Source organism: Halobacillus faecis, from assembly GCF_007991335.1.
GTDB lineage: Bacteria > Bacillota > Bacilli > Bacillales > Halobacillaceae > Halobacillus > Halobacillus faecis.
In genome coordinates, this window is the sequence record NZ_BJYD01000021.1 from 115,343 (window position 1) to 173,013 (window position 57,671).

Here is a 57,671-nt window from a genome sequence, read left to right on the forward strand (position 1 = left end):
GTTCCGAAGAAGGAACGCCAATCAGGCTGATCATCGTACATACGGATTTCCTGAGCGATGATGCCTTTTTCTTTTTCAACAGATTCCTCTGAGAAATAAGGGTCCTGAACAAAATCCAGTAGTGTCTGGACATTCTTATCAATTTGACTCGTTGCCGAAAACAAATACGCCGTCTTTGTAAACGATGTAAAAGCGTTGGCAGATGCACCGAGTCTTGTAAAGTCCTGGAACACATCACGATCTTCTTTTTCAAACAACTTGTGTTCTAGGAAGTGAGCAATCCCTTCTGGAACCGTCACCTTTTCACTTTTCCCGATCGGTGTGAACGTTTGGTCGATGGATCCATAGTTCGTCGTAAAGATCCCATATGTTTTGGCCATTTCAGGCTTTGAAAGTAAGAATACCTTCAACCCATTATCTAATGTTTCCTGATATACCGTTTCGTTCAACTGAGTATAGACCAGTTCTTCCATTAAGATTCCCCTCCTTCTTTACTCGTCAAGAAGTAAATCGTGTCCAATTCGATCTTTTTAGCCATTTGGATCACTTGTTCCTTCGTAACTTTACGAATATTATCAATCAATTCATTCGCAGGCATTTCTGCACCTGATAACATTTGATGATAAAGGACTTCGATCATTCCGTTTGCATTATCCATCGTTTCCTGGAGTTGATGTATGACCTGTTCTTTTGTTTCTTCCACTTGTTCCTCCGTGAAATCCCCGTTCTTCATTGCGTCCATCTGCTCTAGAATGATTGATTTTGCCTGATCATAATCCTTAGGATCTACCCCACTGAAAACAAGCAGGAGACCTTTATGACTCTCAAACCTTGAAGCAGCATAATAGGCTAAACTGTGTTTCTCACGAACGTTCATAAACAACTTGGAACTAGGGAAGCCTCCAAAAATCCCATTGAAAATTTGCAAGGCATAATAGTCGTCATCACCGAACTTTGTATATGTGCGGTAACCAAGATGAAGTTTACCCTGGTTAACTTCTTCCCTCTCGATAACTTCTCTTGACTCCTTCACTTCTTTGGTGACAGATACCTGGTCGTCATCTGCATTGGTGCTTCCTTTCCTTGAGAAATACTGATCTGTCAGCTTCTCAATCGTCTTTTGATCCATGTCACCAATCACATACACGTCAAGCATGTCTTTTGCAATCATGTCTTTATAATAAGCGTAAAGCTTTTCAGACGTAATTGACTTGAGGTCTTCCAAGTACCCATGCACATGCAACGCATAAGGTTCATCTTTGCACATGTGATCCATGAGTCTCATATTGGCATAACTCATTTTGTCGTCTTTGATGCTGGTGATTTTTTGCTCCAGCGTCTGTTTTTCACGCTCGACGATAGAGGAGTCGAAGCCTTGCCCTTCTGTCTTTGGATCAAAAAGCACCTCATTAAAAAGTTGGACCGCTTCTTCAAGAATCGGTTCCTGGTCGTTCAAGTATGCTTCATTAACAACTTCCATGCGGAAACTAATGACATGGTTTTCTCCTTTTTTAGATCCGTCACTTGAAAGCGCGGTTCCATAAAGGTTTTCAAATGCAGACTGAAGTGATCGTACATTCGGGTGATTGTTCGTAGCTTTTTGCAGGACATGTGGCAAAAGCGCTCTCTCTGTGATCCCTTCTCTTTTCAAAGGGGCTTTAAATTTTGCAACAATCGTAATGGTTTTGTATTTTTTACTTGGTAAAATATGTAGACGATACCCTTCTTTTTCGAGTAACGTTTCTTCAGTTATTTTCATATTCATCCTCCTTATCAGTCTCTTCTATTATAGACCTATATGTCCATATTCATCCATTCCACCTAAGTCTTATGCTAAGGTATATGTGTGAAAAAGTAAAAAAATTAAGTCCGGCACATGTGTACCGGACTCGAAAATGATCAACGGTTGCCTTTTACATAAGCTTCTCCCAATGACTTTGGTGCTTCCGCTCTTCCGATAAATCCTGCCAGGGCAAGGATTGTCAGTACATAAGGAGCGATTAGCATAAAGACAGAAGGAACATTTTCCAAAAAGGCAATATCCGATGACACAATACTTAAACTTTGAGCAAATCCGAAGAAAATAGCTGCACCCAGCGCGCCAAGAGGATGCCATTTCCCAAAGATGACCGCTGCCAGCGCAATAAACCCTTGCCCCACAATCGTACCGTGAGAAAAGTTATGGGTTACTGTCAAGGCGTACACAGCCCCACCAAGACCACCGAAAGCACCAGATAACATCACTCCGATGTATCTCATCTTGTAGACATTGATTCCGTTTGTATCTGCAGCCATTGGATGCTCCCCTACAGATCGTAGACGAAGCCCGAATGGTGTTTTGAAGATAATGAACCACACAAGGAATGCGAGCGCAATCGCTAAGTATGAAGTCCAGTACCAGCCGGTGAAAAACATGTCCCCAAGAATGGGGATCTTATTAAGTAGAGGAACATTTGAAGAATAGATCGGACTTTCGATAAAATCCGTTTGTCCTTTATCATACCACTGTTTAGTAAGGAACAACCCAATTCCTAAAGCGAGGAAGTTTATAGCTACCCCACTCACGACTTGATCCGCTCTAAAAGTAATCGATGCGACAGCGTGGACGAGTGCAAATATAGCAGATACGACCATAGCGATGAGCAAGGATACAATTGGAGTCGCTGAGCCGAAAACACTATAGAAAGTCAAGTTTGAAACAATGGCTACGAAAGCCCCCATGATCATCAAGCCTTCAAGGCCAATGTTAATCACTCCGGATCTTTCACTGAACACTCCCCCTAAAGCAGTGAAAATAAGAGGGGTTGCGAATACAACAGATGCACCGAGAATACGGCTGATCAGTTCAATAATCTCCATTTATTTCCCCTCCTTTTTAAACCGAAGAATGACCCAGCGAATCATGTAGCTTGAGGCTACGAAGAATATGATCAAGGCAATAATGATTTCTACAAGCTCCGTAGGGACCCCTGCAGCTGTCGGCATATTCAAAGCACCGATCTTCAGTATACCAAAAAGGAAGGCCGCAAGAATGACACCGAAAGCTGTGTTTGCACCTAGAAGAGCGACAGCAATTCCGTCAAATCCAATATTCGTAAATCCAGATTTAATCGACATGAAGCCGAAAGTACCGAGACCTTCCATGGCTCCTGCAAGACCTGCAAAAGCACCGGAAATGACCATAGCCAAGATGATATTTTTACTGACATTCATCCCCGCATATTTAGATGCGTGCTGGTTGAACCCTACAGACCTCAATTCAAATCCAGTCGTTGTACGGTTAATAATGAACCACATGACAAGTGCCATCAGTAAAGCGACAATAAAACCATAGTGAATTCTTGAGTAAAATGTCATTTCTGCAAGCCAGTTCGATTGTAAAGATGCCGTTGCTGCTACATTTTCTGTTCGATCCGCACCGTCGCTCAATAAATTACGAACGATGGAATTACTTAAATATAAGGCAATATAGTTCATCATGATCGTAACGATAACTTCATGGACGCCTAACTTTGCTTTCAGAAGACCAGGAATAAAGCCCCAGAAAGCACCTGCAATGGCTGCAGCTAATATGGCTAATGGTAAGTGGAGGACCATTGGCAGTTCAAAAGAGATGCCAATCCAAACAGAGGCCAGCCACCCCATAAATACCTGGCCTTCCACTCCAATATTCAACAGTCCAGATCGTAAAGCAAAGGCAACCGCAAGCCCTGAGAGAATATAAGGGGTTACCTGCCTGATCGTCTCTCCAAAGAAGTAGGCATCCCCAAAGGCCCCATTCCAGAGCGCAGCAAAGCCTGCAATCGGATTATAGCCGAAGATCAGCATGATGATGGCACCGGAAATCAGACCGAGCAACACAGAAATGATGGGAACTAATATATTGAATAAGCGATTGGAAAACATCATTGCTCACCTGCTTTTTCTGTTGAATTACCTGCCATCAGCAATCCTAGCTTCTGCTCATCCGTTTCTTCTGGAAGGACATCAGCGATGATCTGTCCATCGAACATGACAGCGATCCGATCACTCAGGTTCATGATTTCATCTAGTTCAAAAGATAGAAGAAGAACGGCACGGCCTTTGTCTCTTTCTTCAATTAATTTTTTATGGATAAATTCAATGGCTCCTACATCGAGCCCACGCGTAGGTTGCGCAGCAATAATTAAATCCGGGGACCTGTCCACTTCCCTGCCAATAATCGCTTTTTGCTGGTTACCACCTGAGAGTGCCCGCGCCGGTGTATAAGCATCTGGGGTACGGACATCATACTCTGCAATTAAATCTTTTGCTTTTTGATAAATGTTCTTAAAATTCATGACGCCTTTTTTCGAATAAGGCTTCTGGTGATAATTTTGCAACACCATATTTTCGCCAATGGGAAAATCAAGGACAAGACCGAATTTATGACGATCCTGTGGGATGTGAGACACACCGGATTGCGTCACTTTACGAGGCGCTAAATTAGTTATTTCCTTATCGTGGAGGCGGATGGTCCCGGATTCACTTCTTCTCAAGCCAGTGATGGCTTCAATTAGTTCGGATTGACCATTTCCATCTACACCAGCAATTCCGACAATCTCACCTGCCCGAACTTCCAAATGAAGCCCTTTGACCATCTCGACCCCGCGGACATCTTTTACACGCAAATCCTTTATAGAAAGGTAGGATTCTTTTGGTTCAGCCTTTGTCTTCTCAGTCGAGAAGTTGACATCACGACCAACCATTAAAGAAGCAAGCTCTGTTGGATTGGTTTCTGAGACATCGACAGTCCCAATACCCTGCCCTTTCCTAATAACGGTGCATCGATCGCAGACTTCCATGATTTCCTTCAATTTATGGGTAATCAGGATAATTGACTTTCCTTCTTTTACAAGGCTGTGCATAATGTCAATCAACTCTTTAATTTCCTGAGGGGTAAGAACCGCTGTAGGTTCGTCAAAAATTAAGATTTCCGCTCCTCTATAGAGCGTCTTCAATATCTCCACACGCTGCTGCATCCCTACAGATATATCCCGTATTTTCGCTTTTGGATCAACATTCAGACCGTACTTTTCTGAAAGCTCTCTTACCTGTTCTTCCGCATGTTTTAAATTCACCGTTCCCGCTTTCTTCGGCTCACTTCCTAATACAATGTTTTCAGTAACCGTAAACGTATCCACGAGCATAAAATGCTGGTGAACCATCCCGATCCCCTGAGCGTTTGCTACATTGGGATCTGTGATATTTACTTTCTCTCCACGCACTCTAATTTCTCCTCTTTCCGGCTGATAGAGGCCGAACAGGACGTTCATCAGTGTAGATTTCCCTGCTCCGTTTTCCCCAAGAAGAGCGTGGATTTCACCTTTCTTCACTTGCAAATTAATATTGTCATTCGCTACAATACCCGGAAACTCTTTTCTAATGTTCAACATTTCAATTACATAGTCCATTCGTCTCTCTCCCTCCCCCGTGCACCTTAAAAAATCACCAAAGGAAAAGGGCCGGAACAATCTTTTCATTTGATGATTTTCTTTTACAGAAGAAAAGGCTGGCTCTCACCAGCCCTTTCTGACAATTGTTACATTGAATCTAAGAATGTTTGAAGATCTTCCCGTGTGCTTGGCACTTCAACTTCACCGTTGATGATTTTCTCTTTCCATTCCTCAACAGCAGAAACGATTTCTTCAGTCATCGCTTCCTCGTTTGTACGAGCAATGCTGATCGCGTCATCAGCAAGACCAAATTCAAGAACTTCTCCTCCAGGGAACTCTCCGTTCATTGCTTGGTTTGCTACTTCTTGAACAGCTATGTCTACACGTTTAACCATGGAAGTAAGCGTGACGTTGGAGTCACCGATCTGACCTTCTTCGTGCTGGTCACGGTCGACACCAATAACCCATACTTCTTCATCAGGGTTACTGTTCTTGATGTCTTTCGCTTGAGCGAATACACCGTTACCTGTACCACCGGAAGCATGGTAAATGACATCGATATCTTTAGAGTACATGTTGGATGCAATCGCTTGTCCTTTTTGAGAATCGTTGAAGCTTTCTGCATATTCAACTTCTACTTCGATCTCAGGGTTCACAGATTTAACACCTGCAACGAATCCTGCTTCGAACTTGTTGATCAAGCTTCCATCTACCCCACCGATGAAACCGATTTTATCCGTGTTCGTCTTGTTTGCAGCAGCTACACCTGCAAGGAAAGAACCTTGGTGCTCTTTAAACATGATGCTTACTACGTTATCTCCTTCTTGAACGGCGTCAACAAGGGCGAAGTTCGTATCTGGATATTGCTCAGAAACTTCAGCGATTGCCGGTTGAAGAAGGTATCCGATTCCATAAATCAAATTGTAATCCTGGCGTACAAGACGGTTCAGGTTTGTTGCGTAATCGGCATCACTCTCAGATTGAGCGTAATCGATCCCCTCACCTTTGCTCATGCCATTTTCTTCACCGAAAGCCTGTAGGCCTTCCCAAGCGGATTGGTTGAATGACTTATCATCAACCCCGCCTACATCTGTAACCATGGCTACAGAGAAATCGCTGTTTTCTTCTCCTGAAGATTCCTCACTGCCAGAATCATCATTACTGCTTCCGCTCGTTTCTTCTTCTCCTCCGGAAGAACCACAAGCAGCTAAGAACACACCAAAAGTTAATAGAAAGACTAGAATCATAAGGAAACGACTTTTCAACAAAACGACTACCCCCTAATTGTTTAGTATGACGTGAATCAAAATCCAGCAGAATTCAAGTATCTATTACCAGCCTCACCTCCCTAAAGTGATTCTGTCACACTTTTGTAAGCCCTTACACTCTTTTTCTTAAAACATGGAAACTGAACTTGTCAGCCCGGAAGTAATTAGAGGAAAGAAGCATCGGAACATCATCTTGAGAGTAATGCATTTGTCTCAAAAGTAAGAGAGCCTGGTCAGGTTCACAATTCAGAATGGGAGAAATCCTTTCATGAAAGCCGATCGGTTCGATATGTGTAACCGCATAGCCGATAGTCTTCCCTGTATAGCGCTCTAAAACATTAAACAAAGAATCTGCTTCTCTTATTTGATTGATCGGGAGTAATCCTTCTGGGATTTTATCTGTACAATAAACCACTGGCTGGTCGTCTGCGGTTCGTACACGCTCGACCTTCGCAATGCTATGTACGTCCAGTGGAGAGAAACGTTTTCGATCTTCTTCTGTCGGTTCGATAAGCTCTGCAGACAGATACTGAGACCCGGGGGTCATTCCTGATTTCGCAATCATGCCTGTCACACTGTCTAATTCCTCGATTCCTGAGGTGAACAGAGGTTTTGGATTAACAAAAGTACCTACCCCATGCCTTCGGGTCACTACACCTTCTTCCTCTAGAATTCTCAGCGCTTCCCTCAGCGTCGCTCTGGAAACCCCAAGCGATTTGGAAAGCTGGAATTCGGATGGCAGTTTTTGCTTTTCTATAAAGATACCGTTTTCAATATCGCGTTTAATCTGCTCGATCACCTGTAAATAAAGATGTCGAGTATCTTGTCTGATGGACATCACTTTCACCCCAAGTCTATTGAACTATATGTCTAGAGATCTGACCTCTGACGTTCGACACATCACATTTTGACAATAATATAACACTATTCGATAAATAAATAAATAGAATTAGGACATTTTTATGAATTTTGACTCATTTCCATGAAAACGTTTGATCGTTTTAGAATAGCAATCCATGACTGTAAAATATCTACATTTATCATAGAAAATCTCCCTATAGTGGAAGACACAGTTTCGAGTCTTCCTCAATCTTGCCAGTTAGTTTAATAAGTAATCGGTAAGCTTCGATCATGTCTTTATTTAAACACACAAAAAAAGGATCCACCTAATTAGGTTGGATCCTTTAACGATTTATGAAGTATGTTGTTCTTCTGTTTGTTGTGAAACAAGAACAGCACGTGGTTTACTACCTTCATAAGGTCCGACGATGCCGTTGTCTTCCATAGCATCGATCAACCGGGCTGCTCGCGTATATCCGACGCGAAAACGTCGTTGAATCATAGAAACACTGGCACTTTGCATTTCGATGACCATTTGGACCGCTTCAGGATAGAGGTCATCATCCACTTCCTGCTTCACTTCATTTTCCTCTTCAGGAATCATCTCTTCTTGGTATTGCGCTTTTTGCTGTTCTACACAAAAATTGACAATTCTCTCCACTTCCTCATCGGATAAAAATGCGCCTTGTACCCTTGTCGGCTTGTTGGAGCCTACTGGTGTAAACAGCATGTCCCCTCTTCCCAAGAGCTTTTCTGCACCTCCAGAGTCCAAGATCGTTCTTGAATCGGTCTGTGAAGATACACTGAAAGCAATTCTTGATGGAATGTTTGCCTTGATGACACCTGTGATTACATCTACAGAAGGACGCTGAGTAGCGATAATTAAATGGATGCCGGCAGCCCGGGCCATCTGTGCAAGGCGGGTAATGGCATCTTCCACTTCATTTGAAGCCACCATCATCAAGTCTGCAAGTTCATCTACAAGAACAACGATGTATGGAAGCTGAGGCTGTTCGTCTTCATTTTCCTGGTTATGCTTTTTGATATATTCATTGTAACTTTCGATATTTCTTGTGCCTGTATCTGAAAAGAGATCGTATCTTCTTTCCATTTCGGATACGACTTTCTTCAATGCGCGTGAAGCTTTCTTAGGATCTGTGACAACCGGAGCTAAAAGGTGCGGAATTCCGTTATAGACATTCAATTCAACCTTCTTCGGATCGATCATCATCATTTTGACTTCATGGGGTTTTGCTCTCATTAAAATACTCGTAATGATGCCGTTAATACAAACACTTTTACCACTTCCGGTCGCACCTGCGACAAGCAAGTGAGGCATTTTATTTAATTCTGACATGACAGCCTCACCAGAGATGTCTCTTCCCAGGGCAAAGCTTAACTTGGCATCCGGTTTTGATTTGCCAGTTTCCAATACTTCGCGTAAAGAGACCATAGACACTTCCTGGTTCGGTACTTCAATTCCAACCGCTGACTTTCCTGGAATAGGCGCTTCAATCCGGATATCCTTCGCCGCCAGAGCTAAGGCAAGGTCATCATTCAAGTTCACAATTTTACTGACTTTCACCCCTACATCTGGGTAAACTTCGTACTTTGTTACCGACGGACCGACATGGACTTTTGTCACTTTCGCTTTGACACCGAAACTTTGGAAAGTCTTTTCAAGCTTCCTTACGGTTGCCTGGATATGAGAACGGCCCTGACTTTGCGGAGTGGAAGTAGGTTCGTCCAATAACTCCAGGCTTGGTAACTGGTAATCCATGTTTTCAAGCTCAGCTGTTGGCATTGATTTTTCAATATTTACTTCATCGACATCCGGCTGGTCCTCCGTGCCACTTTCTTTCGGTTTATCCGTTTTCTCAGATGCATAAGCAGTATCAGTAAAGTCTTGTATGATCGGCTCTTGGTTCTGCTCTTCTTCCTGATCATTAGTTGTATCATTCAATTCATAAACGACTGTATCTTCTTCCTGCTCTTCCAATGCCTGCTTTTTCTTTTCTGCTTTTTGCTCTTTCTGATCCTTCATCTTTTGCAATTGTTCTGAGCCTATTTCTTTTACTTTTCGCCCAAACTTAGCAAAGAGCTCGCCTATGGATTTTTCACTTACGAAGATCACACCGATAATAAATAGGAAAAAAGATAAAATAGCTGCTCCAGCTTTTGCGAAAAGGTAATAGCTGATGGAAAGAAGGATCGCACCCGTTAACCCTCCACCAATGCTGTAAAACGGAAGTTCTCCCCTCATCATTCCGGTAATTCTGTCCCAGGTCATGGCGAAAATAGAACCTTCGCCTGTCCCAAGCTCAGCAGAAAGTGTTTCAAGATGTGTGAACAAGAGTAAAGCCGTCACTATGGTGTACACGCCTAAGAGACGTTTATGTAAAAAAACAGGCCATTTTCTTTTTACCATCAAATACACACCAACAATTAGAAAGAACAAGGAGGCGATAAAGTACCATACACCAAACAAGAACTGCCAGAACCTCTCCAAACCTCCTGGAACCGCTCCATCACTGATAGCAGAAGCCCCGCTCCCAATGACAGCAATAAAGAGGAAGAATAGCCCTATAAGTTCAAACCTCAAATGGCTTTTCATATTTGATTGCTTTTTCTTCTTTTTTCTTTTCCTAGCCATGGTCTTTCCTCCCCATATGTAAAACTAAAACGAGAAAAATGCCGATGGTTCCTTCAATATTCATGAAGAAATACAGCACCGGCATCCAGTCACTCATTTATTCTATTATACCATAGCCATCTACAATGTTACGAGTCCAACCATTGTCCTGGTTGAAGATCTGGATCCATGTAATGGGAAGGGTCTGTCGACAGAATTTGCATAATCTGCTTTTTTCCATCAGCAGACTTACGACACATTAACGGACAATTGTTATGTTCATGATACACGACCGACATTTCTTCTTCCATTGGAAAAATATCATGTTCACTTAAAGGTGTGTATAGAATGGTCATTGAACCACCTGCTGTTCAGAACCTTTATTCTGCTCAATGAGCTCATTCAATTTTGACATCGCTTCTTTCACACCGCCAACAGCATCAATTAGACCATGATCCACGGCTTGCTGTCCGACCACATTTGTTCCAATATCACGGGTGAGATTCCCTTTATCAAACATAAGCTCCTTGAATTTATCTTCTGCCACATTGGAATGTTTCGTGACAAAGCTGATGACACGATCCTGCATTTTATCCATGTATTCAAACGTTTGAGGGACACCGATGACAAGACCCGTCATACGGATCGGATGAATCGTCATCGTCGCCGTTTCGACAATAAACGAATAGTCCGCAGATACAGCGATCGGAACACCGATGGAGTGTCCGCCTCCTAATACGATGGATACCGTTGGTTTGGAAAGGGAAGAAATCATTTCTGAGATGGCAAGACCAGCTTCAACGTCTCCTCCAACAGTATTTAACAGGACGACCAAGCCCTCAATTTTAGGGTTTTGTTCAATCGCAATCAATTGAGGGATTAAATGCTCATACTTCGTTGTCTTGTTTTGTGAAGGCAGCTGAACGTGCCCTTCTACCTGCCCGATGATAGGCAGCACATGGATATTGGAATCAGCCGGCTGCGGGACATTGCTTTGTCCGAGCTGCTGAATTTTGTCAACGAGAGAGGATTGCGATTTGGATTGATCTTTTTCTTTAGAATCGTCTTTCATGGATCGATCTCCTTTCGCTCTTTTCCCGTAGTATGACTCAAACAGTCTGAAACATACTTTCAACATGACCTCCCTGATAACATTCTTTAAAAACTCTTCGTCATTATGAAAGCATAGGGCAGGTTTGTGCAGGCCTCGATTTTGGGATAACACAGTTTTGTTTGACATGTTAAGCATGCACCCAATAAGAAAACCAGGGCGACCCGCCCTGGTTTAGGTAAGATGTTGCAAACAATTTGCAATGACTGCTTCTTCGTCTTTTGTTAAGGGAACCAATGGGAGTCTTACTCCACCGGTATCAAGTCCTTGGATTTTCAAAGCGGCTTTTACAGGAGCTGGGGAAGGAGCACTGAACATTCCATTGAACACTGGCAACAGTCTTCGATGAAGATCTCCTGCTTCTTTCCATTTACCCTCTTCGAAAAGAGAGAGCATCGTCTGCATCTGATTTCCTATGACATGAGAGGAAACTGATATGATGCCGTTTGCCCCTACAGCGTAGGCAGGGAGAGTCAAATGATCGTCTCCACTGTATATAGAAAAATGCTGATCAGTGAAAGCACGAATGTTGGCCATTCCTTCAAGATCACCTGTGGCTTCTTTTAATGAAACAATGTTTTCGATCTTAGAAAGTTCCATGATGGTTTCTGGTTGGATTCGTACGACCGACCTTCCTGGAACATTATAAATCATCACCGGAAGCTTCATGGATCCTGCGATGGTTTTAAAATGTTGATAGAGACCGTCTTGATTCGGCTTATTGTAGTAAGGGGCGACAAGCATGATAGCATCTACGCCTGTGGCTTCAGCTCTTTTCGATAACTTTATGGATGATTCTGTGCTGTTGCTCCCTGTTCCTGCAATAACAGGTACACGTCCGTCGACTGTTTTCACGACATGACTCCATAAGCTTACTTTTTCATCAGCTGTCAGCGTCGGAGATTCCCCCGTCGTTCCAGCAATGACAAGTCCGTCGGTCCCATTTTTTAATAAATATTCGATCAGCTCTGTCGTTTTGTTAAAATCAATCTCACCATGGCGGTCAAACGGTGTCACCATGGCAGTCAGAACCTTTCCGAAATTCATGTCAGTTGTTCCCCTTTCTTAGGTGCTTTGCTCAATCGGAAGGTTTTATGGAGAGCGTTGACCGCCTCTATAAGATCTTTTTCCTTGACCAATACCCAGATGGTCGTGTGGGAATCGGCGGATTGGAGAATTTGAATGCCCTTATCGGTCAATGTCTGAACGATCTCTGCTGTTACCCCGGGAATGCCAGTAATACCAGCCCCGACTGTGGAAACTTTTGCACAGCCTTCTCTAACCTCAGGTTCATAACCTAGGTCTTCAAGAATTTGGACCGCTTTCTCTGTGAAAATGTGGTTAATGGTGTATAGAACACCGCTCGGAGATATATTGATGAAGTCTACGGAAATATTGGCGGAAGCCATCGATTTGAATACATCGGATTGTAGTTTGGAAGGGTCTTCTTTTGATTGGACTTTGATTTGAGTGAGGCCATCCATGTGAGCAATTCCTGTTACAGTGCGTTCGGATATGTCTCTTCCTGTTCGATCTTCCTTCGTTCCCGTCACAAGCGTCCCGGGAAGATCAGAATATGTGGAGCGTACACGAATGGGAACCTTCGCATACATCGCAATCTCTACAGCTCTTGGATGGATAACTTTTGCTCCTTGATAGGCCAAGTTGCATATCTCATTGTATGTGATGGTGTTCAGAGGTCTCGCTTCCTGAACCAGTCTCGGATCTGCGGTCATGATGCCCTCTACATCTGTGAAAATGTCGATAAAATCGGAATGTAAAGCCGCTCCTAAAGCAGCAGCTGTGGTGTCACTGCCCCCACGGCCGATTGTTGTGACTTCTCCATGAATGGTTTGCCCTTGGAATCCTGCAACGACAACGACTTCGTGTTTTTTCAATTCTTCAAATATCCTACCAGGATTTACTTGCGTGATTTTAGCCTTTGTAAAATCTCCATTGGTCATAATCCCAGCTTGTGCTCCTGTTAACGAAACAGCGTTTACGCCAGCCAGATTCAACTCATGAGCAAAAACGATCGAAGAAATCGTCTCCCCGCATGACATCATTAAATCCTGCTCTCTTGGCGAAACATTCGTTTTAGGGAAGTCGATTAACCCAAGCAAAGTATCGGTCGCATATGGACTACCTTTTCTCCCCATTGCCGAAACGGTAACGACGACTTTAAATCCTTCTTTCAAGCCATTTTTCACATGGTGGATCGCCCGGGACCGACTTTCCTGGTCCCGGACGGACGTTCCACCGAACTTTTGTACAAGTAGCTTCATTTGGCCACCTCAACTCAGTAAAAGTTTACAGCCACTCATTCGCAATCAAGCGTTCTGCAATTTGCACGGAATTCCATGCTGCACCTTTTAACAAGTTATCTGATACAACCCATAAATGGAATCCTTTTTCATTATCGAGATCCTTTCTGATTCTGCCGACAAAAACCTCTCGCTTTTCGGCCGCACTTAAAGGTGTCGGGTATGTTTGAGTAGCAGGATCATCTTCGAGAACGATTCCAGGTGCTTCATTCATCAACTGTTTGACTTCTTCAACCGTAATCCCTTCTTTTTCTACTTCAATATATACACTCTCCGCGTGAGATGTGAAAAAAGGAAGGCGTACACAAGTAGCTGCAACAGAAAGATCCGGTGCATGCATGATCTTTTTCGTTTCATTGATCATTTTCATTTCCTCGAATGTATAACCATTATCCTGAAAGACATCAATTTGAGGCAGCGCATTAAATGCGATCGGATAGTGCTTTTTATCTCCTTTCACTGGAAGGAGATTAGCCTCAAGTTCTTCTCCATTTAAGAAGGATTGAGATTGTTCTCGCAGCTCCTCGGCAGCTTCATTTCCGGCTCCAGAAACAGCTTGGTATGTTGAAACAATGACACGGTTCATGCCATAAACTTTACGAACCGGCTCAAGAGCCGCCACCATTTGAATGGTCGAACAGTTGGGATTAGCAATGATCCCTTTATGTTCCTTGATATCTGCTTCGTTCACCTCAGGTACTACGAGAGGTACACCTTCCGCCATACGGAAAGCACTCGTATTATCAATGACGACCGCTCCGTGCTTGACAGCTTCAGGAGCCAGTTTCTTGGATACGGACCCTCCAGCAGAAAACAAAGCAATGTCCACATCTTTGAAACTTTCTGGAGTCGCTTCTTCCAGCGTGTATTCTTCTCCATTGAACAACATCTTCGATCCGGCTGATCGACTTGACGAGAGTAGCTTTAAGTTTTTAACAGGGAACTTTCGGTCTTCTAAAGTCTCCAACATCTTTTGTCCGACGGCTCCCGTCGCTCCGACAACGGCTACATTATATTTTTTCATTTCGCTCATATTCGGCATCCTCTCTTGTATATCATTTGTAAGAATAGTAAGACATGTCACTATTTTTGTTATTTTATCATATTTACAAGAACACCTGGTATGAAAAAAAGAATTAATTCGGATACCTTTCAATTAAAACCGGTTGCCGCTGCTTCCCTTCCAGGGCTGCTTCAATCGTTTCTGGGATCAATGTCATATCGGCTACCAGTGAATTCGGCTTTTTGAAAGGGTGGTCCTGACCTAGAGGGACAAAGTAAATATTCTTTGTCGCCATGAGCCTCATGATGTTCACACCATTCAGTCCTAGAGCATCGTTTGTTGAAACAGCGACGACGACAGGACTTTCATTCCTCAAAGTTGCCTTAGCAGCCATCAACACAGGCGAATCCGTCAGAGCATTGGCGAATTTACTTGTTGAATTCCCTGTGAGAGGAGCAATGAGCATGCAGTCCAAAGGACGTTTAGGTCCGAGGGGTTCCGCATCAGGAATCGTCAAAATTGGTTCTTCACCTGTAATTTCTTTTATTTTTTCTAGATGATCGGACGCATCCCCAAAGCGGGTATCTGTTTTTTGTACAGTGTAAGATAAAACAGGGACCACAGTTGCTCCGAGGTCGACGAGTTCCTGCATGACAGGAAATACCTCATGGTACGTACAATGGGATCCAGTTAACCCAAATCCAATCACTTTTCCTTTTAACTTAGACATCATTCATTCTCCTTTCGTGGACCTTCCTGAACGATTCGTGAAACAACATCTGCTATGATTCTCCCTGCCGTTTTAGGAGCTACGATTCCCGGCAGACCTGGTGCGAGTAATGCTTTGATCCCACGTTTATCGGCATAACGGAAATCGGTTCCTCCTGGTTTGGATGCCAGATCCAGAATCATCGCATGCGATGGCAACTGTTTAATAACCGAAGCATCTACGACCAGATGCGGAACAGTATTCAGCAGGATGTCACATGACATATCGGCATTATCCATGTCCTTCATATCAATTGGCTCGAGCCTCATTTCATAAACTCTTGCCGCTGCTTTTGACGAACGCACGCCAACAGCTACTTTAGCACCGAGATGGTCAAACGTGCGTGCAAGACTCATTCCTACCCTACCAAGACCAAGTACAATAATTTTAGATCCGTGAATCGTAAAATCGGTATGTTGAATAATCAACATGAGGGTTCCCTCTACGGTAGGAATAGAATTATAAATGGCAACATCATCCCGATCCATTAAAGGGATGAGTGTACGATTGGTTTTTGCAGCTAAATCTTTTAAATGATCGTTGGCAATTCCAGAAAACACTTGGCAATGGTCGGGTGTCCTTTTTAACCATTCCTCTGACAAATGGATCAGCTGGTTGGAGAAGATTCCTTCAATCTTCCCCTCCGCATCCGTCCCAGGTACAGGAAGGATGATGGCATCCAATTTTTCCACCTGCTCGCTGTCGAAGTCAAGGTCAATGGCTTCTCTAAAGCTTTCATTCAGTTGGTCGAACCCAGCCAAATAGACGGTGGCATCCCACTCATTCAACCTTCGAATAAGTTCGATCTGCCGGGCATCGCCCCCTATGACTGCTACATGATATCCTGTTAGCATCCCGGATGTCTCCTTTATCTAGTATCTTATCTCCTTGTATCCTATGCCGGAATGCGGAGTTAGTGATTTCCATTAGCAAACAAAAAACACTACAGCACATGCTGCAGTGTTCATCGTTTTTTTAAGAGGATCGTTTCCTCACCAATGGTCTCAATTTGACTCCAATCGATCGTCATTTCTTTTTTGTAGGATCCGAAACCAATGAATCCCTGATTCATGATGACCAATGACTTGATCACTCCAGAATCAGGATCAATGATCAAGTCCGCTTTTCCCAGAATTCCTAATTTCTCTCCGTTCTCAATATCGATCACTTGTTTTTGGGCTAGAGATTTCATTCTCACTTTGGCTACTCTCCTTCTTCTCTATCTCTCTTCACTCAATAACTTCTGAAGTGAAGAGAGCTTATACCCTTGATCTTTAATTTGTTCAATCAGATTCGGAAGACTTTCCACAGTCACCTCGGTCGGATGCATGAGAATAGTGGCACCATTATGGACCTTGCCCATGACCCTTGTGATGAGCACATCAGATGTTGGCTTTCTCCAATCGATCGTATCCACGGTCCACAAGATGGTTTCCATATCCATTTCATCTGCCGCTTCCACAGTAGCCATATTAAAACTGCCGGACGGAGGAGCGAAATATTTCACTTTTTCCTTAGTCAAGGCGAATAGTAGCTCATCCGCCTGTTCTAAATTTGCTTTGGCTTGTTCCTTTGTCATTCTACCCATGTCCTTGTGCCTGTACCCGTGACTGCCGATTGTGTGCCCTTCCTCTTCAATCATCTGCACGAGGTGTGTAAAATCATTCGCAAAGGCTCCATCAATGAAAAAGGTCGCTTTTACTTGATGCTCGTTTAAAATATCCACCATGTCTGGAATGTATTCTTCACCCCATGAGACGTTAATGAGAAAAGAAACAGCTTCTTTATCCGGATGACCTCTATATATGGGAGAAGCGGGTAAGTCCTCTAAAGAAACCTCCGGCTTGATCAATTTATAGACATACAATTCAGGATTATACTTGCCGTGTTTCTGCATTTTCTTATAAGAGGCTTCGACATCTACTTTCCGACCAACGATCCCCGGTGTCTTTTTCCAGACAGAATCGATCTTCGCATCCTGTGCTTCCCATTCGAATTCTTCTTTTTCTGACTGGATTTTTTGGTAGATGGTATCTTCTTTATTAACGGTTACGACATGGTCTGCAGTTAAAAAAGCCATGCCAAACCCTATAAAAAAACAGAGATTGACGCTAAATAATACGATTAATCTAAAGCTCATCGACCATCACCCCTATTCCATTCTATGGGGCATGTCCTCCTTCTAGACCAAAATACGGACTACTCTCTTTTCCCAATCTCCTCACAAAAGACTCAAAATGAATTTTCGGCAAAAAAAAAGAGACTGGCAAGCCAGTATCTCTTCTTTACGTAACCCTATTAAGATTGTTCAACGTTTTCCTGTTTTTTCTTCTCATCCAGGAGAATCGCTTTTCTAGAAAGATTGATTCGTCCCTGGTTATCGATTTCTTTTACCTTAACTTTAATTGTATCCCCAAGGGAAACGATGTCTTCCACTTTACCAATGCGCTCTTCAGCCATTTCAGAAATGTGGACAAGACCCTCTTTTCCTTTGAAGAGCTCAACAAAAGCACCGAACTTCTCGATCCGTTTCACTTTACCATCGTAAACTTCGCCGACTTCTACTTCACGGACGATATCCTCAATGATTTTCTGAGCTGTTGCATTCATGCTGGCATCTGTAGAAGAAATGAACACCGTTCCATCCTGTTCAATATCAATTTTAACACCAGTATCATCAATGATTTGGTTGATTTGTTTTCCGCTCGGTCCAATGACATCACGGATCTTGTCTGGGTTGATCTTCATGGTCATGATCTTCGGAGCATGTGCTGAAAGTTCTTGGCGTGTTTCAGGCATCGTCTCAAGCATATGTCCAAGGATTTCCATGCGTCCTTTTTTCGCTTGAGATAATGCTTCTTCAAGAATTTCTCTGGAAAGACCTTCAATCTTGATATCCATTTGAAGGGCCGTTACTCCTTTTTCAGTACCGGCAACTTTGAAGTCCATGTCTCCAAGAGCATCTTCCATCCCTTGAATATCTGTAAGAATGGTATAATCATCGCCTGATTTCACAAGACCCATGGCAATTCCAGCTACAGGTGCTTTAATTGGAACACCAGCATCCATCATAGCAAGCGTACTTGCACAAATACTCGCTTGAGAGGTAGAACCGTTTGATTCTAGAACTTCAGAAACTAGTCGGATGGTGTAAGGGAATTCATTCTCAGAAGGAATGACGACTTCAAGCGCACGTTCACCAAGTGCTCCGTGTCCAATTTCACGACGGCCAGGTCCACGGATCGGCCCAGTTTCTCCGACAGAGAATTTAGGGAAGTTGTAATGGTGCATGAAACGCTTGGACTCTTCAAGATCAAGACCATCGAGAATTTGAACATCTCCAAGAGCTCCAAGAGTACAAACACTCAGCGCTTGCGTTTGACCACGTGTGAACAGTCCAGAACCGTGTGTACGAGGAAGCAATCCTACACGTGATGTAAGTGAACGGATTTCGTCAACACCACGGCCATCTGGGCGAATTTTATCTTTCGTAATCAGACGACGCACTTCCGTTTTCACCATATCTTCCAATATCGATCCAACTTGTTTGAGGGTCTCTTCGTCTGCTTCATGCTCTTCGTAGGAAGCTACAACATCAGCTTTCACTTGTGCAATGGCTTCTTCACGAGCTTTTTTTTCTTCTGTTTTAATGGCTTGAACAATTGCATCTGTCGCCTCTGCTTCGACTTTTTCTTTCAGTTCAGCATCCAGGTCGAACAACTGCACTTCCATCTTCTCACGACCTACGGCTTCAACGATTTCTTCTTGGAAGGCCACTAAACGCTTGATTTCTTCATGTCCAAACATGATGGCTTCAAGCATGTCCTCTTCAGAAACCTCGTTGGCTCCAGCTTCAACCATATTGATGGCATCTTTCGTACCTGCTACTGTAAGGTCGATATCACTTTTCTCCTGTTGTTCGACGGTAGGGTTGATGACGAATTCACCATCTACACGTCCAACGATAACGCCTGCAATCGGCCCTTCGAATGGAATATCAGATACACCCAAAGATATGGATGACCCTAACATTGCAGCCATTTCTGAAGAACAATCCTGATCCACACTCATAACGGAGCTGATCACTTGCACATCATTACGGTATCCATCAGGGAACAATGGACGGATCGGACGGTCAATCAGACGGGAAGCAAGGACAGCTTTGTCACTTGGACGACCTTCCCGTTTGATGAATCCTCCCGGGATTTTACCTACTGCGTAAAGACGCTCTTCATAATTTACTGTCAGTGGGAAAAACGGCAGGTCCTTCGGCTCTTTACTACCGGTAGCTGTGGATAGGACAGTCGTATCTCCGTAATGAATGAGTGCTGCACCATTCGCTTGTTTCGCCAACTCGCCAATTTCTACAGAAAAAGTACGACCGGCAACGTCAATGGAAAACACTTGTTTTTCTTCTGCCATAAAGAACTTAACTCCTCTCGATAACTCTTCTTATTTCATTATAAGGGTTTATTGTCAGTTTACACCCTTCTGTATGTAAACATACAGAAAAAGCGGGAATAACTCCCGCTTTTTCCCATACATTAGCGACGCAAGCCAAGGCTCTTGATTAGCTCGCGGTAACGTGTAATGTCCTTATTACGAAGGTAGTTCAATAGGTTACGACGCTTACCTACCATTTTAAGCAATCCACGACGAGAGTGGTGGTCTTGCTTGTGAGCACGAAGGTGCTCGTTCAAAGTAGTGATCTGCTCAGTTAGTACAGCGATTTGTACTTCTGGAGATCCTGTGTCGTTGTCATGAGTTTTGTACTCATTGATTAGTTCTTGTTTACGTTCTTGTGTGATAGCCATGATAGCTACACCTCCTGGTAAAATTTAGAATTCCCTTTCCCCGAGCGGACGTCGGAGTTACGTTCCGCCAAGCGAAGGTTCCATATTAAAGGGTACATTTTTTTCGAATGAAATGCAAGGAAAACCCACAAACTCTGATAAAAAACTATGTCTATGTCCTCCAATGAGTTCCATTTCATTCATCCATCTAAAAGTAGAAACGTTAAAATACACGTACCGGTTTTATGAGACCAGTTTTTCGTGGATGCTGCTGGTAAATAGCTAAGACCTCACCGGCGTTCATCACTGTAAATTGCTCTTCATGTATGTGGGGTGGTTTTTCGAATACTTGGCCGTGTTTAATCTTTTCGACCTGTTCATCATCCACCTCCAAGGAGACCATATGGGCGAGTCCCCTGGATAATGGAAGGAGCAATTGTTCTCCAGAGCTTTCATCGACAACCTGTTGGATCTCATCGAAAGTATAGCAGTCTTCCTTTGTAATGTACGCGGTCTGGGTCCGTACCAATGTTGACATGTGAGCGGCATATCCAAGAGCCCTTCCAATATCTACACAAAGCGTCCTCACATAGGTGCCCTTTGAACAAATCACCCGGAAAGAAAAAGTAAAGGTGTCCCCGTCTTGTTTGGGTTCAGGCTGCATCAATTCGATGTCCTTGATGTGTACTTCCCTTGAAGGTCTGTCCACCTCCATCCCTTCCCTGGCATATTCATAAAGCTTCTTCCCGTTAACTTTTACAGCAGAGTACATTGGTGGTGTCTGAGTAATCCAGCCTTGAAAAGTTCCAAGTACGTCGTTGATTGTTTCTTTAGAAATGGGCTCATTTACTGGGGTCTTTTCAACTGTCGTACCTGTTGCATCCTCGGTGTCTGTTGCATAGCCAAGCGTTACAGAAGCTTCATACACTTTATCGGTGTCTGTCAGAAAAGGAACGATTTTCGTAGCCTTTCCTATACAAAGGGGCAGCACCCCTTCTACTTCTGGGTCAAGAGTTCCCGTATGACCGACCTTTTTTGTTTTCAACATGCCACGGGCCTTACTGACACAGTCATGGGATGTAAAGCCTTTTGGCTTCCATAATGGAAGAATCCCGTCCATTTACCTCTCACCTCAAAACTTTTTATCCTATATAAAATCCGTGCTGAACCAGCACGGATTTTCATATCAATCTTCCGTATCGTTTAAATCGCGAAGGATCGTTTCAATACGATTTCCTCTTTCGATCGCTTCGTCAAACTCAAACATAATTTCCGGAGTCTTACGAAGACGGATTCGTTGACCGATCTCAGATCGGATGAAACCTTTCGCTTTCGCAAGACCTACGAGTGTATCATGTTTCTGTTTATCATCACCCAAAACAGAAATATAAACTTTCGCTTGTTGTAAATCTCCTGTCACTTTCACTTCTGTGACGGTGACGAACCCTACACGTGGATCTTTGATTTTTTTACTGATGATGTCACTCATCTCTTTTTTCATTTGTTCTCCAACGCGGTTCGCTCTTAAATCGTTCATGTATTCTCACCTCTTCTAACCAGACATCATAGCCATTCCTGATGGGTTTCTGTCCGTTCAAATTCAGGAAATGAATCAATGAAAGCCAAAGCTTGCTGCATCGTTTGTTCCGCAATCACTTTATCACTAGCAATCGTGACAAGGCCGATCCGAGTTCTCTGCCATAAGTCTTGATATTCAAGTTCACTTACAGCTATGTTGAACTCGTTCCTGAGCCTTGTCATGATGCGTTTCAATACCGCACGCTTGTTTTTCAGCGACTGCGCATCATAAATGATACCATCCACTTCTACGCTTACGATCATTTACGCTCGATTTCCTGCATCTCAAATGGTTCAATGATGTCGCCCACTTTAATATCATTGAAGTTCTTAATTGTAATTCCACATTCATATCCTTGTTGAACTTCTTTAGCATCATCTTTATAGCGTTTCAGTGCATCGATTTCACCTTCGTAAATGACGACACCATCGCGGATGACACGGATACCGGAATTTCGGCCGATTTTACCATCTGTAACATAAGATCCGGCAATTGTACCGATCTTAGATACTTTGAAGATTTCACGGACTTCCACCTGACCGATGATTTTTTCTTCATATTCTGGATCGAGCATTCCTTTCATAGCTGCTTCGATCTCTTCCATCACCTTGTAAATGATGTTATGAAGGCGGATTTCTACATCTTCCGCTTCAGCTGCTTTTCTAGCATTCCCGTCTGGACGGACGTTAAAACCAATCACAATCGCATTGGAAGCAGAAGCAAGTGTAATGTCCGATTCCGTTATGGCACCGACACCTGTGTGAATAATTTTAACTTTCACACCTTCCACTTCAATCTTCTCAAGAGATCCAGCAAGAGCCTCTACAGATCCTTGCACATCGCCTTTAACAATCAGGTTGATTTCTTTGACATCACCTTGTTTAATTTGATCAAACAAGTCATCAAGGCTTACTTTTGCGTTAGAGCCACGATTTTCTTCCAATTGTTTTTGAGCACGTGCTTCTCCTACAGAGCGCGCTTTCTTTTCATCATCAAAGACTAGGAAGCGGTCGCCTGCCTGAGGAACATTGTTTAACCCTGTAATTTCCACTGGTGTGGAAGGTCCGGCAACTTTTACGCGACGGCCGATATCGTTCACCATAGCACGTACGCGTCCCCAAGTATTCCCCACTACAATGGCATCACTGACATTCAAGGTACCGTTCTGAACCAGCAATGTAGCTACTGGACCGCGTCCTTTATCCAATTCTGCTTCAATAACCGTACCATAAGCAGCACGATCAGGGTTGGCTTTCAATTCTTCCATCTCGGATACAAGGCCGATCATTTCAACTAGATCGTCGATACCTTCTCCGTTAACGGCGGACATTTTGACAAAGATCGTTTCTCCACCAAAGTCTTCAGCAATCAGCTCATATTCCATAAGCTCCTGCATCACACGGTCAGGATTCGCGCCTTCTTTATCCATCTTATTGACCGCAACGATAATTGGTACTTCTGCCGCTTTCGCGTGACTGATTGCTTCTTTTGTCTGCGGCATAACTCCATCATCTGCAGCAACAACAAGGATAGCGATGTCTGTCACTTGAGCACCACGGGAACGCATGCTTGTAAAAGCAGCGTGACCAGGGGTGTCAAGGAACGTAATTTTCTTGCCATTGTCTTCGATTTGGTAAGCACCAATATGCTGGGTGATTCCACCGGCTTCACCTTCCGTCACTTTCGTGTTACGGATCTGGTCAAGAAGCGTTGTTTTTCCGTGGTCTACGTGACCCATGATCGTAACGACAGCAGGGCGGTCCTGCAAATCTTCCGGTTCGTCGTCGAACACCATGTTCTCAATGTCCGTCTCGTCCACAATGACCTCTTCTTCGACTTCTACACCGAACTCATCACAGATCAATTCAATTGAATCTGCATCAAGTTCCTGGTTGATGGTAGCCATTGTGCCTAGGAACATGAGCTTTTTAATAATTTCTGAAGAATCTTTGTTTAGTTTTTCTGCAAGTTCGCCAACCGTCAAACTACCTGAATAAGTGATTTTTTCAGGTGTCTGCTTCTTAGACTTTTTAGGTGCTTGCTGAGGTGCAGGCTTATGGTTCTTCTGGTTGTTGTTTCTCTGCTTATTGTTTGCCTGCTTCTTGTTATTATTAGGTTTTTGGGACTTCGCTTTATTCTGGTTTTGACCTTTGGAAGCTTGCCCTTTCCCAAATGCCTGATCCAGCTTCTTCGCTGCATCCTCCTCCAAAGTAGACATATGGTTGTTCACTTCAATATTCAGATTTTGCAGTTTTTGAATGACTTGTTTACTAGATAGTTCATTTTTCTTTGCATATTCGTATACGCGCATTTTACTCATAAAATCTTCACCCCCGAATAGATTCATCGAGTAGCGATTGCAACTTTTTCGCAAATCCTTGGTCAAGAACTGCGATCGCGACTCTCCCTGCCTTTCCGATAGCCTGAGATAATGTATCTCGATCATCGACTTCATAGCAAGGTATTTCATAGAAGCTGCATTTATCTGTCAGCTTCTTCTTTGTTTGTTTCCCTGTGTCATTGGCAATGAGAACAAGCTTAGCTTTTCTTTTTTGAATGTCGCGTACGATCGATTCCTCACCAAGCGTACATTTACCGGCTCTTACTGCCAGTCCTAACAGATTCAAATAGCTGCCACTCATGATGGGTCAGCCTCCACTTTTGCTCTCAATTCTTCATAGATGTTGTCATCCACCTTCGTTTTAAGGTGACGGTTTAACACCTGCTGCTTTTCCGCCTGCTCAATAACTTGGAGATCTTTCATGAGATAGGCTCCTCGCCCATTCTTTTTTCCTGTGTCGTCCACAAAAACCTCTCCCTCTTTATTGCGAACTACACGGATCAATTGCTGTTTAGGAACCATCTCTTGAGTGACGACACATTTTCTTAATGGTTGTTTTTTGGAACGGGTCATCGTTCTTCCCCCTCCTTAATCTTCAGACAGTTCTTCGTCAAAAACGTCTTCATCTTCCATATCGGCTTCTTCTGCAGATAGAAGCCCTTGTTCACGTGCTTCACTTTCACTCTTAATATCGATCTTCCATCCTGTCAATTTAGCCGCAAGACGAGCGTTTTGACCACGTTTACCAATGGCCAGTGATAGTTGGTAATCAGGAACGATCACCGTTGTCGCCTTATCTTCTTCATCTACAAGGACTTCTACGACCTTAGAAGGGCTCAAGGCATTCGACACATATTCAACAGGGTCTTCAGACCATTGCACGATATCGATTTTTTCACCTTTCAGTTCGTTGACGATGGCCTGCACACGCTGACCTCTTTGACCTACACAAGAGCCGACTGGATCGATCTCTTGATCTTCAGCATAAACTGAAATCTTTGAACGGTCCCCTGCTTCACGGGCTACAGACATGACTTCGACAGTACCGTCATAAATTTCAGGTACTTCCATCTCAAACAAGCGCTTCAAGAGCCCCGGGTGTGTACGGGAAACATAAATGTGTGGACCTTTGTTACTGTTCTCTACCTTCGTCACAAATACTTTGAGACGGTCATGCACTTCATAGGTTTCCGTCGGCATTTGCTCCCCTTCTGGAAGACGAGCTTCAATTTTACCTAGATTCACATAGACGAAGCGGGGATCCTTCCTTTGGATGATCCCTGTCATGACATCCTCTTCACGATCGACATACTCACCGTAAATGATGCCTCTCTCTGCTTCACGGACACGCTGCGTAACCACTTGCTTAGCCGCTTGGGCTGCGATGCGGCCGAAGTCCATTGGTGTCACTTCGACTTCGATCACATCTTCAACCTCATAGTTCGGATCGATCTCATTTGCTTCTTCTAAAGAGATTTCCTGCTGCGGATCCATGACTTCTTCTACGATTTCTTTTCGCGCAAGGACTTTCATGGCACTTTCTTCTTCATTAATATCCACACGTACGTTCGTTGCGGAATTGAAGTTTTTCTTATAAGCAGAAATCAAGGCTGCTTCAAGTGCTTCCAATAAAAGATTTTTGTCGATGCCTTTTTCCTTCTCTAAATAATTCATGGCATCAAATAGTTCACTACTCAACAGTTTTCTCCCCCTTAATTAAACGTAACAGCTAAATTAGCTTTAGCTATTTTTTGATATGGTACTTCCAGTTGTTTTTTACGTGTCTTAATACGAATTTCTACGGTTGCTACGGAATTTTCAAAAGACTTAAGGGTCCCTTCAAACTCCTTCTCCCCATCAATCGGTTCGTATAGTTTCATGTACACATATTCACCAACAAACTTTTCAAAGTCTGCTTCTGTCTTTAAAGGACGTTCCGCTCCAGGTGATGCAACTTCCAGAAAGTACGGAATTTCAATAGGATCTTCTTCATCTAATTTTTCACTCAATTGTTCAGACACTTGTCCGCATTCTTCGATGTCCACACCGCCTTCTTTATCAATGAAGACGCGAAGGTACCAGTTCTGACCTTCTTTCTTGTACTCAATATCCACAAGTTCAAGGTTCATATCCTCAAGGATCGGCTGGACAAGACGTTCTGTAACGGATGTAACATGATTGCTCATGCTCTTCCCTCCTTCGAACACAATATAATGGTTAGTACTTATTATTATGGGATGTATTCGCTTATTTCATTAAGTAACAGGGTTTTGAATTACAAGTACCATGAGAAACCGCTATGACATAGATCATAGCGGTTCGTCTCGCGGGTACTAAAACCCCTCATGCATCGAAGTTTCTCCACAAGCAAGAGGCTAGAATATGACGAAAGAGTGGGTTGCCCCACTCTTTCGTCGTTCGTATCACTCTTCTCACCATAAAAAATATATCATAGATGCGTATTCTATGCAACAAAGGAAGAAATCAACAGCTTTCCCTCCTCACCTCGTGTAGGGCCCCGCAGAAAGCGAGCTATTCCCCACAGCTCCCATTCACTCAATAAAAGTCTCGAAATTAAGCTTTCAACTATGCTGCCCTATCCTTTAACAATGAAATGGCTGTGTTACCTGTTGTGGAGCTGAGATGTTAGAAAAGGGACAGTTGGTTTTCATCCGGCATTCCCTCTAAGCATCCGAAGTTATCCAGATACTCGAGGACGGTTTTGGAAATACGGCTGCGCTCTCTCAAGTCCTGCTTGGATAAGAATTCGCCTTCTTCTCTTGCATTGACAATATTGATGGCTGCGTTTGTTCCTAATCCGTCAACCGCATTAAACGGAGGAATTAACTCATTGCCTTCAACAAGGAAGTCCGTGGCACTGGAACGGTACAGGTCCACGTTTTTAAATCCATATCCTCTTTCACACATTTCAAGGGATAGTTCAAGAACAGTCATCAAACTCTTTTCTTTTGGTGTGGCGTCGAAGCCTTTTTCTTGAATCTCTTTCATACGCTTACGGATCGCTTCAGATCCTTTCATCATCGTTTCCAGTTCAAAATCACTTGCCCTGACAGTAAAGTAAGCGGCATAAAAATAGATTGGATAGTGGACTTTGAAATACGCAATCCTAACCGCCATCAATACATAAGCTGCTGCGTGTGCTTTCGGGAACATGTATTTGATCTTCTTACAAGAATCAATGTACCAGTCTGGTACGCCATGTTTTTTCATTTCTTCGATCCACTCATCTTGAAGTCCTCTACCTTTACGAACGAATTCCATGATCTTAAAGGCAAGAGAAGGGTCGAGACCTTTATGCATGAGATATACCATGATATCGTCACGGCACCCGATTACTTCTGGAAGCGTACAGATCCCATCATTGATCAGCTGTTCAGCATTTCCAAGCCACACGTCAGTTCCGTGGGACAGGCCTGAGATGATGACGAGTTCTGCAAATGTTTTCGGCTTTGTATCTTCGAGCATCTGCCTTACAAACCTTGTACCGAACTCCGGCACACCGAGGGTGCCTGTTTTACACATGATCTGATCCGCCGTCACTCCGAGTGCTTCAGGACCACTGAAGATTTTCATGACTTCAGGATCATCCACAGGGATCTCCTTTTGGTCGATCCCGCTTAGGTCCTGGAGCATACGGATGACGGTCGGGTCATCGTGTCCGAGTATATCCAGTTTCAAAAGGTTGTCGTGTATGGAGTGGAAATCGAAGTGGGTCGTCTTCCACTCTGCTTTCGTATCATCCGCTGGAAACTGGATCGGTGAGAAATCATAGATCTCCATGTCATCAGGGACAACGATGATCCCTCCAGGGTGCTGTCCGCTTGTTCTTTTCACACCTGTACACCCTTGTACGAGACGATCAATTTCAGCATTCTTATATAGGAGCTGATGGTCTCCGGCGTAACCTTTCACATACCCATAAGCGGTCTTCTCCGCTATCGTACCGATCGTCCCGGCACGGAACACACTGTCCTCACCGAACAACTCTTTCGTATAATTGTGCGCATGCGGCTGGTATTCTCCTGAGAAGTTCAAGTCGATATCGGGAACCTTGTCCCCTTTAAAGCCAAGGAACGTTTCAAATGGAATGTCTTGACCATCTTTGGTCAGGGATGTACCGCATTCCGGGCAGGCTTTTTCTTCAAGGTCAAACCCGCTTCCGACCGATCCATCTGTAAAAAATTCATTATATTGACATGACGGACAAACATAATGCGGCGGAAGTGGATTCACTTCCGTAATATCTGTCATCGTAGCAACGAATGATGAACCGACAGAACCACGGGAACCAACAAGGTAACCATCTTCTAGTGATTTAGTTACAAGTTTCTGTGAGATGAGATAGATAACCGCAAATCCATTCCCGATGATACTGTCGAGTTCTTTTTCCAAACGTTTGACGATTAAATCAGGGATCGGTTCACCGTAAATGCTACGTGCTTTGTTGTAGGACATTTCACGGATCTCCTGGTCCGCCCCTTCGATGTTAGGCGTATATAAATCATCTTTAACCGGAGATACTTCACCAATCTGTTCAGAAATTTTATGAGTGTTCGTTACGACTAATTCTGTCGCTTTGTCTTTTCCTAAGAAACCAAGCTCATCAATCATTTCATTCGTCGTTTTAAAGTGGACCTCAGGCAGTGTCTGTCTGTTAAGCGGGTTCCCGTTTTGGGATGAAATGAGAATTTGACGGTATTGCTTTTCATGAGGCTCTACGTAGTGAGTATTACCTGTGGCAACCACTGTTTTGCCCATTCTTTCCGCCATAGCGACAAGCCTTTTCAAGATATCAAGGATTTGCGCTTCCGTCTGGACTAGGTCCTTTTCAAGCAAGTGATAATAATTTCCCGGTGGCTGGATTTCAATGTAATCATAAAACTCAGCCACTTTCTCTGCCTCTTCCTCAGATTTCTGCATCATGGTTTCAAATACTTCGCCCTTGTCACAACCGGATCCTACAAGGATTCCTTCTCTGTTCTTGCTTAAAAGGGAACGGGGGACACGCGGAACACGGTAAAAGTAGTTCACGTGCGCTTCTGAGACAAGCCGGTAAATGTTTTTCAGCCCCGTACTGTTTGTTGCAAGCAGGGTGCAGTGAGAAGGTCGGGAGCGTTGGTACGCTTTCCCTTCTCCCATATAATCATTGAGATTTTTATGGTTCGTAATTCCTTTTTCCATTGCGCGTTTTACGAGTTTCCAAAGCAGATACCCTGTGGCTTCGGCGTCATAAATCGCCCGGTGGTGCTGGGTCAATTCGATGTCGAACTTTTTACAAAGGGTATTTAACCGGTGGTTTTTTAACTCTGGAACTAGAAAACGAGCGAGCTCTAACGTGTCTATGACCGGATTCGTTGACTTTTCCATCCCCATATTCTGGTAACCAGCATTCAAAAAGCCCATGTCGAAACTGGCGTTGTGAGCGACAAGGATGTCCTCTCCTGTCCATTCGTGGAAGTCCTTGAGTACTTCCTCGATCTCAGGAGCATCCTTGACCATGTCGTCTGTAATCCCAGTGAGGTCAATCGTTGTTTGTGACAAAGACTGATGGGGGTTTGCGAAGGATTCAAATCGATCAATGATTTCGCCCCCCTGAACTTTAACGGCAGCGAGTTCAATAATTTTATCGTAAACAGCAGAAAGACCCGTGGTCTCCACGTCGAAGACTACATATACCGCATCCTCAAGTTCACGATCTTGTTCTTCATAAGCAATGGGAACACCATCATCGACTAAGTTCGCTTCTACACCATAAATGATTTTCACACCATTTTTCTGCCCTGCCGCATAGGCATCGGGATAGGCTTGAACGACCGCGTGGTCTGTAATGGCAATCGCTTCGTGCCCCCAATCTGCCGCTTGTTTGATTAAACGTGATGGGGAGACAGGTGCATCCATGGCACTCATCGTAGTATGGGCGTGCAGTTCAATCCTTTTCTCACCATCCGGTGCACCATCTTCTCTCAATTTGGGCTTGACTTCATTGATGTCGTTGGCCATCATCGTCAATTCGTTCGTGAAATTATCTGTCTGAATTCCACCTCGCGCTTTGATCCACATGCCCTCTTTCACGTGCTTAAACAGTTCGGCATGGTCGTCTCCTCGTGAAAACATCTTAATGGAGAAAGAATCCGTGTAATCTGTCACTTTCAAGAGTAACAAATGACGTCCCGAACGAAGCTCTTTAATTTCAACATCGAAGATATAACCCTGGACAGCAATCTTTTTCTCTTCTTCTTGGATTTCCTGCATCGGGATGATATCATCTTGTATCTTGTACCCAATTTCAAGCGGCCCTTTTGGTTTGGAGTCATCTTTATCTTTGGTTCTTTCCTCTTGTTCTTTCACCGCTTGCTGAACCAGTATTTTGTCTTCTTTTTGACGTTCTTCCTGGAAACGTTTGATTTGTTCTGTTTCTTCTTTCACTCGAGTTGAAAGCATGAAAGAAGGAAGACCGCACTTGAGACAAAAGCTTTTTAATGGTTCTTCCAATTTTTTTTGGATGGCATGACTCTCAGCTAAGTTCCTACAAGTTAACATAACCTTATTCCCGTTCACTTCAGGCTGCTGCTCCATCAATAAATCTTTATAGCTGGGTGTTAAATTCGTTAAAGTCTTAATAAAACTTTGCCAGTATTCAAGGACATCATTCATAGCAAGTTCTTTTTCTGATGTTTCAATTGTCCACGTTACTTCTGCAATGGAGCGGAAAGTGGCTACAAGTTTACTTGTAAATAAATCGTAGATAGATGGCGGAAGCGGTTTTGGCATATGAAAATGAAAATGCCACAACTTCTGTTCGCGGTAAACCACCAGCTTCTGCATGCTGCTGTCTTTAAAGTGAGGCTCTATTAGATCATGTGGGAACTGAATCTGTTCCAGCAAATAGTGCATTTTTTCCTTGTTGCTCACACTCAAACGGGATTCCTCCTCTTTCCTAACCGAACACCTGACATGGAAAAACCCTTGCTCTTTCCTTTAGCAAGGGTATAGTTTTCCATAAAAGATATTAGGCTTTGTACCAGTTCTTAATATATTCTAAAACTTCACTAGTTTCTAACTCATTCTGATCGCCTGTTGCACGTTCCTTCACTTCCACAACGCCTTCACCGGCACGCTTTCCTACCGTGATTCTTACAGGTACACCGAAAAGGTCGCTGTCAGCAAATTTCACGCCTGCACGTTCTTTACGATCATCATATAAGACTTCGATCCCTGCATCAAGCAGTGTGTCATAGATTTGATCTGCCAATTCTTTCTGTTCATCTTTTTTAGGATTTAATGAAAGCAAATGGACTTGATAAGGGGCAATATTCTTCGGCCACGTAATCCCTCTTTCATCGTGGTATTGTTCTACGATTGCTGCAAGCGTACGGGACACGCCGATACCGTAGGACCCCATGATCATCGTCTTCGCTTTTCCTTGATCATTAAGGAATGTGGCATTCATCCGTTCGGAATAAAATTCACCCAGCTTGAAGACATGTCCAACCTCAATCCCTCGGGCGAACTTGATGATGCCCTCTCCATCCGGTGAAGGATCTCCTTCTTCGATAAACCGCAAGTCAGCATAAGACTTAACCTCAAAGTCTCTCTCAGGCGTGGCATTCTTGAAGTGCCATCCTTCTTCGTTAGCTCCACAAGATACGTTCACCATGGCTTCTACGGCATGATCAGCAACTACTTCCACTTCTTCTGGGACACCAATTGGACCAAGAGAACCAAATCCTGAACCTAGCAGTCGTTTCGTGTCTTCTTCTGAAGCAAGTTCAACCATATCAGCATCATAAAGGTTTTTCAATTTAACATCATTCACTTCGTGATCTCCACGAGTAAGGGCAAGGACAAACTTTTCATCGACTTGGAAAAGGATCGACTTGATCCCTTCCTTTAAATCGTGTCCAAGGAATTCGGCTACATCCTTCATTGTCTTTTGACCCGGAGTTTCGATTTTCTCCAACGCTTGAGGAGTCGCTTGGGACTTCTCATAGGTTGCGACGACCGGAGCCATTTCGATATTGGCTGCATAGCGGGAAGTATCTGAATAGGCAATGACATCTTCGCCTACTTCAGATAAAACCATGAATTCATGGGTATCTTTTCCGCCCATCGCGCCTGAGTCTGCAATAACAGCACGGAAGTTCAAACCACAGCGTCTAAATACGTTCGAGTAAGCTTCAAACATCTTATCATACGTCTCATCAAGACTCTCATAAGATTCATTGAAGGAATAGGCATCCTTCATTAAAAACTCTCTTCCACGCAAAAGACCGAATCGAGGACGGGCTTCATCACGGAATTTGTTTTGAATTTGGAAAACCGTCAATGGAAGCTGCTTATAACTTTTCACTTCATGACGAACAAGGCTTGTGATGACTTCCTCATGGGTCGCACCAAGAGCAAACTCCCGGTTGTGTCGGTCGTTCAGTCGCATCAGCTCAGAGCCGAACGTCGTCCAACGCCCCGTTTCTTTCCAAAGTTCTGAAGGCTCAAGGGCAGGCATCGCCATTTCATGAGCACCGATTTTTTCCATCTCTTCCCGGACGATGTTTTCGACCTTACTTAGCACGCGGCGGCCGATTGGCAGGAAGCTATAGATTCCGGATGCAATCTGGCGTATGTAACCAGCACGAACGAGGAGCTGGTGGCTCTTGATTTCAGCATCAGCAGGGTTTTCTTTAAGGGTAGGTATTAACATATGACTTTGTCTCATAAATGCACCTCAGTTCTATATAATTAAAATTTATAAAAGGAGGAAATCGCTAGTCTCAAAGATTCCCTGTCTTTTTGACGTTAAGACGTTAATAAAAAGAAGCCGGAAGCCTAGGAAACGCCGATCACCTCAGGACTTCCAGCTATAATCAATCACAAGAATAAACGTTGGATATCGTTCCAAGTGACAACGAGCATCAATAACATGAGTAATGCGAACCCGATGAAATGAACGATCCCTTCTTTTTGAGGGTCGATTGGTTTTCCCCTGAGCCCTTCAAGCCCGACGAATAATAGACGCCCACCATCCAAAGCAGGGAGTGGAAGCAGGTTTACAATTCCAAGGTTGATACTCAAGATGGATGTCCACATGACAAAATTCGTAAATCCTGTACGTACAACCTGGTCTGTCGCATCATAAATGCCGACTGGACCTGAAAGCATATCCAAAGAAAATTGTCCGGTCACTAATTTACCGAGATTCGTTAATATCAGTGCTGACCACTCATAAGTCTGAGTAAATCCAAACGTCAATTTCTTTGCAAAAGACTCTTCAAAAGCACGGGCGACACCCACTTGGCCGATGGTCGTCTCTCTACTTTCGACAGCGGCAGGTGTGACGTTCAACTGCTGCGTTGCTCCCTCACGATTGATTGTCAACGTCACTTCTTCATCAGGATGAGCTCGAATGATGGTCGTGAACTCTTCCCACGTACTGACGGATTCCCCATCCACAGCAACGACTTCATCACCAGCCTGAAGACCAGCCTGTGAAGCCGGTGAGTTGCCCTGGATTTCTCCAAGCTTCGCTTCGTTCGAAGGGACCCCCTGGATAAAACCAAGAATCATGAACAAGACAATCGCCAAAACGAAGTTCATCATAGGACCAGCGAAAAGCTGCATCGCACGCTGAGGAACAGATTTTGAAGCAAACTGGCGATTATAAGGAGCAATTTGTGTTTCCTTTTCATCCATGACGAACATCGCCTTCGGATCGACTTCAAAGAAGAGCTTTTCGTCTTCATCAATTTCGTAACCTTCAATGACAAGACGGTGATCTAAATCCGCGCGTTCGACTTCAATCACACGGGCATGTGGATGCTTGTCTTTATTGTTTACAATTATTTTATTTACTTTTCCTGCGTCATTGAATTCAAGGCCGATATGGTGGCCAGCTTTCAATTCTACGATTTCTGGATCTTCTCCTGCCACTCGAACATAGCCGCCGATGGGAAGAATACGGATTGTGTAAAGAGTTTCATTCCGAGTGAATGCAAAAATCTTAGGTCCAAATCCTATTGCAAATTCCCTTGCGAGCATTCCCGCTCGTTTGGCAAAAATGAGATGCCCCCACTCATGCACGAACACCAAAAGTCCGAACATAAGAATAAATGCAACCACTGTAGTCAAATGAAGCACCTTCCTTTTTTTGCTCTGGGTCATTCTATGGAATGTGATGTTTATAGTGGAAGTGAACCATCATTATTTAGACGGTTGCATATACTTTTTAAACCACCAGAGCTTTTAGTTTATTTGGAAACGAACTCTTTCCCTTGTTTCCTTATCAATAGAAATTATGGTAGACAAGTCAGGGTTATGAATCCTGTCATGTTTTTCTAAAGCTTGAGCGATGTATTTTTCAATATCAAGAAAAGATATTTTCCCTTCGAGAAACTGTTGGACAGCTTCTTCGTTCGCAGCATTCAGGACCGTCGGCATCGAGCCGCCTGCTTTTCCTGCCTCAAATGCCATTCTCAAACAAGGAAATCGATCCAAGTCCATCTTTTGAAAATTCAACGTAGCGATCTCTTCCAAGTTCAAGCTTTTCGTGATTGGAAGCTCCTTACGTTCCGGATAAGTCAAAGCGTATTGAATCGGCACTTTCATATCCGGTGTTCCAAGCTGGGCAATCACATTGCGATCGACATATTCAACCATAGAATGGATGACACTTTCTCTATGAAGAATAACATGAATCTGGTCATAAGGTACATCAAAAAGCCAGTGCGCCTCAATAACTTCTAATCCTTTGTTCATCATCGAGGCAGAATCAATGGTGATTTTCGCGCCCATCTTCCAATTCGGGTGATTTAACGCATCATCGACTGTGACTCCGACAAGTTCTTCTCTCGTTTGGTCACGGAAGCTTCCACCGGATGCAGTAATGATGAGTTTATTGATGTCTTTCCTCTGTTCACCGTTCAAAGCCTGAAAAATAGCCGAATGCTCACTGTCTACAGGGAGAAGGTTGACATTGTGTTTCTTAGCTTCTTCCATGACTAGATGACCGGCCGTCACGAGTGTTTCTTTATTGGCAATCGCCATTTGTTTTTTTGATTGAATGGCTTTTAAAGTAGCTGGCAAGCCTATGCTCCCCATGACTGCATTCACGACCACATCTACAGGTTCGGCTATACTTGCTTCAATTAAACCCTCTCCACCACAAAGAATCTGTGGGTGGGAGACTTCTTTTTCCAGTTTTCGCTTCGTTTCTTCATCTTGAACGACGATCATAGAAGGATCGAACTCTCGGATTAGAGGAAGAGCTTTTTCGATGTTTCTGCCAAACCCCATGGCATATAAAGAAAATTGATCTGGGTGCAAACGAAGAACATCAAGAGTTTGAACCCCAATTGAACCCGTTGCCCCAAGTAAAGATACTTGCTTCATTGTTCCATGGCCCCTCTCTCCTAGGAAATAAAGTTAATCAAATGCAGGATCGGTAAAATAAAGATCAAACTGTCAAACCGATCTAATACTCCCCCATGCCCAGGCAGGATTTTCCCGGAGTCTTTAACCGCATAGTGTCGCTTGAATGCTGATTCTACGAGATCCCCAATCTGACCTGCAATGGATACAAGGACAGTGACGAGTAATACGATGATCAAGGAATGCTCCAAAGGATATACCAACTGGAAAATGAGAGCAACGACACAAGCGAGAATAATTCCTCCGACGGATCCTTCAATTGTTTTCTTGGGACTGATCTGCGGCCAAAGTTTGTGTTTACCTAATGCACGACCAAACAGGTATGCACCTGTGTCTGTCGCCCAAACAATAAATAGTGCAAAGAAAATATATTCCAGCCCTTGCTCTCGTGTTTCCATTAAATAATTGAATCCCATTCCAATATAGATCGCTGATAGTAAAAGAAATCCAGCATCATCAAAAGTGAAGCGGTTTTTAACAAGAACTGTGTAGCTTAACAGTACAAGTACCGCGAGTAGCGTAATTTCAGATTTTGTAATGATGTCCTCTGAAGTAATGGTTTCATCGAATACCTCATACGGAAACATCAGAGCCCACATCAGAAGCAAGCCAAGTCCAGAGGCTACCGAATAGCGGGCAATCTTTTTCATACGAACCAATTCAAGTAGGGCGATGCTTGCAATGATGTACACAAAAGCCTTAAAAGGCCAACCTCCCAACATGACGATTGGAAGAAAGATGAGTGCTGCAACGATGGCTGTAATTGTTCTTTGTTTCATAAGTCTTTTTCACACCTTATACTCCGCCGAAACGACGTTTACGATTTTGGAAGTCATACAGAGCTTTTTCAAAATGACTTTCATCAAAGTCCGGCCAATAAACTTCTGTAAACCAGAATTCTGCATAGGCCAGCTGCCATAATAAGAAGTTGCTCAACCTTTGTTCTCCACTCGTCCGGATAAGCAGATCAGGTTCGATCAACTCTGACGTGTACAATTCCTGAGAGAACATGGATTCATCAATATCTGATATATCCAATTCTCCTTGTTGTACTTTAGAAGCAATTTGCTTGACTGCATGCACCATCTCAAAACGGCTTCCATAGTTGAGCGCAAAATTGAGGATCAGCCCATCGTTGTCCTTCGTTTTTTCCATCGCTTCTTTGACAGCTTTTTGAGTGTGTGCAGGCAGAACGTCAAAATCACCAATGGTCCGGACTTGGACATTTCTCTCGATCAGTTCAGGCAAATATGTACTTAAAAAATCGACAGGAAGCTTCATGAGGAAGTCTACCTCATTTTTGGGGCGTTTCCAATTTTCCGTAGAAAAAGCATAAAGGGTAAGAACTTTCACACCAATATCGGAAGCATATCGAACGATTCTCTTCACAACGCCCATGCCCTCTTTATGACCGGCAATCCGAGGCATTCCTCTATTTTTCGCCCATCGTCCATTTCCGTCCATGATGATCGCCACATGTTTTGGAATATGGTTCTCTTCAAGGCCTAATGGCTCGGTGCGGTGCTGCTTTTTATCTTTTTTGAATGGAAACTTGATAGGCATGTTCAATCCTCCAGTCCAATTGTTCCATCTATTTATTATATACTAAATCCAATAAAAATGCCGAATCCCTTAAAAGTGGGTAGACATAACAAGACTCAAGGAGCAAACTTTTCGCCACAAAACGCTTAACATGATGTCGCACTTGTGGTGTCTCACGAGTCGGGAAACATCCCCTAAGGCAATTCAGTTATCAATCGAGTATTCATTTCCACAAACTAAAATAAAAGCCGCGCTGCCAAACATCTACAGCGCGGCTTGATACACCTTAAGGCATATAGAATTGGAGAATCAAACTTCCATGATTTCCTCTTCTTTTGTTTTTGCAAGTTGATCAATTTTCTCAACGTGCTGGTCTGTGACCTTTTGAACATCATCCTGATAAGAGCGAAGATCATCTTCCGTAAGTTCACCGTCTTTTTCTAGCTTCTTCAGACGGTCGTTGGAGTCACGACGAATGTTACGGATTTGTACTTTCGCTTCTTCAGAATACTTCCCAACAACTTTGGCAAGGTCTTTACGACGTTCTTCTGTCAGTGCAGGGATGTTGATTCGTACCACATTACCATCACTAGAAGGAGACAAGCCAAGATCCGCTTTTTGGATCGCTTTTTCAATTTCTGCAATCGCACTCTTGTCATAAGGTGTAATGACAAGCAGGCGTGGTTCTGGTGCAGAGACTTGTGCCAGTTGATTAAGTGGAGTCGCCGCTCCATAATAATCCACATACACGTTATCAAGGATTGAAGGATTCGCACGACCTGCGCGAACTGTTGCAAGCTGACGAGAGAAAGCTTGTGTAGCTTGTTCCATTTGTTGCTTCGTTTCATTAATTACAGCATCAGACATAATTATTTCCCCCTCACAATTGTTCCAATATTTTCGCCCATTACGGCTTTCTTAATGTTTCCGTCCTCTGTTATTGAGAATACCAATAAATCGATATCGTTGTCCATACATAATGATGAAGCTGTAGAATCCATGACACCAAGACCCTCATTTAGTACGTCCATGTAAGAGAGCTGATCGTATTTCACAGCATCTTCATTAACTTTAGGATCATCCGTGTACACGCCATCTACATTGTTCTTCGCCATTAAAATTACATCCGCTTCCACTTCCGCGGCTCTTAAAGCAGCTGTCGTGTCAGTAGAGAAGTAAGGGTTCCCTGTCCCAGCCGCAAAAATGACCACGCGTTTCTTTTCTAAATGGCGAATCGCTTTTCTGCGGATATAAGGTTCCGCAACTTGTCTCATTTCAATGGAAGTTTGGACACGGGTCGGAATCCCTAAGTTTTCCAGACTATCCTGAAGAGCGAGGGAGTTCATAACCGTTGCCAGCATTCCCATATAATCAGCGTTTGCACGATCCATCCCCATCTCGGCTCCTACTTTACCACGCCAGATGTTTCCACCTCCGACGACCACAGCGACTTCCACACCGAGTTCAGCCACTTCTTTGACCTGACGGGAGACTGATTTGATAATGCTGGGTTCTAATCCAAACCCTGCTTCTCCACTTAATGCCTCTCCACTTAGTTTTAATACGATACGACGATAGCGAGCAGTAGTCATAGTAACCTCCCGTGTTATAACTATATTCCTCTACATTTTCTTGCACATCTGCAATTATGTAGCATGTTTGAAAATAGGGAACACCGGCAGTGTCCCCTATGTTTCATAATCATTATTTTTTAACTTGGTTCATAACTTCATCAGCAAAGTTTTCTTCGCGTTTTTCCATACCTTCACCAACTTCGAAGCGATCGAAACCAGTGATTTGTCCACCAGTAGAGGCTACGAATTGTTTAACTTTCTGATCTGGATCTTTAACGAAGCTTTGGTCAAGCAAGCAGATTTCTTCGAAGAACTTGTTCAAGCGACCTTCGACCATTTTCTCAACGATGTTTTCAGGCTTGCCTTCGTTCATCGCTTGAGTTTTAAGCATTTCACGCTCTTTGTCTGCTTCTTCTGCAGGGATTTCGTCACGGGAAACATAACGTGGGTTTACAGCGGCTACGTGCATCGCAACGTCTTTCGCTGCAGACTCATCTGTAGAACCTTCAAGGACAGTCAATACACCGATGTTTCCGCCCATGTGAAGGTAAGCACCGAATGCATCGTTATCCGTTTTTTCTTTAATAACGAAACGACGAAGGGAAATCTTTTCACCGATTTTCGCTACGCGTTCTGTGATATAGCTGCTAAGTACTTCTCCATCACCGTGAAGCTTCTGTTCTAGAGCTTCTTCAACTGTTGCAGGCTTCTGAGAAAGCAAGTGCTGACCTAGGTCTTTAAGCAAGTCTTTGAACTGGTCGTTCTTCGTTACGAAGTCCGTTTCACAGTTCACTTCGAAAAGTACAGCCGTGTTCCCGGAGATTTCAATTGCAGCAGAACCTTCCGCAGCAATACGGTCAGCTTTCTTAGCTGCCTTGGAAATACCCTTCTCACGCAACCATTCCATTGCTTTGTCCATGTCACCATCAGTTTCAGTGAGTGCTTTCTTACAGTCCATCATTCCAGCACCCGTTTTTTCACGAAGTTCTTTTACCATTTTAGCGTTTACAGCCATTGTAAAGCCTCCTTATTAGTTGCATATAAGTATAGCTCGTGCGCATTGGATCGCGTGAGCTGTTACGGATTCTTTAAAAAAGGTGATAAAGGTATACCCCCTTATCACCTTTTGAACCTTCTTACTCTTGAGCAGCTTCTACAGCAGCTTCAGTTTCTTCCGTTGTTTCTGTTTCTTCCCCTTGTTTTGCTTCAAGGACAGCGTCTGCCATCTTAGAAGTCAACAATTTAACGGCACGGATTGCGTCATCGTTTGCAGGGATGACATAATCGATTTCGTCTGGGTCACAGTTAGTATCAACGATACCTACAACTGGAATATTCAATTTGTGAGCTTCAGCAATCGCGATGCGCTCTTTACGAGGATCGATCACGAACATTGCGTCTGGAAGGCTCTTCATTTCTTTAATACCGCCTAGGAATTTAACAAGACGATCTTTTTCTTTAAGCATATCGACAACTTCTTTTTTAGGAAGTACATCGAATGTACCGTCTTCTTCCATGCGCTCAATGTCTTTAAGACGGTTGATACGCTTGCGGATGGTTTCAAAGTTTGTCAGGGTACCACCCAACCAACGCTGGTTGATGTAATACATGCCACAACGAGTCGCCTCGTCACGAACTGTATCCTGAGCTTGTTTTTTAGTACCTACGAAAAGAATGTTACCGCCGTCAGCAGCGACCTCTTTTACATAGTTAAATGCTTCATCAACCTTCTTCACTGTTTTTTGCAGGTCGATGATGTAGATCCCGTTACGCTCCGTGAAGATGTATTTCTTCATCTTCGGGTTCCAGCGACGGGTTTGGTGTCCAAAGTGAACACCAGCTTCAAGTAGCTGTTTCATAGAAATTACAGACATGATAGTTCCTCCTGTTTGGTTTTTTTAGTATCCTCCGCCTCTTTCATCTTCTCAAGTGAACTCTAATAAAGAGCAACCTCACATGAGAATCCAAAGGCGTGCGTATTGACACCGTCAGTAAATATATCATAACACATGGGGGGCATTCAAGTTTTTTTCATAGGTTTTTGATGAAATTTGAAGAGTAATTCGATTTCTGTCTTTCCTTTGTCCATTTTTTTCGCAATTTGGTCTACACTATACCCTTTTTCCCTCAATTCTAATACCTGTGAATGAAAAGACGGCTGATAGCTTTCCATTACATTCAGCTCAGGAGGGGAATAGCTAGATGAAGAATCATTGGTTGAAATCGTTTCTTTTTTAGAGTGGCTCTCTATTTCTTCTTCTCTGTTTTCCTTTTGAGAGCTTTGATAATCCGAGTAGCTATTCTTCTTCTCGATGAGGCTTTCCATCCGTCTATTCTCTTCTTTAATTTCCATTAAATACGATGTAAAGAGATCCTCAATTTCTGACGCTACTTGTTTTTGTTTAAGTTCGAGTTCTTCTGTCTTACGTACTTTATTCATCATGATAAATAGTGTGAAAAGCAGTACACCATCAATAATAAAGCTTGAGATCAATAAAAACACTGTCATATCTATCCACACCATTCATTTCTGATCCTATTTCCAGTTTATAACTAATACTACTGCTGACTACTTTCACCCCGCTCAATGAAGGCGTAAACATCACGGCGTTCCTACATCTTCTGTTCCAACAGCATACTTCAGCGCCTTTATCCTTTACCAATCTCAATTTCTGCAGAAAGGAATCATACAGTTTCTACTTTATTCCGTGGAGACAGATCGTTCCATTTCTTCAGCTCGACCGACCTACACGGTAACAATTTCTTGCAAAGCACCTTTAAGTTTATAGATCGCTTTCGCATGGATTTGGGAGATCCGGGAGGTCGTCAATTCTAAAACTTGACCAATCTCCGTTAAAGTAAGCTCTTCATGATAGAAGAGACTGATGACGAGTTGCTCCTTCTCGTTTAAGCGGTCGATCTCTCTCGCTAACTCTATGTAATTTTCTTTTTTGATCACGGATTCCGAAGGAGTAGATGTTTGATCATCCGGGATTGCATATCCAATCCCTTCTTTATGATCTTCTCTTCCATCATTCGGTTTTTCTTCCATAGAGAGGACATTTGCAAAAAGAGAGTCCTTGACGGTTTCCTCTACTTCTCCTGGAGATATGTGCAAAGCTTCTGCAATTTCGTTGGAACTTACGGGACGCTGGAACTCCTGCTCCAGCTTTTCTGTCATCTGTTCGATTTTTTTAGATCTGTCCCTTACTGATCTTGGAAGCCAGTCTTCTTTTCTTAAACCATCCATGATCGACCCTCTGATACGGAAGGAGGCATACGTATCAAATTTCAGATCTCTTGTTCGATCAAATTTTTTCAGTGCATCATAAAGCCCTAACATCCCTAAACTTCTCACGTCATCTTTACTTACGCTCTTCGGTAAATGAGCGGATATCCTCTGGACATGGTAGCTCACTAAATAGTCGTACTGCTGTACCAATTGATTTGCGGCCTCTCCATCCTGCTCATTTGTCCATAGATTCCACCACTGTTGTTCTTGAGGAGATAAACAGCTGGCCATTCCAATCCTCCCCGTCCTTTAATTGGTTAATATTCTCAAACATCTCACGCGTCTTCATTTAATAATTCCCGCACCATTTTCGATGTTTCTTCTGCATCCACATTCAATGATGATGCTGGTTGAGCGGTGCCCTGATTGTCTTCAGCTGTATCGCCTGGCGCTGTGATGAAACTCCAAAACGAACGAAACACATAAGAGAGTATAAAAAAACTAAAAAAGCCTATGGTCCCTCGATTGATTGCTGTATCAAAAGTCGTCACTTGAGCGCTGATCGAAAATACGAAAAGAAAAGCAAACACAGCCGCCGCTAAATTTCACAGAAGTGTTCCTCTCATTAAATGACACTCTCCCCTTGATTCACTTTCCTTATATGGAGGTCCATCGTTTCAGGGTTGAATTCAATCGTACGTCCGCTCCTGCCGCCTACATCTTCCGCGAGAATCGGTATATTTAGAGATTGAAGATTCTCTTTCACCGCACCCACATTTCTCGGACCTATGCGCATCGTGTCACTTGAAGATGTGAACTGAAACATTTGCGCCCCGCCTGCCAATTTCGCTTTTAAACGGTAGCGGGAAGCTCCAGCAGAAATAAGAGCTGCAATCAAATCTTCAATCGCTGTGTCTGCGTATTTTGCTCTTTTCATCCCCTGTTTTCTAGCCAGGGAAGCCTCAGGAAGCATGACATGAGCCATTCCCGCCAACCTCTTCACATCATCATAAAGGACAATTCCGACACAGGATCCAAGCCCTGAAGTACGGATTACATTCGGAGAATGAACAATTCCCAAGTCTCCGATACCAATCCTCATAATCTGACCTTCCTTAATCATTCAGACACACTCCTAAGGAAGAAAAAATCTTCTGATAGGAGGGAGGGTCAGGAAAGAGGAAGAAATGACCTTCCAGGAACTCATCTTCCCCTCCTTCTCTATCCGTGAGAGAAGTTTTGATGACAATGGCTGCATCACTCACCTGCGAGAGCTCAATTAAACCCGTGCTTAAAATAGCCCCGACCATATCTTGAGCTATTGATGGAACCGTAGATTGAAGCTCCAACTCTGTAAAATCGCAAAGCGCAGTAAGGTATGCACCTGATAGGATATTTCCTAATTCCCTTAAAGCGGAAAATGCCATTTCAGAATGATCCTCAAACCCTTGGGCGCTGCCGGTCATTAGCTCTACAAAGTGATTCGCTTGAGAGGGGGTCATGATAAAGAACATGGAGCCAGGAGCATCTCCCTCCATTCTTTGAAAGATGCTGACCATTTCTTTATCTGCTCCCCCGGCTAGGTCCATGACCTGATCAAAGTCCACAACTTCCACGCCGGGGACATGCATCTCTATTTTCTTATGTAACAAATTGGATAGAGATGTTGCCGCATGGCCTGACCCAATGTTGCCGATTTCTTTTAGAACATCCAATTGAATTGGACCAAACGCTTCTGTGAAATTCTCTGGATTATACATAAAGCTCATTCAACTCATGGACATCATCTTTAGCGAGAACTTTTTCTAAGTTCAATAGAATAAACAGACGCTGCTCTCTTTTGGATACACCCTGGATATACTCAGCTTCCATCGTGCCTACCACTTCAGGTGGAGGTTCGATACTTTCTTCGTCAAGGTCCAGGACGTCGTTCGCAGCATCCACGATTAAACCAACATTCATTTCATGGATTTCTACGGTAATGATCCTTGTTGCATCCGTGTCATTCACTTCTTCAATCCCGAACCTCTCTCTCAAGTCAATGACTGGTGTGACGACCCCCCTCAAGTTCAGAACCCCTTTTACAAATGATTTTGTGCCTGGGACACGAGTGATGGGCATCATTCGCTCGATGGAACCTACTAGATCAACCGGTACGGTGTATTCTTCATCATTGATTTGAAAAACGATCACTTTCAATTTTTTGTTATCTTCTGCCACTTTCTGTTCCCTCCCTTGTTACTTGATTAAAGCATTGCTGTCGAGGATTAAGGCTACTTGACCATCCCCTAGAATTGTCGCACCAGATATAGCGAAAGCACCGGATAAATAATCACCCAGAGACTTCAAGACGACTTCTTGCTGCCCAATGAATGAATTGACGACCAGAGCGGCCATCTTTTCTCCTTTTCTCACGATAACTACGGAATAGTAATCCTCTTCTTCTAATTCTTCCGGTACACTCAACACATCTTTTAAGAAGACGAGAGGTACCACTTTCCCGCGGAAGTCGATGACTTTTTTATTATGCGCATGCATGATCTCTTCCTTTTTTACAATGGCCGTTTCGATAATCGATGAGAGAGGTACAGCGTATTTTTCTTTTTGGACTTCTACGAGCATAACGGAAATGATCGAAAGGGTGAGTGGAAGTTGAATGGAGAAGACACTTCCCTCATCAGGTATCGAATCAACAGAAATGTTACCACCAAGTGACTCGATCGTACTTTTTACTACATCAAGTCCTACCCCTCTGCCTGAAACATCAGAAATGGTATCGGCTGTGGAAAAACCGCTTTCCATGATCAAATCGTACACTTGAGAGTCGGTCATTGACGCTGCCTGTTCATCTGTGACCACACGATTGTTTACCGCCTTTTGGACGACTTTGTCACGGGCTATACCACCGCCATCATCCGAGATTTCAATAAACACATGATTTCCACTATGGTATGCTTTCAGCTCCAGCTTACCTGTGGCACGCTTTCCTTTGGCTTCCCTTTCTTCCGGTCCTTCGATGCCGTGATCGATCGCGTTACGAATCAGATGAACGAGAGGATCACCGATTTCATCAATAACGGTACGATCCAATTCAGTTTCTGCGCCGACCACACTCAAATCGATTTTCTTATTCAGATCTTTAGAGAGCTGACGGACCATTCTGGGGAATCGATTGAACACCTGCTCGACCGGGACCATACGCATGTTAAGGATAATGCTTTGCAGATCTCCAGAGATCCTTGTCATTCTTTCAACCGTTTCCCGCAGTTCGGTGTGCTTCAAATCATCGGAAATTTGCTCGAGGCGTCCCCGGTCAATGACAAGCTCCTCAAACAAGTTCATAAGAGCATCGAGTCGATCTATGTTAATTCGAATCGTTTTGTTCCCTACCTGCTTACCATCTTTTTCTTCTTTTTGAAGCGGCTTTTCTTGTGCAGCCATTTCTTTCTGTAGAGGGTTTGATTCCTCTTTGCTCTCTTCTGAAACTTGATAGACAGCAACATGCACATGTTCAATTTCGGATACTTTCTTAATTTGCTCCTCTATGTCCTCTGCTGAATCTTCCGTTACAAAGAGAACATGGAAGGACGTTTCAAATTCTTCATTTTCCAAAGCCTCAACAGATGGGGAAGACTTAATAACATCCCCTGCTTGCTCTAGGATTTCAAAAACCATATAGACGCGTGCGGCTTTCAAAAGACAATCTTCTCTTAATCCCACTTCAATCTGGTAATTGTTTTTTCCTAGTTCACTAGATTGTTCGAGAGCTGCTTTTGTGTATTCATCAACCGAAAGCACGGGTGTGGAGTCAGCCTTACGTGATGCAACTGATTCCAAAACGAGGGATGCCTCTCCCCCACCGTTTTCAATGGTGTTCAAAAGTTCGACGACCCTCTCGACGTTCCTTTCTCCAGATCCACCTTCTGAAATATCAATGACCATCGCTTCCAAATCATCAACTGAATCAAAAACGACATCCAAAATGCCTTCGTCCACTTTCACCTTTTCATTCCGTACGGCATCAAGGACATTTTCCATTTTGTGTGTCAGATTAGAAAGATCTTGATACCCCATCGTTGCTGACATGCCTTTTAATGTATGGGCAGACCTGAAGATTTCATTGACAATGGAAAGGTCCTGAGGGTTTTTCTCCAAATGTAATAGTTGGTCGTTGATCGATTGCAAGTGCTCTTTACTTTCATCAATAAAAACTTCCAAGTACTGATTGGTTTCCATAGGACTACCTCCTTTTATTTTGAAGAGATTCTACTATACTTCGACTGATTTTATTAAGTTTTTGGACTTCATCAGTAAGACCTGACTTCACGATTGCCTTTGGCATACCGTACACGATGCACGTACGTTCATCTTCCGCAATCGTGAAGACTTTTCTCCCTTGTTCCTTCATGGCGAGGATTCCTTCTAAACCATCGGATCCCATCCCTGTCATGATGACAGAAGTAATGGAGATGTCTGGTAGTTTGGCGATGGAAGAGAACATCACGTTGACGGAAGGTCTATGACCATGGAGAGGCTTCGATTCATTTAACTGGATAAAGAGGCGTTGATGATGTTTTACAACTTCCATGTGATACCCACCTGGAGCGATATAGGCAACACCATTATGTACTTCCTCCATGTGTTCAGCTTCCTTCACTGAAATTTCAGACAGGCGATCGAGACGAGAAGCTAAAGATTTCGTAAACCCCCTCGGCATGTGTTGAACAACTAAGACAGGGGCAGGAAGGCTTCCAGGAAGAGACCCCAAAACTTCCTGTAAAGCTCTAGGTCCACCGGTGGAAGTACCGATGGCAATCAAGTTGTCTTCCTCTTTCATATCTTCAGGAACTCGGACTCTTTCACTGGAGCTTTCGGACGGCGGCTTTACCTTGGCTTCCCCTGCAATAAGAACCTTGCGGACGATATCTTTGTCTACCTTTTCCATGTCAAGAGAAATGGAACCGGATGGCTTTTGAATAAAGTCGACTGCACCGAGGCTCATGGCTTTTATCGTGCTTTCTGCACCCTCCTGTGTCAGACTGGACACCATCACCACAGGGAGCGGAGAGTTTTCCATGATCGCTTCTAATGCCTCTAAACCGTCCATCACTGGCATTTCTATATCCATCGTTACAACATCAGGACGTAAATCAGCTAACTTATCCAAGCAGTCTTTTCCGTTTCTCGCAGTCCCGACTACATGAATCCGATAGTCTTTTTCTAAAATGTCCGTCAATACTCGCCTCATAAAGGCGGAATCATCGACAATTAATACCCTCATCTGTTTCATCTCTCTACCTCTCAAAAACAAATCTTTTTAATTTATCTACAAATGATCGTGGAGACGATTGAAGGTGGCCTTCGTTCAAATAACTATGCACCAATTTCCCAATGGCACGGCTCACACTACTATTAGGTCTGTCAATCACAAATGGTCGTTGTTTGTTAACCGCTTCTAGTACAGACCTGTCATCAGGTAAAACACCTAATAGAGTTACTTCTGAATCTAAGAATCTCTTGACTACGAGCGATAGACGATCGAAAGTAGCCCTCCCATTTTTTTCGCTAAGTGAACGGTTTACCAGGATTTTAAGCGGCAGATTTTTGTCTTTATGTACCAGGTGCTTGATCATCGCGTAACCGTCCGTAATTGAAGTTGGTTCTGGTGTAGTCACAACAATCGCCTCATGGGCCGAGCTAATAAAATTCAGGCTGTCCTGAGTTGCTCCCGCGCCCATGTCAAAGAGGATGTAATCAAAAGATTTGGAAAGCTTTTCGTATTCGTCTTGAAAATAGGTGAACTTCACTTGGTCAAGTTCAAAAATGTGGGAGAGTCCCGAACCGCCAGCGATGTAAGGTAAGGATTCTGGTCCTAGTTCAATAATATCATGAATCGACATCTCTTCCCGAAACAAGTCGACAAATGTTCGTGTGGGTGACTTCCCCATTAAAATATCGATGTTTCCCATTCCGATATCTAAATCAAAAATCAATACCTTCTTCCCATTTTTCATGAGCTGCAACGCAAAGTTGATAGAAAAATTCGATTTCCCCACTCCACCTTTTCCACTTGCAATAGCTATGGTTTTAGCTTGTGGTTTCCCATCCAATTCCTGCATTCGCCTGCGAAGGATTTCAGCTTGATCTTTCATCAGCAAACCCCTCCATCACTTCTCTTGCAAGACCCATAGCGGAGGCTGTTTTAATATCGTCTGGTACATTTTGACCATCTGTTAAATAAGCGACTCCTACATGATGAGTCAAGACCATATTCACGGCATTTCCCTTTCTTGCGGTTTCATCTACTTTCGTGAAAATCAACTGATGGATCGGAATATCCTTAAATTGTGCGAAGATCTCGCTCATGTCGGTGAATTTACTCGTCAATCCTAAGACAAGAAAATTATCCGATTCCTCTTCAAAATCGATCATCTTTTGAAGTTCTTGGATGTAAGCTGGATCTCTGAAATTCCTTCCTGCGGTATCCACAAGTACAAGGTCGAAATCTTGAAAGCGTTTCTTGGCTTTCTTGTAGTCTTCCATGGTATAGGCAACTTCGAGAGGTATATCAAGGATCTTTGCATACGTCTTCAATTGATCGATAGCAGCAATCCTGTAAGTATCTGTTGTGATAAACCCTACTTTAAGTTGATGATTTAAAGCAGCATCCGCCGCGAGTTTCGCGAGCGTTGTCGTCTTCCCAACACCCGTTGGCCCTACTAAATGGATGAATTTCTTATCAAAAGCAGGCTTGCCAAATCCCTTTTGTTTCATAGACTCATACAATTCCATTCTCAGGAGGTTTTCAATCTCGGCTAAATCGTCAAAACTGCCTCCCTTTTCTAACAGACGTTCCATCACATTTCCGGCCACACCTTCAGAGATTTCCTGACCCAATAGGAACTGATAGGCCATTTCAAGCTTCTCAGGATAGGCCTCCTTAGGGTTTTGGATAAGGGACCTTAGATTTTTCAACTCTTCCATGATCTCACGATTGGGATTGACTGGCGTTACAGGTTTTTCATGTCTCTCTTCCGGTTTTGCAGCCACAGCAGTCATTTGTTGATGTTCCTCCGAAGGGTCAATGGCAGCAATAACTTCTGTGAACTCTTTTTTAAAAAGTCCTAGAAATCCACCCGATTTCTTCACTTTGGAATTGAGGATCACTGCATCGGTTCCTAATTCGGCTCTTACTTTTTTCATGGCTTCCGGCATAGTTGCAGCTTGGAATTTTTTCACTCTCACGCTACATTCACCACCCCTACACTCTGGACTTCGACCGTTGGATCTAATTCGTTATAAGATAATACAACGACTTGTGGCAAGAAACGATCGAGAAGTTGCTTTACATACATCCGTACCGCTGGTGAGCATAGAAGAATGGCTGTCTCTTCCTGTAAGGACATTTGTTCGACTTGTTCTGCAATGGCTGAAATAATGGTTTGCTGACTTTCAGGATCGAGGGCTAAATAACTTCCATGCTCCGTCTGTTGAATATGATCAGCTATGATCTTTTCTACTTTTCCGGAAACGGTAATGACTTTTACTAATTGATTGTCTTTTTTATACTGGTTCGTAATCTGCGCGGACAATGATTGCCTCGCATATTCAGCTAACAGCTCTGTATCATTGGTCATTTTGGCAAAATCAGCGAGCGTTTCAAATATGACAGGAAGATTTTTCACTGAAACATTTTCCCGCAGTAATTTCGCAAGTACTTTTTGTACGTCTCCGACACGAAGCGGATCTGGTGTCACTTCTTCTACTAAAATCGGGTAAGATTCTTTCAAATGGTCGATGAGCTGTTGTGTTTCCTGTCTTCCGAGCAACGCATGCGCCTGCTGTTTAATCACTTCTGTAATATGTGTCGAAACGACAGATGGAGGATCCACAACCGTATAACCCGATAATTCTGCTTCATCTTTTTGGTCGTCTGTAATCCATTTAGCTGGAAGTCCAAACGCAGGTTCCTGGGTTTCTATGCCGTCCATTCCATCATCATCTCCTGGACTCATCGCTAAGTAATGGTCCAATAACAGTTCTCCTTGAGCTACTACGTTGCCTTTCACTTTCAGACGGTATTCATTCGGATTCAGTTGGATGTTGTCTCTTATCCTCACTACAGGGATGACAATTCCTAGTTCAATCGCCAGTTGCCTCCGGATCATGACAATCCGGTCCAGAAGGTCCCCTCCCTGGTTTGTATCCGCAATCGGGATCAAGGCATAACCAAATTCAAACTCAATCGGATCCATGCTAATCAAATTCACTACGCTTTCTGGTGATTTCATCTGGTCGCTCTCCGCTTCATCCATCTCTTCCGGCTCTTCGAATTCCGGCTCATGATCTTGTCGAGATAACCAATATCCCCCAAAAGCAAGAACAGCTGCAATAAGAGAGGTCAGGAAGATTGGAATCGGAGTCAAACCGAGGAGGAAGATGGTTGCTGCAGCAATGTAAAGCAACTTCGGATACCGCAGCAGCTGACTTGTGACATCTGAACTCAAATTTCCTTCAGAAGCCACTCTCGTTACGACAATCCCTGTCGCCGTCGAAATGAGTAGGGCAGGAATTTGACTGACAAGCCCGTCCCCTACCGTCAGACGCATGTATGTATCGATCGCCTCGCTGAAGGACATCCCCATCTGAACCATACCGATAATCAAACCAAAGATAATGTTGATCAAAACGATGATGATTCCAGCAATGGCATCTCCTTTAACGAACTTACTCGCCCCGTCCATCGCTCCATAGAAATCGGCTTCATTTTCAATTTTCGCCCTGCGTTCTTTTGCCTGGTGTTCATTAATCATTCCTGCATTAAGGTCTGCATCTATGCTCATCTGTTTTCCAGGCATCGCGTCCAATGTAAAACGGGCGGCCACTTCAGATACCCTTTCGGCCCCTTTCGTGATGACGAGAAATTGAATGATGACCAATATGACAAAGACAACAAACCCGACAAGTGGGTTGCCTCCAATGACGAACGTTCCAAATGTCGCAATGACTCCCCCGGCTTCTGCCTCTGATAGAATGGAACGAGTGGTTGAAACATTCAACCCTAAACGAAATAAAGTAAGTAATAATAACAAAGTCGGGAAGACGGCGAACTGCAAGGCCTCATCCATGTTCATAGACACAAGGATGACGATCAGTGCAAGGGTAATATTGATTAGTATAAAAAAGCTAAGGAGCCACCCCGGCAAAGGTATGACAAGCATGACGATAATTAAAATCACGCCGATAAGAACAGATAAATCTCTTGCTGACATAGGGTCTACTCCTTTCTTACATTTTTCTTTCTAGTTGATAGACGTAGGCCAGTACTTCCGCAACAGCTTTGTAAAACTGTTCGTCAATTGGCTGGTCGATTTCTGAATGCTGGTACAAAGCTCGTGCCAGCGGCCTGTTTTCCACGGTCACTACGTTATTCGATTTCGCCACTTCCTTGATTTTCAAAGCGATAAAGTCCACGCCCATCGCCACCACATAAGGAGCATCTGATTTCGCTTCATCATATTTGATGGCAATGGCATAGTGAGTAGGGTTGGTAATGACAACATCGGCATCTGGTACCTCACTCATCATTCTCGCTGCAGACATCTGTCTCTGCTTTTCCTTGATTTTAGCTTTGATTTGAGGATCACCTTCCATGTTTTTATGCTCATCTTTGATGTCTTTTTTGGACATGCGGATATTTTTTTCATGGTCGTATTTTTGATAGGTATAATCAAGGACAGATAAGATTAACAACGCTAAGGCAGAAGCCAGCCCCATGATAGTGGTAATCGTGCCGAAAAAAGCCAGCGCATCTCCCACCGATTTTTGCGACATCATCATCATTTGGTCTTTATTAACCCAAATGATAGCGAAGGTGATGACCCCGACCATACTGATTTTTAAGAGCGATTTCAGGAGCTCGACCAATGCCCTTGCTGAGAAAATCCTTTTTGCCCCTTTGATGGGATCCAATTTTTTCAAATCCATTTTCAGGGGTTCTCCTGTAAACATAATTCCCACCTGAAGGAGATTGGAAGCAATCCCAGCAACAATCGCCACCCCCATAATCGGTGCGATGATTTTCGAAATTTCCATTGTCATCTCAACAAACATGGCATGGGTCTGTTCTTGAGAAAGATCTTTATGTATGTACTCATTAAAGGCCATTTTGTACATGCCTTTGAGTGTTCCTTCCATATAGCCACCGAGAAGGAAAAGTGTTCCGAATATAAGGAGAAGCAAAAAGCCCGTATTCACGTCCTGACTCTTCGGAACTTGTCCTTTTTTTCTCGTATCTTCACGTTTCTTTGGTGTTGCTTTTTCAGTCTTCTCATCCGCAGCAAAATACTGGAGATCCACCTTTAACCAAACCATCATTCTCAACCTCCCAATACTTGCATAAGGTCTCGCATTGTCGTCAGCATCGTTTCAAATAAATTCCTTATGAGCATTACATAAAAAGTCATCGCAATGACAAGCACAGAGAGGGCAACAAAGATTTTCAAAGGTAAACCAACGACAAAGACATTCAATTGAGGAACAGTTCTCGCTATAATGCCGAGAGCGATATCCACTAAAAACAGACACCCAACGATTGGAATGGCCATGAGAAAGGCGATGACGAACATTTGGTTGAAAGATTGGATGACAAACATAATCCAATCACCTTCTTTTAATGGTAAAAATTGGTCCACCGCAATCAGTTCATAGCTGTAAAACACGCCGTCAATCATCAAATGGTGACCATCGACAGCTAATATAAATAAAAGCGTGATGATATATAAATACTGCCCGATCAATGGACTTTGAGCACCGGTCTGCGGATCAATGACATTAGCAATGGCAAAACCCATCTGAAAATCTATGAAACCGCCAGCAATTTGTATGGCGGAAAGAATGATGTAAGCCAAAAGACCAACCCCGATTCCCACGGCCATTTCTTTGAACAGCAAAAGAAAATACTCTCCGTCTATGATGAGTTCAGGGGCAGGAACCGTGAAATACATAATCGCAGCTAAGAAAAAGCTGAATGCCACTTTATGTCTCGTCGGAACTGTCCGATATGAAAAAAGAGGCAGCGTTACGAAGAAAGAAGTCACCCTGACTAATATAAGCAAAAACGCTGGCACGTTGGCCCCATTTATTGTATCCAGCATGTTATCCCACCAGGATGTTCAAGTTGTTAAAAATATTGGCTGTGAATTCAACCATATTGGTAAGCATCCACGGTCCAAAGACTATGAGACCGATCATAACCGCTACGATTTTTGGTATAAATGCAAGCGTCTGTTCCTGAATCTGCGTGGTTGCCTGAAAAATACTAACGAGCAATCCGATCGCAAGCGCCAAAATCAGTAAGGGGCCAGAGATGAGGAGGACGGTATATATGCCTTCTTTTGCAAATGAGATCACCATGTTACTGTTCATTTTATAAACCTCCGATCATTAAAAGCCTTCCAATAATGATTTTGATATTAAGTACCAACCATCCACCAAAACAAAGAGTAGAATCTTAAATGGCAAGGAAATCATGACTGGTGGAAGCATCATCATTCCCATAGACATAAGTACACTCGCAACAGCCATGTCGATGACGAGAAACGGAACGAAGATCATGAATCCCATTTGAAATGCCGTTTTCAATTCACTGATGGCAAAGGCGGGGACCAGAGTCGTCAGCGGTACATCTTGAATGCTTTCCGGTGCTTCCAAACCTGAATAGTTCATAAATAAAGCCAGATCCTTTTGTCTCGTATGTTTTCCCATGAATTCTTTCATAGGTTCACTCGCTTCCTCATAGGCTTCATCCAACGTGATCTCTTCATTAAAGAGCGGTGTCAGGGCTTGTTCATTCACTTCCTGAAAAGTAGGAGCCATGATAAAGAATGTGAGGAATAAGGCGATACCAATGAGGACTTGATTGGGGGGCATGGATTGGGTAGCCAAAGAAGTCCTGACAAAAGACAAAACGATCAAAATTCTCGTAAAGCTTGTCATTAATATTAAAATTCCCGGGGCCAAGGATAACACCGTGAGTAATAAAAGCAGCTTGACCGATGTAGCCACGCTTTCCGGGTCGGAACTTGAGAAGATATCAATGAATTCATTCATGCTCAGAATCCCTCCTCTTCTCATTCATTACTTTCTTCCTTTTATCTTTCATATCACTCAATTGATTCTCAAACAGCTGTTGAAACTGTATGGAAGAGGAGCTTCCCACTTCCTGCCGTTCTTTCCATTTGTCTGTCCATTTTTTTATATTCCATTGAGAGGATGGACCTCCGTTCAATTCTGGATTCATCAACGTCTGCTTCGTCTCTTCTTCAGTGATTTCTGTAATGATCTGTACCGTTTCCCCAACTCCTAGAATAAAGACCTGTCCTCCAATACGGACGGCCTGGATGGAGCGGTTTGGGCCCAGGTTCATTCCTCCGAGATTCTCCATGGTTCGGTTTTGGTTAAACATCTTGTTTTTCTGATTAAAGAACTTAAGCAACCCATATAGAAGAGCCACCACAAAAATCAACGCGAAAATGAGTTTGATCACATTCCAGACAAGGCCACCCCCGTCATTCATTTCTACAGTGGAATCTGATGGTTGCTGATTTTCTTTCTGCTCACCTTGAGATGAAGGACAACCCTCGAGTTGAGGGTTCTCCAAGCATTCAAAGGCTGTGGGCTGCGCAAGACCTTGGGAAGGGAACACACCCATCATGATGATGAATAGAATAACTGCAACTGTCACTCTTGTTGTAAAAACCATGTGCATTCCTACTTAACTCAAGGCTTTTTGGATAGCCTCGATCACTCGATCAGCCTGGAATGGTTTAACGATAAAGTCTTTCGCTCCGGCTTGGATGGCATCCACGACCATGGCCTGTTGCCCCATAGCTGAACACATAATGACTTTGGCATCAGGATACTGGCCTTTGATTTCTTTCAATGCCGTAATGCCATCCATCTCCGGCATCGTAATATCCATGGTGACCAAATCGGGCTGCTCTTCTGCATAAAGCTCGACGGCTTTCTTTCCATCCTCCGCTTCTCCTGCAATTTCATAGCCATTTTTCGTTAAAATATCTTTCACCATCATTCTCATAAATGCTGCATCGTCTACAATTAAGATTCTTTCTGCCATGTTAAATCCTCCCTAGTTATTCATTGATTATCGTAATTTTGTCAAACGTTCTTTTGGACTTAAAATATCCGTCACCCGGACGCCGAAGTTCTCATCAATGACGACAACTTCTCCTTTAGCCATGAGCTTTTCATTGACATGGATGTCTACAGGCTCTCCTGCTAATTTATCTAGTTCCAAAACAGAGCCTGATGATATTTCAAGTATTTCTCTAACAGAACGCTTTGTACGTCCTAGTTCTACCGTTACTTTTAACGGAATGTCCATCAACATATCCAAGTTCTTTTGTTCCGTGCCATTCAACTGAACTGGACTGAAACTTTGAAACTCTGCTGTTTGCACATTTGCGTCTTCAGCTGTTTGTCCAGCTGGACCTCCAACATATTGAGGAGCCTCTTTTGTAGTGGAAGATTCATAGAATGTGTTGTCAGGCATGCTGGAACTCTGTGCTTCTTGATTCTGTGAAGGTGGCTGTTCCTGCACTGGTTGTGGTTTGTTTTCTGCTGCTGGTTCTTCTTTGGATTTGAAGGTCTCCTCAACCACTGAATCTTCCTGCTGTGGATTCATTAATTCCTCCACCAGCTCTTTCGCAAAACTGACTGGGATGAGCTGCATAATGTTTGAGTCAATTAAATTCCCTACCTGAAGCTGGAAGGATACTTTCACGAGGACTTCCTCATTAGGTATCTTTTGCGTTCCTTCATCTTCCTCCAAATCCAGCACATCGATGGCCGGCGGCGATATGTCTACTTTCTTATTGAATATTGTTGACATACTCGTAGCCGATGATCCCATCATCTGATTCATTGCTTCCTGTACAGCACTCAATGCAATTTCATTCAAATGTTCATCTGGGTCGGTCCCGTCACCGCCCAACATCAAATCGGCAATGATTGCGGCATCTTTCGTTTGAATGACAAGTACATTTTCACCAGAAAAACCGTGGGTATAGGTTACACCCACCGCTACATGCGGCTTAGGAAATTCGTCAGGCAGATCTTTTCTTTCCAAGACACTAATCTGCGGCGTCGTAATATCAACCTTCTGGTTCAATAGCGAAGAGAGCGCAGTGGCTGAACTTCCAAATGAAATGTTTCCGATTTCACCTAAAGCGTCTTCTTCCAAGGACGAAATCACTTGGTCTCCTGCAATATTCGAGGGCCCCTCTTCGTTGTCCGTGTCACCCCCGCCGTTCAAAAGCGCATCGATTTCATCTTGGGATAACATATCATCACTCATTTTCTCCGGCACCCCCTTGGTATTCCTCTAATACTTGCACAGCCAGCTTATTTTTTGATTTCCCTGGCTGTATGTAAAATTTGACTTCATCATCCACTTTCAACTGAAGTGGTTGATCGATCGACTGGTCGAGTCGGATCACATCTTCTTTACCTAATTCTAAAAATTGCTCGATGCTCATGTCAGCCTCTCCCAATACCGCCCGCACATCCAACTTCGCTTCCTTGATCGTATGGCTTATGGCTTGGACTTCTTCTGGATCCCGTTCTTTCGGCTTTTCTTTTTGCATCCAGTAGTGAACAGATAACCTCGGGATAATTGGTTCTAAAACAACATGAGGGATGCAAATATTGATCATGCCACTCGTCTCGCCGATCGTCGTGTTCAAGGAGACAACGACCACCGTTTCATTTGGTGAGACCATCTGTAAAAATTGCGGATTCACTTCAAACTCTTCTAGTAAAGGATCAATGTCGACTATGGACCCCCACGCTTCTTGATAGTTTTCTAAAGACCTTTCAAAAAGATGGGACATAATCGTCGTTTCAATTTCCGTCAGGTTCTCCACCTTGCTAACGCTGCTTCCTCTACCTCCGAGGACACGATCCATCATGGCATACGACACGTTCGGGTTTGCTTCTAACAAGATCCGTCCTTCAAGGGGAGGTACGCTGAAAATATTCAGGATCGTCATCGTAGGAATCGACCGGATAAATTCCTCATAAGGCAACTGATCCACCGATGCCACTTCAATGTTCACATAAGTTCTCAGCTGCGCTGAAAAATAAGTCGTCAGCAACCTAGAAAAATTTTCATGTATTCTTGTTAAACTTCTAATCTGGTCTTTAGAAAAGCGTAGCGCCCTCTTAAAATCATAGACTCTAACCTTCTTTTCCTTTTTTTCATTCTTAAGCTCTTCTGCATTCATCTCCCCGGTAGACAGGGCCGAAAGCAATGAATCGATCTCATTCTGCGAGAGAACCTCTTCTGCCAAAACCTCACCCCCCTTTCTTCTTCTTTATTATTGAAGGACTTTGTTTACCGTGTAGACTTCTGTGACTTCTCCTTCGCTCATAAACTCATTCAGTTTCAACTTAACCTTCGCTTCCAGGTCAGATAATCCGGATTGAAACGTCTCTGAATCCATGCTTGATAATTCTTTCAGCAAAACATTTTGCAATTGGAAGTCTCTCTTTTTCAATTCTTCCATAGACTCTTTGCTGTCCGTTACCACACGGAAACTGATGCGGACATAATCTCCGTTTTGCAAGTCGGTCGTAATTTCATCGGTTAGGAATGACGATTTACGAATATCATCAATCGATCTTTCTTCACTCGCTTCGCTTTCTCCATTGAAATTGAGCACAAGCACAAGTGCTACGACACCGATGACGGTCAAAGTACTTAGCGTAATCACCATCACTTTAAAT

General features: G+C 43.4%; 57 protein-coding genes (2 of these 57 running past the window's edge). All 57 read right to left on the bottom strand.

What is annotated here, in order from left to right:
* A protein-coding gene (gene yfmH, locus HFA01_RS11475; protein WP_146816345.1) for an EF-P 5-aminopentanol modification-associated protein YfmH crosses the window boundary here: on the bottom strand, positions 1-473 show its start. It extends 820 nt beyond the left edge of the window; 473 of the gene's 1,293 nt are visible here — the first part of the coding sequence; it begins with the start codon at positions 471-473; its stop codon lies beyond the left edge, outside the window.
* On the bottom strand, positions 473-1,759 hold the full coding sequence (gene yfmF / locus HFA01_RS11480; RefSeq protein ID WP_146816347.1) for an EF-P 5-aminopentanol modification-associated protein YfmF: 1,287 nt from the start codon (positions 1,757-1,759) through the stop codon (positions 473-475). Before yfmF ends, yfmH begins: the two co-directional genes overlap by 1 nt.
* Positions 1,760-1,899: 140 nt before the next feature.
* Positions 1,900-2,859 carry an ABC transporter permease gene (locus HFA01_RS11485; RefSeq protein WP_174787824.1) on the bottom strand — a complete coding sequence of 320 codons (960 nt, stop codon included), beginning with the start codon at positions 2,857-2,859 and terminating at the stop codon, positions 1,900-1,902.
* Positions 2,860-3,906: an ABC transporter permease gene (locus HFA01_RS11490; protein ID WP_174787826.1), complete on the bottom strand. Its 1,047-nt coding sequence runs from the start codon at positions 3,904-3,906 to the stop codon at positions 2,860-2,862.
* The gene (locus HFA01_RS11495) at positions 3,906-5,432 is read right to left on the bottom strand and encodes an ABC transporter ATP-binding protein (protein WP_146816351.1); all 1,527 of its coding nucleotides are present in this window, start codon (positions 5,430-5,432) and stop codon (positions 3,906-3,908) included. The genes HFA01_RS11490 and HFA01_RS11495 overlap by 1 nt, the downstream gene beginning before the upstream one ends.
* 128 nt (positions 5,433-5,560) lie before the next feature.
* Entirely contained in the window at positions 5,561-6,679 is a 1,119-nt protein-coding gene (locus tag HFA01_RS11500; protein WP_146816465.1) for a BMP family lipoprotein, read from the bottom strand.
* Between the two features lie 115 nt (positions 6,680-6,794).
* A complete protein-coding gene (locus tag HFA01_RS11505; protein ID WP_146816353.1) occupies positions 6,795-7,520 on the bottom strand; it encodes a GntR family transcriptional regulator in 726 nt (241 codons plus the stop codon).
* A gap of 354 nt (positions 7,521-7,874) precedes the next feature.
* Positions 7,875-10,175, bottom strand: coding sequence for a DNA translocase FtsK (locus HFA01_RS11510; RefSeq protein WP_146816355.1), 2,301 nt, complete (start codon positions 10,173-10,175; stop codon positions 7,875-7,877).
* 128 nt (positions 10,176-10,303) lie between these two features.
* Positions 10,304-10,510 carry a YlzJ-like family protein gene (locus HFA01_RS11515; RefSeq protein ID WP_146816357.1) on the bottom strand — a complete coding sequence of 69 codons (207 nt, stop codon included), beginning with the start codon at positions 10,508-10,510 and terminating at the stop codon, positions 10,304-10,306.
* Positions 10,507-11,226, bottom strand: a complete 720-nt coding sequence (locus HFA01_RS11520; RefSeq protein WP_146816359.1) for a ClpP family protease — start codon at positions 11,224-11,226, stop codon at positions 10,507-10,509. Before HFA01_RS11520 ends, HFA01_RS11515 begins: the two co-directional genes overlap by 4 nt.
* Before the next feature lie 213 nt (positions 11,227-11,439).
* The gene (dapA, locus tag HFA01_RS11525; RefSeq protein WP_146816361.1) at positions 11,440-12,312 is read right to left on the bottom strand and encodes a 4-hydroxy-tetrahydrodipicolinate synthase; all 873 of its coding nucleotides are present in this window, start codon (positions 12,310-12,312) and stop codon (positions 11,440-11,442) included.
* Positions 12,309-13,550: an aspartate kinase gene (dapG, locus tag HFA01_RS11530; protein WP_146816363.1), complete on the bottom strand. Its 1,242-nt coding sequence runs from the start codon at positions 13,548-13,550 to the stop codon at positions 12,309-12,311. The genes dapA and dapG overlap by 4 nt, the downstream gene beginning before the upstream one ends.
* A 25-nt stretch (positions 13,551-13,575) precedes the next feature.
* Positions 13,576-14,622, bottom strand: coding sequence for an aspartate-semialdehyde dehydrogenase (asd, locus tag HFA01_RS11535; RefSeq protein ID WP_146816365.1), 1,047 nt, complete (start codon positions 14,620-14,622; stop codon positions 13,576-13,578).
* Between the two features lie 103 nt (positions 14,623-14,725).
* Complete coding sequence (locus HFA01_RS11540; protein WP_146816368.1) at positions 14,726-15,325, bottom strand: dipicolinate synthase subunit B; 600 nt, start codon at positions 15,323-15,325, stop codon at positions 14,726-14,728.
* Entirely contained in the window at positions 15,322-16,215 is an 894-nt protein-coding gene (dpaA, locus tag HFA01_RS11545) for a dipicolinic acid synthetase subunit A (RefSeq protein ID WP_146816370.1), read from the bottom strand. The genes HFA01_RS11540 and dpaA overlap by 4 nt, the downstream gene beginning before the upstream one ends.
* 110 nt (positions 16,216-16,325) lie before the next feature.
* The gene (locus HFA01_RS11550) at positions 16,326-16,553 is read right to left on the bottom strand and encodes a YlmC/YmxH family sporulation protein (RefSeq protein WP_246139322.1); all 228 of its coding nucleotides are present in this window, start codon (positions 16,551-16,553) and stop codon (positions 16,326-16,328) included.
* Positions 16,554-16,580: 27 nt separating this feature from the next.
* Entirely contained in the window at positions 16,581-17,501 is a 921-nt protein-coding gene (locus HFA01_RS11555) for a polysaccharide deacetylase family protein (RefSeq protein ID WP_146816374.1), read from the bottom strand.
* 158 nt (positions 17,502-17,659) lie between these two features.
* Entirely contained in the window at positions 17,660-19,783 is a 2,124-nt protein-coding gene (gene pnp / locus HFA01_RS11560) for a polyribonucleotide nucleotidyltransferase (protein ID WP_146816376.1), read from the bottom strand.
* Between the two features lie 122 nt (positions 19,784-19,905).
* Positions 19,906-20,175 (bottom strand): 30S ribosomal protein S15, encoded by a 270-nt coding sequence (gene rpsO / locus HFA01_RS11565; protein WP_128522718.1) that lies wholly within the window; start codon positions 20,173-20,175, stop codon positions 19,906-19,908.
* Between the two features lie 202 nt (positions 20,176-20,377).
* Positions 20,378-21,274, bottom strand: a complete 897-nt coding sequence (gene truB, locus HFA01_RS11570) for a tRNA pseudouridine(55) synthase TruB (RefSeq protein WP_146816378.1) — start codon at positions 21,272-21,274, stop codon at positions 20,378-20,380.
* A 66-nt stretch (positions 21,275-21,340) separates the two neighbouring features.
* Complete coding sequence (rbfA, locus tag HFA01_RS11575; RefSeq protein ID WP_089652372.1) at positions 21,341-21,691, bottom strand: 30S ribosome-binding factor RbfA; 351 nt, start codon at positions 21,689-21,691, stop codon at positions 21,341-21,343.
* 26 nt (positions 21,692-21,717) lie between these two features.
* Positions 21,718-21,996 carry a DUF503 domain-containing protein gene (locus HFA01_RS11580; RefSeq protein WP_146816380.1) on the bottom strand — a complete coding sequence of 93 codons (279 nt, stop codon included), beginning with the start codon at positions 21,994-21,996 and terminating at the stop codon, positions 21,718-21,720.
* Positions 21,993-24,053 carry a translation initiation factor IF-2 gene (gene infB / locus HFA01_RS11585; RefSeq protein WP_146816382.1) on the bottom strand — a complete coding sequence of 687 codons (2,061 nt, stop codon included), beginning with the start codon at positions 24,051-24,053 and terminating at the stop codon, positions 21,993-21,995. Before infB ends, HFA01_RS11580 begins: the two co-directional genes overlap by 4 nt.
* 7 nt (positions 24,054-24,060) lie before the next feature.
* Complete coding sequence (locus HFA01_RS11590) at positions 24,061-24,375, bottom strand: YlxQ family RNA-binding protein (RefSeq protein ID WP_146816384.1); 315 nt, start codon at positions 24,373-24,375, stop codon at positions 24,061-24,063.
* The gene (gene rnpM, locus HFA01_RS11595) at positions 24,372-24,647 is read right to left on the bottom strand and encodes an RNase P modulator RnpM (protein WP_146816386.1); all 276 of its coding nucleotides are present in this window, start codon (positions 24,645-24,647) and stop codon (positions 24,372-24,374) included. The genes HFA01_RS11590 and rnpM overlap by 4 nt, the downstream gene beginning before the upstream one ends.
* A 15-nt stretch (positions 24,648-24,662) precedes the next feature.
* Positions 24,663-25,772, bottom strand: a complete 1,110-nt coding sequence (gene nusA / locus HFA01_RS11600; protein ID WP_146816388.1) for a transcription termination factor NusA — start codon at positions 25,770-25,772, stop codon at positions 24,663-24,665.
* 14 nt (positions 25,773-25,786) lie between these two features.
* The gene (gene rimP, locus HFA01_RS11605; protein WP_146816390.1) at positions 25,787-26,260 is read right to left on the bottom strand and encodes a ribosome maturation factor RimP; all 474 of its coding nucleotides are present in this window, start codon (positions 26,258-26,260) and stop codon (positions 25,787-25,789) included.
* 460 nt (positions 26,261-26,720) lie between these two features.
* On the bottom strand, positions 26,721-31,013 hold the full coding sequence (locus HFA01_RS11610; protein WP_146816392.1) for a PolC-type DNA polymerase III: 4,293 nt from the start codon (positions 31,011-31,013) through the stop codon (positions 26,721-26,723).
* Between the two features lie 91 nt (positions 31,014-31,104).
* Positions 31,105-32,808 (bottom strand): proline--tRNA ligase, encoded by a 1,704-nt coding sequence (locus HFA01_RS11615; RefSeq protein ID WP_146816394.1) that lies wholly within the window; start codon positions 32,806-32,808, stop codon positions 31,105-31,107.
* A gap of 152 nt (positions 32,809-32,960) precedes the next feature.
* On the bottom strand, positions 32,961-34,217 hold the full coding sequence (gene rseP / locus HFA01_RS11620; RefSeq protein WP_146816396.1) for an RIP metalloprotease RseP: 1,257 nt from the start codon (positions 34,215-34,217) through the stop codon (positions 32,961-32,963).
* 114 nt (positions 34,218-34,331) lie between these two features.
* On the bottom strand, positions 34,332-35,477 hold the full coding sequence (gene dxr / locus HFA01_RS11625) for a 1-deoxy-D-xylulose-5-phosphate reductoisomerase (RefSeq protein WP_146816399.1): 1,146 nt from the start codon (positions 35,475-35,477) through the stop codon (positions 34,332-34,334).
* A gap of 20 nt (positions 35,478-35,497) precedes the next feature.
* Positions 35,498-36,295 carry a phosphatidate cytidylyltransferase gene (locus HFA01_RS11630; RefSeq protein WP_146816401.1) on the bottom strand — a complete coding sequence of 266 codons (798 nt, stop codon included), beginning with the start codon at positions 36,293-36,295 and terminating at the stop codon, positions 35,498-35,500.
* Positions 36,296-36,311: 16 nt separating this feature from the next.
* Positions 36,312-37,079 carry an undecaprenyl pyrophosphate synthase gene (gene uppS / locus HFA01_RS11635; RefSeq protein WP_146816403.1) on the bottom strand — a complete coding sequence of 256 codons (768 nt, stop codon included), beginning with the start codon at positions 37,077-37,079 and terminating at the stop codon, positions 36,312-36,314.
* Between the two features lie 288 nt (positions 37,080-37,367).
* The gene (frr, locus tag HFA01_RS11640; RefSeq protein ID WP_089652385.1) at positions 37,368-37,925 is read right to left on the bottom strand and encodes a ribosome recycling factor; all 558 of its coding nucleotides are present in this window, start codon (positions 37,923-37,925) and stop codon (positions 37,368-37,370) included.
* Positions 37,926-37,927: 2 nt separating this feature from the next.
* Positions 37,928-38,650: a UMP kinase gene (gene pyrH / locus HFA01_RS11645; RefSeq protein ID WP_146816405.1), complete on the bottom strand. Its 723-nt coding sequence runs from the start codon at positions 38,648-38,650 to the stop codon at positions 37,928-37,930.
* Between the two features lie 112 nt (positions 38,651-38,762).
* Positions 38,763-39,647: a translation elongation factor Ts gene (gene tsf, locus HFA01_RS11650; protein ID WP_146816407.1), complete on the bottom strand. Its 885-nt coding sequence runs from the start codon at positions 39,645-39,647 to the stop codon at positions 38,763-38,765.
* 121 nt (positions 39,648-39,768) lie between these two features.
* Positions 39,769-40,506 (bottom strand): 30S ribosomal protein S2, encoded by a 738-nt coding sequence (gene rpsB, locus HFA01_RS11655; RefSeq protein WP_074734064.1) that lies wholly within the window; start codon positions 40,504-40,506, stop codon positions 39,769-39,771.
* Between the two features lie 146 nt (positions 40,507-40,652).
* Complete coding sequence (locus HFA01_RS11660) at positions 40,653-41,141, bottom strand: hypothetical protein (RefSeq protein ID WP_146816409.1); 489 nt, start codon at positions 41,139-41,141, stop codon at positions 40,653-40,655.
* A 237-nt stretch (positions 41,142-41,378) separates the two neighbouring features.
* Positions 41,379-42,155, bottom strand: a complete 777-nt coding sequence (locus HFA01_RS11665) for a FliA/WhiG family RNA polymerase sigma factor (protein ID WP_146816411.1) — start codon at positions 42,153-42,155, stop codon at positions 41,379-41,381.
* 44 nt (positions 42,156-42,199) lie between these two features.
* Positions 42,200-42,454: a hypothetical protein gene (locus tag HFA01_RS11670; RefSeq protein ID WP_146816413.1), complete on the bottom strand. Its 255-nt coding sequence runs from the start codon at positions 42,452-42,454 to the stop codon at positions 42,200-42,202.
* A 35-nt stretch (positions 42,455-42,489) separates the two neighbouring features.
* Entirely contained in the window at positions 42,490-42,987 is a 498-nt protein-coding gene (locus HFA01_RS11675) for a chemotaxis protein CheD (RefSeq protein WP_146816415.1), read from the bottom strand.
* Positions 42,980-43,624, bottom strand: coding sequence for a chemotaxis protein CheC (locus HFA01_RS11680; protein ID WP_146816417.1), 645 nt, complete (start codon positions 43,622-43,624; stop codon positions 42,980-42,982). The genes HFA01_RS11675 and HFA01_RS11680 overlap by 8 nt, the downstream gene beginning before the upstream one ends.
* Positions 43,617-44,084 (bottom strand): chemotaxis protein CheW, encoded by a 468-nt coding sequence (locus tag HFA01_RS11685; protein WP_146816419.1) that lies wholly within the window; start codon positions 44,082-44,084, stop codon positions 43,617-43,619. Before HFA01_RS11685 ends, HFA01_RS11680 begins: the two co-directional genes overlap by 8 nt.
* Before the next feature lie 18 nt (positions 44,085-44,102).
* On the bottom strand, positions 44,103-46,100 hold the full coding sequence (locus HFA01_RS11690) for a chemotaxis protein CheA (RefSeq protein WP_146816421.1): 1,998 nt from the start codon (positions 46,098-46,100) through the stop codon (positions 44,103-44,105).
* A 4-nt stretch (positions 46,101-46,104) separates the two neighbouring features.
* A complete protein-coding gene (locus HFA01_RS11695) occupies positions 46,105-47,154 on the bottom strand; it encodes a protein-glutamate methylesterase/protein-glutamine glutaminase (protein ID WP_146816423.1) in 1,050 nt (349 codons plus the stop codon).
* A 4-nt stretch (positions 47,155-47,158) separates the two neighbouring features.
* On the bottom strand, positions 47,159-48,016 hold the full coding sequence (locus HFA01_RS11700) for a MinD/ParA family protein (RefSeq protein WP_146816425.1): 858 nt from the start codon (positions 48,014-48,016) through the stop codon (positions 47,159-47,161).
* Entirely contained in the window at positions 48,000-49,109 is a 1,110-nt protein-coding gene (gene flhF / locus HFA01_RS11705) for a flagellar biosynthesis GTPase FlhF (RefSeq protein ID WP_146816428.1), read from the bottom strand. Before flhF ends, HFA01_RS11700 begins: the two co-directional genes overlap by 17 nt.
* On the bottom strand, positions 49,106-51,136 hold the full coding sequence (gene flhA / locus HFA01_RS11710; RefSeq protein ID WP_146816430.1) for a flagellar biosynthesis protein FlhA: 2,031 nt from the start codon (positions 51,134-51,136) through the stop codon (positions 49,106-49,108). Before flhA ends, flhF begins: the two co-directional genes overlap by 4 nt.
* Before the next feature lie 16 nt (positions 51,137-51,152).
* Positions 51,153-52,238 (bottom strand): flagellar biosynthesis protein FlhB, encoded by a 1,086-nt coding sequence (flhB, locus tag HFA01_RS11715; RefSeq protein ID WP_146816467.1) that lies wholly within the window; start codon positions 52,236-52,238, stop codon positions 51,153-51,155.
* A gap of 5 nt (positions 52,239-52,243) precedes the next feature.
* Positions 52,244-53,020 (bottom strand): flagellar biosynthetic protein FliR, encoded by a 777-nt coding sequence (gene fliR / locus HFA01_RS11720; protein WP_146816432.1) that lies wholly within the window; start codon positions 53,018-53,020, stop codon positions 52,244-52,246.
* Between the two features lies 1 nt (position 53,021).
* Positions 53,022-53,291, bottom strand: a complete 270-nt coding sequence (fliQ, locus tag HFA01_RS11725) for a flagellar biosynthesis protein FliQ (RefSeq protein ID WP_089652403.1) — start codon at positions 53,289-53,291, stop codon at positions 53,022-53,024.
* 18 nt (positions 53,292-53,309) lie between these two features.
* Positions 53,310-53,975, bottom strand: a complete 666-nt coding sequence (gene fliP / locus HFA01_RS11730) for a flagellar type III secretion system pore protein FliP (RefSeq protein WP_089652404.1) — start codon at positions 53,973-53,975, stop codon at positions 53,310-53,312.
* On the bottom strand, positions 53,968-54,627 hold the full coding sequence (locus HFA01_RS11735; protein WP_167506229.1) for a flagellar biosynthetic protein FliO: 660 nt from the start codon (positions 54,625-54,627) through the stop codon (positions 53,968-53,970). Before HFA01_RS11735 ends, fliP begins: the two co-directional genes overlap by 8 nt.
* Positions 54,628-54,639: 12 nt before the next feature.
* Complete coding sequence (locus HFA01_RS11740; protein WP_146816436.1) at positions 54,640-55,002, bottom strand: response regulator; 363 nt, start codon at positions 55,000-55,002, stop codon at positions 54,640-54,642.
* A 27-nt stretch (positions 55,003-55,029) separates the two neighbouring features.
* A complete protein-coding gene (gene fliY, locus HFA01_RS11745) occupies positions 55,030-56,241 on the bottom strand; it encodes a flagellar motor switch phosphatase FliY (protein WP_146816438.1) in 1,212 nt (403 codons plus the stop codon).
* Entirely contained in the window at positions 56,234-57,235 is a 1,002-nt protein-coding gene (gene fliM, locus HFA01_RS11750; RefSeq protein WP_146816440.1) for a flagellar motor switch protein FliM, read from the bottom strand. Before fliM ends, fliY begins: the two co-directional genes overlap by 8 nt.
* A 27-nt stretch (positions 57,236-57,262) precedes the next feature.
* Positions 57,263-57,671: the 3' portion of a flagellar basal body-associated protein FliL gene (fliL, locus tag HFA01_RS11755; RefSeq protein WP_146816442.1), read on the bottom strand. Its footprint extends 8 nt past the window's final position; 409 of the gene's 417 nt are visible here — the last part of the coding sequence; its start codon lies beyond the right edge, outside the window — the gene reads right to left on this strand; the stop codon is at positions 57,263-57,265.

What these genes read in the sequence shown, in the direction of transcription:
- yfmF (WP_146816347.1), bottom strand. Translation starts at nt 1,759, where the DNA reads ATGAAAATAACTGAAGAAACGTTACTCGAAAAAGAAGGGTATCGTCTA.
- HFA01_RS11485 (WP_174787824.1), bottom strand. Translation starts at nt 2,859, where the DNA reads ATGGAGATTATTGAACTGATCAGCCGTATTCTCGGTGCATCTGTTGTA.
- HFA01_RS11490 (WP_174787826.1), bottom strand. Translation starts at nt 3,906, where the DNA reads ATGTTTTCCAATCGCTTATTCAATATATTAGTTCCCATCATTTCTGTG.
- HFA01_RS11495 (WP_146816351.1), bottom strand. Translation starts at nt 5,432, where the DNA reads ATGGACTATGTAATTGAAATGTTGAACATTAGAAAAGAGTTTCCGGGT.
- HFA01_RS11505 (WP_146816353.1), bottom strand. Translation starts at nt 7,520, where the DNA reads ATGTCCATCAGACAAGATACTCGACATCTTTATTTACAGGTGATCGAG.
- HFA01_RS11510 (WP_146816355.1), bottom strand. Translation starts at nt 10,175, where the DNA reads ATGGCTAGGAAAAGAAAAAAGAAGAAAAAGCAATCAAATATGAAAAGC.
- HFA01_RS11515 (WP_146816357.1), bottom strand. Translation starts at nt 10,510, where the DNA reads ATGACCATTCTATACACACCTTTAAGTGAACATGATATTTTTCCAATG.
- HFA01_RS11520 (WP_146816359.1), bottom strand. Translation starts at nt 11,226, where the DNA reads ATGAAAGACGATTCTAAAGAAAAAGATCAATCCAAATCGCAATCCTCT.
- dapA (WP_146816361.1), bottom strand. Translation starts at nt 12,312, where the DNA reads ATGAATTTCGGAAAGGTTCTGACTGCCATGGTGACACCGTTTGACCGC.
- dapG (WP_146816363.1), bottom strand. Translation starts at nt 13,550, where the DNA reads ATGAAGCTACTTGTACAAAAGTTCGGTGGAACGTCCGTCCGGGACCAG.
- asd (WP_146816365.1), bottom strand. Translation starts at nt 14,622, where the DNA reads ATGAGCGAAATGAAAAAATATAATGTAGCCGTTGTCGGAGCGACGGGA.
- HFA01_RS11540 (WP_146816368.1), bottom strand. Translation starts at nt 15,325, where the DNA reads ATGATGTCTAAGTTAAAAGGAAAAGTGATTGGATTTGGGTTAACTGGA.
- dpaA (WP_146816370.1), bottom strand. Translation starts at nt 16,215, where the DNA reads ATGCTAACAGGATATCATGTAGCAGTCATAGGGGGCGATGCCCGGCAG.
- HFA01_RS11550 (WP_246139322.1), bottom strand. Translation starts at nt 16,553, where the DNA reads ATGAAATCTCTAGCCCAAAAACAAGTGATCGATATTGAGAACGGAGAG.
- HFA01_RS11555 (WP_146816374.1), bottom strand. Translation starts at nt 17,501, where the DNA reads ATGAGCTTTAGATTAATCGTATTATTTAGCGTCAATCTCTGTTTTTTT.
- pnp (WP_146816376.1), bottom strand. Translation starts at nt 19,783, where the DNA reads ATGGCAGAAGAAAAACAAGTGTTTTCCATTGACGTTGCCGGTCGTACT.
- rpsO (WP_128522718.1), bottom strand. Translation starts at nt 20,175, where the DNA reads ATGGCTATCACACAAGAACGTAAACAAGAACTAATCAATGAGTACAAA.
- truB (WP_146816378.1), bottom strand. Translation starts at nt 21,274, where the DNA reads ATGGACGGGATTCTTCCATTATGGAAGCCAAAAGGCTTTACATCCCAT.
- rbfA (WP_089652372.1), bottom strand. Translation starts at nt 21,691, where the DNA reads ATGAACGATTTAAGAGCGAACCGCGTTGGAGAACAAATGAAAAAAGAG.
- HFA01_RS11580 (WP_146816380.1), bottom strand. Translation starts at nt 21,996, where the DNA reads ATGATCGTAAGCGTAGAAGTGGATGGTATCATTTATGATGCGCAGTCG.
- infB (WP_146816382.1), bottom strand. Translation starts at nt 24,053, where the DNA reads ATGAGTAAAATGCGCGTATACGAATATGCAAAGAAAAATGAACTATCT.
- HFA01_RS11590 (WP_146816384.1), bottom strand. Translation starts at nt 24,375, where the DNA reads ATGAGTGGCAGCTATTTGAATCTGTTAGGACTGGCAGTAAGAGCCGGT.
- rnpM (WP_146816386.1), bottom strand. Translation starts at nt 24,647, where the DNA reads ATGACCCGTTCCAAAAAACAACCATTAAGAAAATGTGTCGTCACTCAA.
- rimP (WP_146816390.1), bottom strand. Translation starts at nt 26,260, where the DNA reads ATGAGCAATCATGTTACATCCGTTACAGAACGTCTTGTCCAGCCGATC.
- HFA01_RS11615 (WP_146816394.1), bottom strand. Translation starts at nt 32,808, where the DNA reads ATGAGACAAAGTCATATGTTAATACCTACCCTTAAAGAAAACCCTGCT.
- dxr (WP_146816399.1), bottom strand. Translation starts at nt 35,477, where the DNA reads ATGAAGCAAGTATCTTTACTTGGGGCAACGGGTTCAATTGGGGTTCAA.
- HFA01_RS11630 (WP_146816401.1), bottom strand. Translation starts at nt 36,295, where the DNA reads ATGAAACAAAGAACAATTACAGCCATCGTTGCAGCACTCATCTTTCTT.
- uppS (WP_146816403.1), bottom strand. Translation starts at nt 37,079, where the DNA reads ATGCCTATCAAGTTTCCATTCAAAAAAGATAAAAAGCAGCACCGCACC.
- frr (WP_089652385.1), bottom strand. Translation starts at nt 37,925, where the DNA reads ATGTCTGATGCTGTAATTAATGAAACGAAGCAACAAATGGAACAAGCT.
- pyrH (WP_146816405.1), bottom strand. Translation starts at nt 38,650, where the DNA reads ATGACTACTGCTCGCTATCGTCGTATCGTATTAAAACTAAGTGGAGAG.
- tsf (WP_146816407.1), bottom strand. Translation starts at nt 39,647, where the DNA reads ATGGCTGTAAACGCTAAAATGGTAAAAGAACTTCGTGAAAAAACGGGT.
- rpsB (WP_074734064.1), bottom strand. Translation starts at nt 40,506, where the DNA reads ATGTCTGTAATTTCTATGAAACAGCTACTTGAAGCTGGTGTTCACTTT.
- HFA01_RS11660 (WP_146816409.1), bottom strand. Translation starts at nt 41,141, where the DNA reads ATGACAGTGTTTTTATTGATCTCAAGCTTTATTATTGATGGTGTACTG.
- HFA01_RS11665 (WP_146816411.1), bottom strand. Translation starts at nt 42,155, where the DNA reads ATGGCCAGCTGTTTATCTCCTCAAGAACAACAGTGGTGGAATCTATGG.
- HFA01_RS11675 (WP_146816415.1), bottom strand. Translation starts at nt 42,987, where the DNA reads ATGATTAAGGAAGGTCAGATTATGAGGATTGGTATCGGAGACTTGGGA.
- HFA01_RS11680 (WP_146816417.1), bottom strand. Translation starts at nt 43,624, where the DNA reads ATGTATAATCCAGAGAATTTCACAGAAGCGTTTGGTCCAATTCAATTG.
- HFA01_RS11690 (WP_146816421.1), bottom strand. Translation starts at nt 46,100, where the DNA reads ATGGAAACCAATCAGTACTTGGAAGTTTTTATTGATGAAAGTAAAGAG.
- HFA01_RS11695 (WP_146816423.1), bottom strand. Translation starts at nt 47,154, where the DNA reads ATGAAACAGATGAGGGTATTAATTGTCGATGATTCCGCCTTTATGAGG.
- HFA01_RS11700 (WP_146816425.1), bottom strand. Translation starts at nt 48,016, where the DNA reads ATGAAAGATCAAGCTGAAATCCTTCGCAGGCGAATGCAGGAATTGGAT.
- flhA (WP_146816430.1), bottom strand. Translation starts at nt 51,136, where the DNA reads ATGTCAGCAAGAGATTTATCTGTTCTTATCGGCGTGATTTTAATTATC.
- flhB (WP_146816467.1), bottom strand. Translation starts at nt 52,238, where the DNA reads ATGGTTTGGTTAAAGGTGGATCTCCAGTATTTTGCTGCGGATGAGAAG.
- fliR (WP_146816432.1), bottom strand. Translation starts at nt 53,020, where the DNA reads ATGCTGGATACAATAAATGGGGCCAACGTGCCAGCGTTTTTGCTTATA.
- fliQ (WP_089652403.1), bottom strand. Translation starts at nt 53,291, where the DNA reads ATGAACAGTAACATGGTGATCTCATTTGCAAAAGAAGGCATATATACC.
- fliP (WP_089652404.1), bottom strand. Translation starts at nt 53,975, where the DNA reads ATGAATGAATTCATTGATATCTTCTCAAGTTCCGACCCGGAAAGCGTG.
- HFA01_RS11735 (WP_167506229.1), bottom strand. Translation starts at nt 54,627, where the DNA reads ATGGTTTTTACAACAAGAGTGACAGTTGCAGTTATTCTATTCATCATC.
- HFA01_RS11740 (WP_146816436.1), bottom strand. Translation starts at nt 55,002, where the DNA reads ATGGCAGAAAGAATCTTAATTGTAGACGATGCAGCATTTATGAGAATG.
- fliY (WP_146816438.1), bottom strand. Translation starts at nt 56,241, where the DNA reads ATGAGTGATGATATGTTATCCCAAGATGAAATCGATGCGCTTTTGAAC.